The sequence below is a fragment of the Chloroflexaceae bacterium genome (assembly GCA_025057155.1).
Lineage (GTDB): Bacteria > Chloroflexota > Chloroflexia > Chloroflexales > Chloroflexaceae > JACAEO01.
On sequence record JANWYD010000027.1, the window covers coordinates 1 to 42,466 of the forward strand.

33 protein-coding genes and 1 CRISPR repeat array are annotated in these 42,466 nt (G+C 66.4%); of the genes, 14 read left to right on the forward strand and 19 right to left on the reverse strand.

All coding sequences use genetic code 11. The features are described 5' to 3' along the window. Positions 1-2,496: WYL domain-containing protein (locus NZU74_18870; protein MCS6883396.1), on the reverse strand; the 2,496-nt coding region annotated here is incomplete at its 3' end. 158 nt (positions 2,497-2,654) lie between these two features. Then, a CRISPR array of direct repeats spans positions 2,655-4,394; the repeat unit is 37 nt; unit sequence CAATGCCTCACCGCCCCGCTCTGAAGGGGTTTGAAAC. Positions 4,395-5,059: 665 nt separating this feature from the next. On the opposite strand from NZU74_18870, the gene NZU74_18875 reads away from it, so the two are divergent. The 5 genes from NZU74_18875 (at position 5,060) to NZU74_18895 (ending at position 12,021) form a co-directional block, all read left to right on the forward strand. Continuing rightward, on the forward strand, positions 5,060-6,634 hold the full coding sequence (locus tag NZU74_18875; GenBank protein ID MCS6883397.1) for an alkaline phosphatase: 1,575 nt from the start codon (positions 5,060-5,062) through the stop codon (positions 6,632-6,634). 685 nt (positions 6,635-7,319) lie between these two features. Then, positions 7,320-7,733 (forward strand): EVE domain-containing protein, encoded by a 414-nt coding sequence (locus NZU74_18880; GenBank protein ID MCS6883398.1) that lies wholly within the window; start codon positions 7,320-7,322, stop codon positions 7,731-7,733. An 89-nt stretch (positions 7,734-7,822) separates the two neighbouring features. After that, positions 7,823-8,524: a response regulator transcription factor gene (locus NZU74_18885; GenBank protein ID MCS6883399.1), complete on the forward strand. Its 702-nt coding sequence runs from the start codon at positions 7,823-7,825 to the stop codon at positions 8,522-8,524. Then, a complete protein-coding gene (locus NZU74_18890) occupies positions 8,521-9,708 on the forward strand; it encodes an ATP-binding protein (GenBank protein MCS6883400.1) in 1,188 nt (395 codons plus the stop codon). Before NZU74_18885 ends, NZU74_18890 begins: the two co-directional genes overlap by 4 nt. 105 nt (positions 9,709-9,813) lie before the next feature. Further along, positions 9,814-12,021 carry a VC_2705 family sodium/solute symporter gene (locus NZU74_18895; GenBank protein MCS6883401.1) on the forward strand — a complete coding sequence of 736 codons (2,208 nt, stop codon included), beginning with the start codon at positions 9,814-9,816 and terminating at the stop codon, positions 12,019-12,021. A gap of 165 nt (positions 12,022-12,186) precedes the next feature. On the opposite strand, the gene NZU74_18900 is transcribed toward NZU74_18895, so the two are convergent. From NZU74_18900 to NZU74_18925, 6 genes are all read right to left on the reverse strand, one after another. Further along, on the reverse strand, positions 12,187-12,960 hold the full coding sequence (locus tag NZU74_18900; protein ID MCS6883402.1) for a hypothetical protein: 774 nt from the start codon (positions 12,958-12,960) through the stop codon (positions 12,187-12,189). 49 nt (positions 12,961-13,009) lie between these two features. Continuing rightward, the gene (locus NZU74_18905) at positions 13,010-13,672 is read right to left on the reverse strand and encodes a CpsD/CapB family tyrosine-protein kinase (GenBank protein ID MCS6883403.1); all 663 of its coding nucleotides are present in this window, start codon (positions 13,670-13,672) and stop codon (positions 13,010-13,012) included. Positions 13,673-13,694: 22 nt separating this feature from the next. Continuing rightward, positions 13,695-14,348 (reverse strand): Wzz/FepE/Etk N-terminal domain-containing protein, encoded by a 654-nt coding sequence (locus NZU74_18910; protein MCS6883404.1) that lies wholly within the window; start codon positions 14,346-14,348, stop codon positions 13,695-13,697. Positions 14,349-14,576: 228 nt separating this feature from the next. Beyond that, a complete protein-coding gene (locus NZU74_18915) occupies positions 14,577-15,269 on the reverse strand; it encodes a hypothetical protein (protein MCS6883405.1) in 693 nt (230 codons plus the stop codon). A 2-nt stretch (positions 15,270-15,271) separates the two neighbouring features. Continuing rightward, complete coding sequence (locus NZU74_18920; GenBank protein MCS6883406.1) at positions 15,272-15,412, reverse strand: hypothetical protein; 141 nt, start codon at positions 15,410-15,412, stop codon at positions 15,272-15,274. Beyond that, a complete protein-coding gene (locus tag NZU74_18925) occupies positions 15,396-16,508 on the reverse strand; it encodes a glycosyltransferase (protein MCS6883407.1) in 1,113 nt (370 codons plus the stop codon). The genes NZU74_18920 and NZU74_18925 overlap by 17 nt, the downstream gene beginning before the upstream one ends. A gap of 304 nt (positions 16,509-16,812) precedes the next feature. On the opposite strand from NZU74_18925, the gene NZU74_18930 reads away from it, so the two are divergent. Further along, entirely contained in the window at positions 16,813-17,055 is a 243-nt protein-coding gene (locus NZU74_18930; protein MCS6883408.1) for a hypothetical protein, read from the forward strand. Between the two features lie 22 nt (positions 17,056-17,077). Here NZU74_18930 and NZU74_18935 read toward each other — a convergent pair whose 3' ends face one another. From NZU74_18935 to NZU74_18960, 6 genes are all read right to left on the reverse strand, one after another. After that, on the reverse strand, positions 17,078-17,722 hold the full coding sequence (locus tag NZU74_18935) for a phosphoribosyltransferase family protein (GenBank protein ID MCS6883409.1): 645 nt from the start codon (positions 17,720-17,722) through the stop codon (positions 17,078-17,080). Beyond that, on the reverse strand, positions 17,719-18,477 hold the full coding sequence (gene pyrF, locus NZU74_18940) for an orotidine-5'-phosphate decarboxylase (GenBank protein ID MCS6883410.1): 759 nt from the start codon (positions 18,475-18,477) through the stop codon (positions 17,719-17,721). Before pyrF ends, NZU74_18935 begins: the two co-directional genes overlap by 4 nt. A 108-nt stretch (positions 18,478-18,585) precedes the next feature. Continuing rightward, positions 18,586-19,647 (reverse strand): quinone-dependent dihydroorotate dehydrogenase, encoded by a 1,062-nt coding sequence (locus tag NZU74_18945; protein MCS6883411.1) that lies wholly within the window; start codon positions 19,645-19,647, stop codon positions 18,586-18,588. Between the two features lie 42 nt (positions 19,648-19,689). Next, positions 19,690-20,016: a hypothetical protein gene (locus tag NZU74_18950; protein MCS6883412.1), complete on the reverse strand. Its 327-nt coding sequence runs from the start codon at positions 20,014-20,016 to the stop codon at positions 19,690-19,692. Between the two features lie 134 nt (positions 20,017-20,150). Further along, entirely contained in the window at positions 20,151-21,218 is a 1,068-nt protein-coding gene (locus tag NZU74_18955) for a phosphotransacetylase family protein (protein MCS6883413.1), read from the reverse strand. A gap of 50 nt (positions 21,219-21,268) precedes the next feature. Next, on the reverse strand, positions 21,269-21,439 hold the full coding sequence (locus tag NZU74_18960) for a hypothetical protein (GenBank protein ID MCS6883414.1): 171 nt from the start codon (positions 21,437-21,439) through the stop codon (positions 21,269-21,271). Positions 21,440-21,728: 289 nt separating this feature from the next. Here NZU74_18960 and NZU74_18965 point away from each other — a divergent pair, with 289 nt between their 5' ends. Then, the gene (locus NZU74_18965) at positions 21,729-24,257 is read left to right on the forward strand and encodes a U32 family peptidase (protein MCS6883415.1); all 2,529 of its coding nucleotides are present in this window, start codon (positions 21,729-21,731) and stop codon (positions 24,255-24,257) included. A gap of 579 nt (positions 24,258-24,836) precedes the next feature. Here the strand turns inward: NZU74_18965 and NZU74_18970 are convergent. Beyond that, on the reverse strand, positions 24,837-26,315 hold the full coding sequence (locus tag NZU74_18970; protein MCS6883416.1) for a phytoene desaturase: 1,479 nt from the start codon (positions 26,313-26,315) through the stop codon (positions 24,837-24,839). Between the two features lie 386 nt (positions 26,316-26,701). Between NZU74_18970 and NZU74_18975 the strand changes: the two genes are divergently transcribed. From NZU74_18975 to NZU74_19000, 6 genes are all read left to right on the forward strand, one after another. Continuing rightward, complete coding sequence (locus NZU74_18975) at positions 26,702-27,061, forward strand: rhodanese-like domain-containing protein (protein ID MCS6883417.1); 360 nt, start codon at positions 26,702-26,704, stop codon at positions 27,059-27,061. A 394-nt stretch (positions 27,062-27,455) separates the two neighbouring features. Further along, positions 27,456-28,148, forward strand: a complete 693-nt coding sequence (locus tag NZU74_18980) for a response regulator transcription factor (GenBank protein ID MCS6883418.1) — start codon at positions 27,456-27,458, stop codon at positions 28,146-28,148. Further along, entirely contained in the window at positions 28,145-29,251 is a 1,107-nt protein-coding gene (locus NZU74_18985; GenBank protein ID MCS6883419.1) for an ATP-binding protein, read from the forward strand. Before NZU74_18980 ends, NZU74_18985 begins: the two co-directional genes overlap by 4 nt. Before the next feature lie 207 nt (positions 29,252-29,458). Continuing rightward, positions 29,459-30,451: an SPFH domain-containing protein gene (locus NZU74_18990; protein ID MCS6883420.1), complete on the forward strand. Its 993-nt coding sequence runs from the start codon at positions 29,459-29,461 to the stop codon at positions 30,449-30,451. Beyond that, a complete protein-coding gene (locus NZU74_18995; protein MCS6883421.1) occupies positions 30,448-31,386 on the forward strand; it encodes an SPFH domain-containing protein in 939 nt (312 codons plus the stop codon). Before NZU74_18990 ends, NZU74_18995 begins: the two co-directional genes overlap by 4 nt. Before the next feature lie 279 nt (positions 31,387-31,665). Further along, positions 31,666-32,922 (forward strand): polymer-forming cytoskeletal protein, encoded by a 1,257-nt coding sequence (locus NZU74_19000; protein MCS6883422.1) that lies wholly within the window; start codon positions 31,666-31,668, stop codon positions 32,920-32,922. Positions 32,923-33,216: 294 nt separating this feature from the next. On the opposite strand, the gene NZU74_19005 is transcribed toward NZU74_19000, so the two are convergent. Then, positions 33,217-34,587 carry a phosphomannomutase/phosphoglucomutase gene (locus NZU74_19005; protein MCS6883423.1) on the reverse strand — a complete coding sequence of 457 codons (1,371 nt, stop codon included), beginning with the start codon at positions 34,585-34,587 and terminating at the stop codon, positions 33,217-33,219. Positions 34,588-34,806: 219 nt separating this feature from the next. After that, the gene (locus NZU74_19010) at positions 34,807-35,424 is read right to left on the reverse strand and encodes a hypothetical protein (GenBank protein MCS6883424.1); all 618 of its coding nucleotides are present in this window, start codon (positions 35,422-35,424) and stop codon (positions 34,807-34,809) included. Between the two features lie 363 nt (positions 35,425-35,787). Between NZU74_19010 and NZU74_19015 the strand changes: the two genes are divergently transcribed. Further along, entirely contained in the window at positions 35,788-36,750 is a 963-nt protein-coding gene (locus tag NZU74_19015; GenBank protein ID MCS6883425.1) for an STAS domain-containing protein, read from the forward strand. 385 nt (positions 36,751-37,135) lie between these two features. Here the strand turns inward: NZU74_19015 and NZU74_19020 are convergent, their stop codons facing one another. The 3 genes from NZU74_19020 to NZU74_19030 form a co-directional block, all read right to left on the reverse strand. Then, positions 37,136-39,016, reverse strand: coding sequence for an ABC transporter ATP-binding protein/permease (locus NZU74_19020; GenBank protein ID MCS6883426.1), 1,881 nt, complete (start codon positions 39,014-39,016; stop codon positions 37,136-37,138). A gap of 534 nt (positions 39,017-39,550) precedes the next feature. After that, a complete protein-coding gene (locus tag NZU74_19025) occupies positions 39,551-41,374 on the reverse strand; it encodes an ABC transporter ATP-binding protein/permease (GenBank protein MCS6883427.1) in 1,824 nt (607 codons plus the stop codon). Positions 41,375-41,676: 302 nt separating this feature from the next. Beyond that, positions 41,677-42,183, reverse strand: coding sequence for a MarR family transcriptional regulator (locus NZU74_19030; GenBank protein MCS6883428.1), 507 nt, complete (start codon positions 42,181-42,183; stop codon positions 41,677-41,679). Positions 42,184-42,466: the final 283 nt, after the last annotated feature.

Here is a 42,466-nt window from a genome sequence, read left to right on the forward strand (position 1 = left end):
CGCCAGACGCCCCGTGGCCGCCGCCGGCGGGCCGACAGACCGGCGGCGCCCCCGCGGGCGCCGCGGCGGCGCGCTGCGCTCCACCGCGTCGGCAATGACCGCCACCCGGTCCAGCCGGAAGCAGCGCTCGGCCCGCGCCGTCAGGCAGTAGGCGTGCAGGTAGGTCACCGGCCCGTGCTCCTCCAGCCGCAGCGGGCGCACCATCCGCTCCCGTGGCGTCGCATCGTGCGCCCCCTGGTACCACAGCCGCACCACCCCCCGCCGCCGCAACGCCCGGCGCAGCGTCTCGCGCAGCGCCCCCGCGGGGGGTGTGGAGGTGTGGAGGTGTGGAGGTGTGGAGGTGTGGGTGTGGAGCTGTGGAGGTGTGGAGCTGTCGAGCCGTAGAGATATGCATAGGTCGCCCCCCGGCTCTGCAACCGGAGCATCAGCCTGCATTGCAAGCTGATTGCCATCCGAACATGATTTCAGATCGTTATCCACCTCCACACTTCCACACCTCCACACCTCCACAATACTATCCGCCGCCAGCGCCGGGGGCAGCCCGGCCCGCAGCTTTGCCAGGGTTGCGGCCAGCGGCGGCAGGGGCGCGCCCGGGGGCGCTGCGGCGGCGTAGAACCGCGCCGCCGCCAGCAACCCGGCCCGTTCTGCCGGGGTCAAGCCCTCCGGCGCCGCCCCGCTCGCCGGTCGCTCCTCCGGCGGCGCGGGCACGGCCCGCCCGATCCGCGCCAGGGCCCGCGCCAGCGCCCGCTCCCGCCCTGGGGCCACCAGCGCCACCCCCGGGGCCAGTTGCGCCTCCAGCGCCCGCCGCGCCGCCCGGCTCCGGCGCAGCGCCCGCGCCAGGTCCTCCGGGTCATCGCTGAGCAGCACCGTCCGCCGCGCGAGCCGCAGCCCCCCCGCTGCCCGCAGCGTCTCGGCGAGGGACGCCGGCGCGCCGCCGCGCCGGGCCAGGGTGAGCGCCAGGCGCGCCGGGTCGTGTCCGCGGCTGATCGCCGCCGCCGCCTCCGCCGGTCCCAGGCGGTAGACCAGCGTTGTGGCCGTGCTCGCCTCCCAGTGCCCGAAGGCCGCCACCGCCAGCGCCTCCAGCAGGTCCGCCCGGCGCGGCAGGTGCAGGCGCCCGTCAGGGGTCCAGGTCCAGACCGAGGGGGCGGAGGTGTGGAGGTGTGGAGGTGTGGAGGTGTGGAGCTGTGGAGGTGGGGAGGTGGGGAGGTGGGGAGGTAGAGAGCTGTTGAGGTGGGAAGGTGGGGAGCTGTGGAGGTGGAGAACCGTGGAGGTGGGGAGCTGTGGAGGTGTGGTGGAGATGGGGAGTCGTCGAGACATGCACAGGTTGTCCCCCGGCTCGGCAAGCGGAACATCAGCGTGCATCGCAGGCTGCGTGCCATGCGAACATCGTGTCCGATCGGCATCCACCTCCACACCTCCACACCTCCACACCTCTACAGTTCCACTCGTCGCCCCCGGCAGCGCGCCGAGCCAGCGCAGCGGCCCTGCGCAGGCCGCCCCCCACACCGCGGCGGCCCGGCGGGCCGTCCAGGGCCCGCGGCGGGAGGGCCCGCTCAGGCAATGGGTCACGCCATCGGCGAGGGGCCCCAGAGCCGCCGCCATACGCGCGTAGGCCCGGTCCGGCTGTTCGGCGGCCTCCGGCGGCACATGGGCAGCCCAGGCCAGCAGCCGCCGTCGCAGCGCCGGGGCGTCCAGCCCGCGCAGGCGCACCCGCAAGGCGACCAGCCAGGCATCGGGGCGCGGCAGCGCCTCCCAGGCGGCGCGCAGGCGCGCCAGGCGCTCGGCGGGCGGCAGGGCCAGCAGGCGCGGCGCAGCGGGGCCGAGGGTCAGGGCGGCCCGATCGCGGGCCAGGGCCCCCAGGGCCAGCAGCAGCGGCAGGGTCCAGTCGCAGAGCGCCGCGGCCTCGTCGGGGGCCAGGGGCTCCAGGCGCGCGGCCAGGGCGCGGCGGGCCGCGGCGGTCAGACGCCCGTCCTGGCGCGCGGGTAGGGGACGTTCAGCGGCAGCCAGGAGCAGCGCAGTAACAGCGGCCAGAACGGGCGGCTCGGCCACGGCGGGGTCGGGCGGTGGAGACGCGGGCGGAAGCGGGGCGGGCAACCAGGCGCGCACCTCGGGGGGCACAAGGTAGCGCGGGGGATGGAACGGCGCGGCAGGGCGGGGCAGGAGCAAGCCAAGGAGCAGCAGGCGCTCGCTGAGCGAGCGGGGCGCGGGGTCGGCGCGCAACTGGTTCAGAGGGCGGATGGGGCCAAAGCGGGCAGCCAGGGTTTCGGGACGGAGGCCGCCCGCGCAGGCGCGCAGGGCTTGCAGGGCGTCGCGTTCGGCGGGGTCGAGGGCCCAGTAGAGGGCGCGGAGGGCGGCGGGGCGACAGAGGGCGGCGCGGAGGCGAGCCAGGCGCTCCTCGGGCGGGCAGCGGCGGGGCAGGGAGACGCGATGGGTAGCGGCGATGAGGCGCAGCAGGGTGGGGGGCGACTGCGCGAGGGCGGCGGCCCAGCGGTTCATACTTGTCCTCCGGCGGATGACCTGCTATACTGTAGATATTGGGTGCATCATAGGCGCCGGGGGCCAGAAACGCAAATCGCAACAGTGACAATGGACGCTGGCCGAACCGGGCAAGCGCGCAGGAACGCCTCGCGGCGGCCCGGCCCGGGTGCGAGGGGCAATGCCTCACCGCCCCGCTCTGAAGGGGTTTGAAACTCCGCACCGTGAACCGTAGTCCACGGTGTACCCTGCTCCAATGCCTCACCGCCCCGCTCTGAAGGGGTTTGAAACGAAAATAGCGCCGCCTAACCCAGCCGCGTCTCCGCGGCAATGCCTCACCGCCCCGCTCTGAAGGGGTTTGAAACAAACAGATACACGAGCCACTTTTTCATATTCCCCTCCCAATGCCTCACCGCCCCGCTCTGAAGGGGTTTGAAACGCAGCGATTACCGTAGTCGACAGTTCTACACGCTAGCAATGCCTCACCGCCCCGCTCTGAAGGGGTTTGAAACATTGAGACCAATAAGGTCTCCCCGCGCCTGAACTTCGCAATGCCTCACCGCCCCGCTCTGAAGGGGTTTGAAACACCGTAGTCGACGGTCCCACATGCAAGCACGAATAGCACAATGCCTCACCGCCCCGCTCTGAAGGGGTTTGAAACACGAGCCACTTTTTCATATTCCCCTCCTCGGGAAACAATGCCTCACCGCCCCGCTCTGAAGGGGTTTGAAACCCCCCGTGGCGACGCCATCGGGGGTTTACCTCGGCGCCAATGCCTCACCGCCCCGCTCTGAAGGGGTTTGAAACGGGTTTACCTCGGCGCAGCGATTGCCGTAGTTGATCCCCAATGCCTCACCGCCCCGCTCTGAAGGGGTTTGAAACATTCTTACCACATCCATATCCCCCTCCTTTCGGGGAATCAATGCCTCACCGCCCCGCTCTGAAGGGGTTTGAAACTCGGAGCCCCACATGCCAATGCCAGGCATGTGAGCACAATGCCTCACCGCCCCGCTCTGAAGGGGTTTGAAACGCGTCTCCGCGGCTGGTCTCGGCACACCGTGAACCATCAATGCCTCACCGCCCCGCTCTGAAGGGGTTTGAAACCATGATTAGCGCCTGCCGGTACGGCGTGGCGTCCGCACCAATGCCTCACCGCCCCGCTCTGAAGGGGTTTGAAACCGCCCGTGGGGGGCGGCACCGGCGTGCCCGTGGGAGGCCAATGCCTCACCGCCCCGCTCTGAAGGGGTTTGAAACGCCAAAGCGGCCAAAACTGCGAATTTGAAAGTTTTCAATGCCTCACCGCCCCGCTCTGAAGGGGTTTGAAACTGCCCTATTCGGCGACGGGAAATGCCCGACGCCGGAGCCAATGCCTCACCGCCCGCTCTGAGGGGGTTTGAAACTTATTTCAACCGGCGTCTCCGTCACTGTTGCCGTCACCGTATGCCTCACCGCCCCGCTCTGAAGGGGTTTGAAACCGGAGAAGGACCAGCAAGAGGCGCGTACGCATAGAGCTTCAATGCCTCACCGCCCCGCTCTGAAGGGGCTTGAAACGCGTCCCTGCATTCGACGGACAATCCTGGCGGCACTATAATGCCTCACCGCCCCGCTCTGAAGGGGTTTGAAACGATGTAACACCCCGCCGTCATAATCAGGAGAAGGACCAGCAATGCCTCACCGCCCCGCTCTGAAGGGGTTTGAAACGTGAGGGACAAACCGGGCGGGATGACGGTGTGAATTCAATGCCTCACCGCCCCGCTCTGAAGGGGTTTGAAACTCCCTACTGTCATATGCCCCACCCAAGAACCATAGTTCAATGCCTCACCGCCCCGCTCTGAAGGGGTTTGAAACAACCTTAGGGGTTCGCCCTCAGTCGTGAGCGCCCCAACGCCTCACCGCCCGGCTCTGACGAGGGGCAACCCGGTGTTCTCAGCGGTCTCAGCGGCCTCAGCGTGCTCGGCGTCCCACCGCCTTCACCTCCTCACGCTGGAGGGGGGTAAACCGTAGCCGTCTCAGCGGTCTCAGCGGCCTCAGCGACCTCAGTGCCCCACTGCCTATCGCTACCTGATCGAAGCATGCTATGCGGCATGCCCATAATGCGTTGACGCTTTTTCCCTTTACTAACTGCTAACCATGCTTTTACCTTTTATTCAAATCAGGTTAAAAGAGGCGCCTTATCCTGCTAATGCAGCCTGACTCTGGTGTGCATCATCGTGCTATCTCCCTCCATCCGGCGGCTGGAAACATGTAGTCTAACGACCAGGCTGTAACCCCTCGGGCGGAGGGGCTGGATCCGTGCTTTTTCCCGCCGGACTCGTTGCAATCAGGATGTCAGGCTACATCGTTGGGGCTATAGCCTCCCTCCCTCCGGGCGCGCTTCAGGTAACCCCGACAGCCTGAGCGGTACGGTCGAGTTTGTCGTAACCCATTGATGCCGCAATCCTGCGGCTGCCTGGGCTGCGTCAGACTTGGACGGTGGAGAACGGGCTTTGCGCTAACAGTGCCCCCCGGCGCCTCGTGAAGCCGCGCTCTTGCGCATGGCATGGGGAATTTGCTACCTGAAAGCAAGGAAAGGATCGGTCCGGTTATGCACATCTCCAGGCGTATGCTCGGTCTGGCCGCTGTTGGTCTCCTGATTGTCGCGACCGTCTCGGCGACGGTCGCCAGCACCGGTATGCCCGAACTGCGCGAGCCAGGGCGCACCGGTAACGTCATTTTCATTCATCCCGATGGCTCCGGTATTAACCATTGGGGCGCGGCGCGCACCTACTGGTACGGTCCTGATGCCTTCAGCCCGTGGGATATGTTGCCCGAAATGGCCGCGTATCGCGGCCATATGGCCGATATTCTGACCGGCACCTCGAATGGCGGCGCGACGACCCACGCCTTTGGCTATAAGGTTGAAGGTCTGGGTTCCTTTGGCAAGGACGGCGATGGCGATGCTGCGCGTAGCATCCTGGCCCTCTCCGGCTATCCGGGGAGCATTGCGCGCGAAGCGATCAACAACGGCTATCCGGTGGCGCTGGTGAACGATGGCGACGCCGCTGAACCCGGAACCGCCGCCTTTGTCTCCGAGGTGGGCAACCGTAATCTGGATAATGAGATCGTGCGACAGTTCATTGATGGCCGCCCTGGCTTTGAGGGCGAGGCGCCACCGCATGTGATGCTTAGCGGTGGCGAGGCCTTCTTCCTGCCGCGCGGCACGCCGCCGTGCACACCTGGCAACGTCACCCTTGATTGCGCCGTCCATACCGACCCGATCACCGGCGCCGGTCCCAGCCGGGAGGATGGCCGCAATCTGCTGAAGGAGTTTGAAGCCAGGGGCTATGTTATCGTGCGCACGCGCGCCGAGTTCGAGGCACTGCGCGAACGCGTGCAAAGCGACCGCGCCTATGCGCCCCTTGTGCTTGGCCTCTTCGCCGCTGATGACATCTTCAACGATGTGCCGGAGGAGCGTCTGATCAGCGCCGGCCTGGTCGATCCGTCCATCCCCGCCGACGCCAAGGGCACGAATCTGATCCTCTTCGGCAGCGCTCCCGGCACGCTCGGCTACAATCCTCCTACTGCCAGCGAGATGTTCGCGCTGGCGCTGACAATTATCGAACGTTGCGCGCGGCAGGCGGGCAAGCCGTTTATGATGGTTGCCGAAACGGAGAGCGTTGACAACTTCGGCAACAGCAACAACGCAATTGGCACGCTCACCGGTCTCAAGCATGCCAACGAAATTATCGCCCTGGCACGGGAGTTCCAGGCGCAGAGACACAACACCCTGATCCTTACCGCCGCCGACAGTGACGCGGGTGGTATGCAGATTGGCGCTGTCAGGGCGGATCAGAACGTCGGGACGTATAATGGAAATCCGACCGGCGTCGCAGCCCAGAACGTCGCCTTCCCCCTGGATGGTCGCTACGGGCGGGGTACCGCGCCGTTTATCTCTGAACCCAACGCCTACGGTCAGCCTATGGCCTTTGCGGTGAGTTGGGTTGGCACGCCCGACGTGATGGGCGGCATCGTCGCCCGCGCGCAGGGCCTGAACGCCCGCGAGCTGCGGCGGACCTTCAGTGGCCGTTTCGATAACACCGACGTCTATCGCCTGATGTACCTGAGCCTGTTCGGGCGCGCTCTGCCCTCCTCGGTTGGCCAGACCGCACCGAGCCGTTGAGACGATGAAAGGTCCCGGAGGACGTAGCCCTCTCAGACCCTCCTCAGGTGTGCGTCGCATTCGCCATCCGGGGCATTGGGACGCCCGGCTCCCCCCTCTCCCGCTCAGGGAGAGGGGAGGTGAGGATCGCAAGCGCATCGGAATGCCGAAAACCCCTTCTCCCGCGAAAAACCCTACCCCTGAGAGGGGTTGCGGAGGAGGTGGGAGTTTAGCGTTTTTACAGACCACTCAGTAGTCTGGACAGGAAGTTTCCCGGCCTTTCCGCCCCCTCCCGGCCTCCCCCCGTCGGGGGGAGGAGCCGGACGCCCTCCCCCAGCGGGGGAGGGGCGGGGGAGGGGGCGGAGTTGCTGCAAACCTTCGTTCACAGCGAACTCCGTAGTCTGTAAAGAGTTCGGCCTTTCCGCCCCCCTCCCGGCCTCCCCCCGTTGGGGGGAGGAGCCGGACGCCCTCCCCCAGCGGGGGAGGGGTGGGGAGGGGGCGGAGTTGCTGCAAACCATCGTTCACAAGACCACTCAGTGTTCTCTGCCTCCTCAGTGCTCTCTGCGCCCCTGCCCCGCTCCGAAGAGTTCCACGCTCGTCCGGCCTGGTCGGTGCAAAGGTGTCAACTTTGGCCCGCGCCGGTTGACATAGCCCCGCCGCGCGGCTTACAATGCATCCATCTCATTGGCCCGCAAGGAGCAGCCCGGTGGGGTACTGGATCCTCAAGACCGAGCCGCAAGCCTATAGTTACGCCGATCTCTCGCGCGAGGGCGGTACGGTGTGGGACGGGGTGACCAACAACGTCGCGCTGAAACATCTGCGGACGATGCAGCCCGGCGATCAGGCCCTGATTTATCACACCGGCGATGAGCGCCGGGCGGTGGGCCTGGCCGAGGTGACCAGCGCGCCGTATCCCGATCCGCAACACAATGACCCCCGGCTGGTAGTGGTGGATGTGCGCCCGCTCCGTCTTCTGCCGCGCCCGGTTGATCTGGCAACGATTAAGGCCGACCCTTTCTTCACTGAGTTCGCCCTGGTGCGTCAGGGCCGCCTCTCGGTGGTTCCGGTCACGCCTGAGCAATGGTCCCGCTTGCTGGCGCTGGCCGGTCTGGAAGTATGATGCCCCTGGTCCTGGTTCCGCTGGTGCGTATCTAGAAAGATGGTGGCCTTACAATAGGATCACTACGCATAGCCGCGCGAGGTGCTGCGATGGAGGCAGCGACGATCCTGGTAGTTGACGATGAGCAGCCGATTGTGGACCTGGTGGCCAGTTACCTGACCGCGGAGGGCTTCGCGGTGCACCGGGCCTTCGATGGCCCCGGCGCGCTCAATCTGGCGCGCAGCCTGCGCCCGGATCTGGTCATCCTCGATGTGATGCTTCCCGGCCTCGATGGGATCGAAGTCTGCCGGCGCCTGCACCAGGAGACGGCGGTCTATGTGCTGATGCTCACCGCTCGCGCCGATGAGGTGGATAAGCTGATCGGCCTCTCCGTCGGCGCCGATGACTACCTCACCAAGCCCTTCAGTCCCCGCGAGCTGGTCGCGCGGGTCAAGGCCATTCTGCGCCGCGCTCGCACGCCGGTTGAGAAGTTCGCCGAACGGCCGGTGTTGCAGTTTGGCGACATCAGCATTGACCCTGAACGGCGCGAGGTGCTGCGCAGCGGCTGCCAGATCGATCTGACCCCCCGCGAGTTTGACCTGCTCTACGCCATGGCCAGCCATCCGGGGCGCGTCTTTACCCGTGAAGAGTTGCTGCGCCGCGTCTGGGGGCCGGACTTCGCCGGCATTGATCGGGTCGTTGATGTACACGTCGGCACCCTGCGCCGCAAACTCGAAGATGACCCCGATGGCGCGCCGTTGCTCCAGACGGTGCGCGGCGTCGGCTACAAGTTTGTCGGTGGTCAGCGATGAGATGGTACCATCAACTTCGCTGGAAGCTCTTCTTCTCCCACCTGGTGATTATTATCATCGCCGATGTGGTGCTGCTCGCCACGGCCGGCTTTATCGCCCGCATCGGTCTGGTCTATGTGGCGCCGCTGAACGTCGGCGCCGCCGCCGCCGAAACGGGTCGCCTGCCCGCCGCTGGCGCCGCCATGGCGTCGGCGACGTCCGCCGAGCAGTTCCAGACGGTGCTCCAGCAGGCCCTGCTCGTCAGCGGCTTCGCCGCGCTGGCCGCGGCCGTAGTAGTGAGCCTCTTCGTCTCGCGGCGGATTGTCGAACCGTTGTTGACCCTCTCGGTCGTCAGTCGTCGCCTGGCGCAGGGCTTCTACCGCGAGCGCATCCGCATCAGCAGCGATGACGAGATCGCCCAGCTTTCCCAGAGCGTCAATCAACTGGCCGATGCCCTTGACCAGACCGAGCGCCGCCGCCTGGCTCTGCTCGCCGATGTCACCCACGAGTTGCGCACCCCCCTGGCGACGATCGGCGGCTACATGGAGGGGCTGCTTGACGGGGTGATTGAGCCCAGCCCCCAGACCTTCAGCCTCATCCTGCACGAGTCGAATCGCCTGCAGCGCCTGATTGAGGACCTCGAGTTGCTCTCGCGGGTGGAGGCGGGCCAGTTGCCGGTTGTGGCCCGTCGCACCGATCTACAGCGGGTGCTCGAAGAGGTGGTCGCCCAGTTCGAGCCGCTCTTCCGCGCCAATCAGGTTACCCTGAGCTTGCACCTCGACATTGACCTGCCCCCCGTCTGGGCCGATCCCGACCGGGTGAACCAGGTGCTGATCAACATCCTCTCCAATGCCTACCGCTACACTCCCTCCGGCGGGAAGGTGACCCTGGTCGCCGATGTGGCAGATAAGATGGTCATCGTTGCCGTGCGCGATACCGGCATCGGCATCAGCCCCGAGCATCTCCCGCACATCTTCGAGCGTTTCTACCGGGTTGACAAATCTCGCGCCCGGCAAAGCGGCGGCAGCGGCATCGGTCTGGCCATCGCGCGGCACCTGGTCTATGCTCAGGGAGGAGAGATCTGGGCTGAGAGCGATGGGCCGGGCAAGGGCACGACCTTTTGCTTCACCCTGCCCGTGGTGCCGGCCGAGAGCGCGGCGCTGCCGGTTGCCGAGGCGCAGCCTGAAGCCTTGCCTGCCGGTTGATCCGTTATCCGCTTACCTCAAGAGGTATGGTGCGACCTGGGTTCTCCGGCGAGCGCAATGCAGAGCATTGCGTTACGGCGTCACGCGGCACAGCCGTACAGACCCATGACTTCACAGATCCTGCTGGGCATCTTTCAACTCTTCCTGATCATCGGCGGTTCGCTCGCCGTGGCGCTCTATGTGATTGACCGGCTCTTCCCGCCGATGGAGCGCATCCGCGAACCCGGCAACGAGAGCGTTGTTTCGTCCCTGCCGGCCGGGCCGGGAATGCTGCGCCTGCCCCAGGCGTCGCCCACCGATGAAATGGCGCTGCCTGCCGCCCCGCCCTGGCTGGGCGCCTACTGGCGCGCCAACCTTCGCCTGATCGGGCCGATACTGCTCATCTGGCTGTTCAGCTTTACCCTGCCCGCGCTCCTGGCCCCGGCGCTGAACTCGATCACCGTGCTGACCGGTTTTCCCCTGGGCTACTACCTCAGCGGCCAGGGGGCGCTCCTCTTCTTTGTGGCGCTCACTGTCATCTATAGCTGGCGCATGGCCCGTCTGGACCGGCGCTTTGGCGTCTATACCGCCAATACGCCCGAGCAGCGCCGCTACCGCACCCGCCTGCTCGTCAACTATGCCGTCTTTATCGCCGGCTTTATCGCGTTCGTTGCGGTCGTAGGGGCGATTGACGCCTACTACGGCCTGCCGGCGCCGTTGATCGGCTGGGTCTTCCTGTTTCTCACCATTGCCATCTATGCCGTGATCGGCCTGCGCGCCCGCACCAATCGCCTGGATGAATACTACGTCGCCGGGCGGCGCGTGCCCGGCGTGCTCAATGGCCTGGCGACCGGCTCAGACTGGATGAGCGCCGCATCGTTCATCTCCATGGCCGGGGCGCTCTTCCTGCTGGGCTATGAGGGTCTGGCCTACATTACCGGCTGGACGGGCGGGTATGTGCTTCTGGTCCTGCTCCTGGCGCCCTACCTGCGCAAGTTTGGCCAGTTCACCGTTCCCGATTTCATTGGCGCGCGCTATCCCGGAGCGCTGACGCGGGTGATCGCCGCCGTCGCCAGTGTGATCATCAGTTTCACCTATCTGACCGCCCAGGTCACCGGCGTGGGCATTATTATGAGCCGCTTTCTGGGCCTCAACTACATGCTCGGCGTGATTGTCGGCCTTGCGGCGGTGCTCCTGTGTTCGTTCCTGGGGGGCATGAAAGCGATCACCTGGACCCAGGGGGTGCAGGGGATCATCCTGGTCTTTGCCTACCTGGTGCCGGTGACCTGGCTCTCGTTCAAACTGACGGGGGTGCCTCTGCCGCAGTTGATGTATGGCGAGGCGCTGCGCAATATCGAGGCCCTGGAAGTGAGCCAGGGCATTACGCGGAGCTACACTGCGCCCTTTAACGACTGGTCGCCGCTCAATTACCTGGCCCTGACCCTGTGCCTGATGCTGGGCACCGCCGGGTTGCCGCACATCCTGGTGCGCTTCTACACCGTCCCCACAGTGCGCGAAAGCCGCAGCAGCGTGGGATGGGCGCTGGCCTGGATCTGTGTGCTCTACCTCACCGCGCCAGCGTATGCGGCCTTCTCACGCTGGGAGATCCTGGAGAACGTGGTCGGGCGACCGGCGGGCGCGTTGCCGGCCTGGGCGGAGAACTGGGCGCGCACCGGCCTGCTGGCCTTTGCCGATGCCCCTGATGCCGGAGGGAATGGCGACGGGGTGTTGCAGTACCGCGAGTTGAGCATTGACCAGGATCTGATCGTGCTGGCCACTCCCGAAATCGCCGGGTTGCCGGCCACGGTGGCGGCGCTGGTGGCCGCCGGGGGCATGGCCGCGGCCCTCTCTACCGCCGACGGCCTGCTCATGGTGATCGCCTCCGCCGTGGCCCACGATGTGTTCCACCGCACCCTTAACCCCGGCGCCAGCCGCCGCGAACGCCTCTGGCTCGGGCGCATCTTGATCCTCGTCGTGGCTATTCTTGCCGCCCTCACTGCCCTGCAACGCCTGGCGATCATCGTGCAGATGGTGGCCTGGGCCTTCTCCCTGGCCGCAGCGACTTTTTTCCCCGTGCTGGTGCTGGGAGTGTTCTGGAAGGGCGCCACCAGCCGCGGCGCCGCCGCCGGCATGCTGAGCGGCCTGCTGGTAACCCTGGTGTACATGGGCCTGAACTACACCATGCCCGAGTTTAATCTGTTTGGCATCAGCCACGTGGCGGCGGGGATCTTCGGGGTTGTGGTCAATCTCGTCGTGACCTTGATCGTGAGCCGGGCCGGTCCGCGCCCCACGCCGGCCACCGAGGCCCTGGTGGATTATCTGCGCTATCCGTGAGGCGCTCCTCGCCTGTCATCGGATTCGGGTGTTTGTCGCAGTATGGGCCGGGAGAACCCGGTTTCCCGTGCTGCAACCCTCAAGGTTGCGGCACAGGCAAAAATCCTTACCCGCATGTCGAAGGTACAGCCGCCGGTCGCTTCCTCGCCGGCTCAGGGGGGTGCGTCACAGACTAACGCCCTTACGCACCGGGATCGGCGGCGCCGGCTCAATCGGCCCGTCGCTCAGGATCAGGGACGGGATGACGCGGGTCATCGCGTCGGCCTCAGCGTCGCCGATCAGTTCGGCGGCGCGGGCCCGGGCGGCCCCCAGGTTGGGCATGCGCCCGAAGTGCGGGCCGTGGGCGTCGCTGCCGATGATCTGCACCAGCCGGTGGGTGACCAGGGTTTCGGCCAGATGGCGCATCGCCGGCCCCTGAACGCCAAGCAGCGCGTCGGCGGTGAGTTGCATAAGGACGCCGCGCTCGATCAGCGGCGCGAGGCGGTTGGGGTCTTGCTGCACGTAGCGCATGCGCTCCGGGTGGGCATACACTACCCGGTAGCCGGCCACCTGCAGGGCGAAGATGATCTGCTCAACCACGTCGGCAGGGCTGGTGAGGGGAAACTCCACCAGCACCGCCCGGCTCTTGCCGTAGGGCAGCAGGTCGCCGGTCTTCAGGCGCTCGACCACGCCCGCCTCGCCATAGATTTCGGTGCCCGGCACCAGTTCGAGGGTGATCTCCTGTTCGGCCAGGGCGGCGCGCAACTCGGCGAGCCGTTCGGCCAGGAGGTTCACGGTGTAACGAGAGTGGTCAGCGTTGGCCGAACTGCGCCCGTGGGGCGTGGCGGCCATAATCGTGACGCCCATGGCCGCCGCCTCGCGGGCCATCTCAAGCGCGGCTTCGAGGGTCCGGGCGCCGTCGTCGAAGTCGTGGAGAATGTGGGTATGCAGATCAATCATATGCCTTAAAAGAGTGCGGCGGCCAGTTACCTGGCCGCCCCCTTGCTCCTCAGTAGCTGTAGCCGCGCTCCAGGCGCGAGCCGTTGAGCACCACCCCGATAATGTTGGCTTTCACCTTTTCGAGCATCTGCCGGGCTTCGCGCGCCCGGTCGCGCCGGGTGTGGCCGGCCTGCAACACGAGCAACACCCCGTCCACCCTGGGAGCCAGCACGGCGGCGTCGGTGACGGCGACGACGGGCGGCGTGTCGAAGAGCACCATATCGGCCTCGGTGCGCAGGCGCTCGATAAGCGCTCCCATGCGGCGGGAACCGAGCAGATCCGCCGGGCGCGGCGGCAACGGGCCGCTGGCCAGCAGGCGCAACCCGGCCACGCCCGTCTCCTGGATGGGCAGCGGCCCCTCACTCTGCTCCAGCAGGGCGCTGGTCACCCCCCGGTCGTTGGACACCCCGAAGATGCTGTGGAGACTCGGGCGCCGCAGATCGCAATCCACCATTAATACCCGCTGCTCGGCCTGGGCCATGGTCACCGCCAGGTTCGCCAGGGTGGTGCTCTTGCCCTCGTCCGGCCCGGTGCTGGTGATCACCAGCGTGTGCAGCGGGCGGTCAAGGCTGGAGAAGAGAATGTTCGTCCGCAGGGTGCGATAGGCCTCGGCGGCGGCGGAACTCGGGTCGCGCAGGGTGATCAGCGCGCGTTCGGCGACGGTCCCGTTCACGGACACGACTCCCTCCCGGCTGTTACTTCTCGACCGTCGGGATGGCTCCGATGGTCGTCAACCCGACGAAGCGCTCGACATCGGCGCTGCTCTTCAGGGTGTCATCAAGATATTCAAGCACAAACACGAGCAAGACGCCAACGATCAGGCCGAGGATGGCCCCTGCGAGCACATTGACGCGGGTGTTGGGGCTGATAGACACCAGACGCGCCCGCTGGATCTGCTGGACGTTGATGCGCGCGGTCCCTTCCAGCGTGGCATTGATGCGGTTGACTTCGGCGACGATGCGCGCGCCGACGGCGTCGGCCATGGCCATCGCCTGGTCCAGGGTGGGCGCGTCAACCTCGATGACGATTTTCTGCTCGTCGGGGCGGGGCTGGATGTTCACGTCTTCCATCCACCGTTCGCCGCTGATGTCGAAGCCGAGCTGCTGGCTGATCTCGTCGAGCACATCGGGTTGCAGCACTAGTTCGCGATAGCTGTTCATCGAGTTGCGCAGCACGATGTTGAGGCCATTATCAGCCTGGTTGGCAAAGGCCAGATAGACAGCCTGGGCGCGGAAGGTCTGGGGCAGCAGTTTGCTTACCCCGTAGGCGGCCACCGCCGCGGCCAGCAGCGTGAGAGCCGCCACCCACCAGCGTTTGATCAGTACATTAACATAATCTGTGAGTTGCATAGGCATACCTGAGGTGAAAACGTCTACGGCAGGGACCTGGGTAGTCGGTGAACTAAGTCTTGCGGTAACTCCGCCCCCTCCCCAACCCTCCCCCGTTGGGAGAGGGCTTCCGGCTCCTCCCCCCAGCGGGGGGAGGCTGGGAGGGGGGCGGCACTGCAAGGAAACGTTGTTCACAGACTGTCGAGTAACCTCGGTTGATCACTGCTCGCCGGGCCGGGGAAGGCCGGATCACTCTTTCGGAATCACGCCAAGCACGCGCACCCCGAGCCACTGTTCGGCCTGGCGCGGGCTGCGCAGCCGGTCGTCAAAAGCGTTGAGCAGGAAGGCCAGGCCGGTGCCGGCGGCGAGGGCGAGCGCTGCGCGCAGGGCGACATCCTGCGCCACATCGCGGCGGCCAGCGACCGGACGCGCCGGCCCGGGCGGATCGAGCACGGCCACGTGCAGCCCGCCAGCGGAGGCGCGGCCCCAGTACTTCAGCCCGCCGCTCTCCAGGGTCGCCAGCGTCGCGCGAAGCAGGGCGCTTGCCGTTTCCGGGGCGCCGGCGACGGCGCGGAACGTTACGGCGCGGTGGGTCACCTCGGCCTGCAGACTGCCGCGGATCGTCGCGGCATCTATCGGGTAGCCCTCGGCCGCCAGGGCCGCCTGCACATCGGCGGCGAAGGCGGCGCTGCCCACGACAAAGGGCAGATCGTCGAGAATGTACTCCGTGGTCATCCAGGTGGATCGCTCGTCAACATCGGGCAGCGGCGAGGGCGCCGACGCCGAGAGCGGCACGCGCGAAACCAGGGCCAGCGCGCTGGCCTGGTAAGCCGGGGCGCGGCTCAGGGCCAGGGCCAGACTGACCGCGCCAGCGATGAGCGGAGGCAGCAGGACCACCAGCCAGTAGCGCCGCAGGATGGAAAGATACTCGTACAGATGCATGCTCAGGAAGCCGGTAAGCAATCTGCTGGCGCGCCGCTGGCGCTGGTTCGTCTGACGCGCCGCCAGCCGTGGGCATTGCCGGCCCGACCCAGGCCGATCATCGCCAGCGAGGCGGCATCCGGTCGGTCAGGGGGCGCGCGCAATGCGCTCCTCCTGCCGCAACGCAAGCGCTTCATCAATCAGCGCGCGCATCTGGCGTAGAAAACGCTCGCGGCCAAACCATTCAGCGTGGCGGCGAATCGTCAGCGAATCATACTGATCGCGCTGCGCGGCCAGAACGGCGGCAGCCAGGGCCGTGGCCGTCGGTTCGTAGAAGAACCGACCGGTTACTCCCTCGATCACCGTCTCAAGCGCCCCGCCCGCCCCGTAGGCGATTACCGGGCGCCCGGCGGCCATGGCTTCGACGGGGGTAATGCCAAAATCCTCCTCCCCCGGAAAGATAAAGGCCCGACAGCGGCTAAACAGGTCGCGCCGGGTCGGCTCATCCACCCAGCCGAGAAACTCGATGGTCGGGCCGGCCAGCCGTTCCAGGCGTTGCCGGTCGCGACCATCGCCGAAGATCTTCAGCGGCAGGCGCAGACGGTTAAAGGCCTCGATAACCAGCTCAATGCGCTTATAGGGGATAAGGCGCCCGCCAGCGAGATAGTACTCGGCGGCAGGCTGTGGAGCATACGGCGGCAGATCGACCGGTGGCGGCACAATCTCAGCCTCGCGCCGGTAGTACCGGCTGATGCGCCTGGCGACCTCGCGCGAATTGGCGACAAAAACATCCACTCGATTAGAGGATGTCACGTCCCAGAGTCTAACATAGGTGAGCATGAAGGGCAAGATCAGGCCGGGCAACCCGCCGATCCCCTCGCGGAGCAGATAGTCCTGGCTCCGCCAGGCGAAGCGCATTGGCGTGTGACAGTAACAGATATGTAGCGCGTCGGGGCGCGGGATGATCCCCTTGGCAAAGGCGCTGCTGCTGGAGAGGATCAGGTCGTAGTCGTGCAGGTCAAAGCTCTCGAAGGCGCTCGGGTAGAGCAGAAAGTAGCGCCGGAAATGCCGGCGCCACCCTGGAATCCGTTGCACGAATGAGGTGCGAATGTCCCAGTTGCGGTAGGCTGCCGGCATCGCCTCCGGGTCGTAAATCGAAGTGAACACGGGCGCGTCGGGATACAGCTCGTGGAGCGCCTCGAGCACGCGCTCGGCCCCGCCGTACTGGTTAAGATAATCGTGAACGATAGCGACCCGCATACGCAGACGAGGTGACCTGCACGCCCAGGGGCAAGCGAGCACGTCCTCGATGCCTGCCTGAAGCGAGGTTTCGCTATAGGATAGCATAACCTGGCGTTGTTGCCGCACGCTGGCGGAGAGAGTGTGCAAGCGTCTGGCAGAAGTGTTGCAAGTAGCGAGAATATCCCGTCAGGTAGTGGTAATACTGCTTGATCTGCGGCCGCCGCCGCCTATACTATAGGGGTGTGTGCCTGGCCGTCCTGCGCCTGGTACGTCCAGCCCGCCCTGCGACGGGCAACTTGCATTTTATGGAGGGAGGAGCTGTATGACAGAGCAGGAGTTTGAGGATCAATCCCCACGCATGGCGCAGAGCCATCTTGAACGCGCATACATGGAGGAGTATCTGCGCGGGCTCGGCCTGGGCTTCGATGATCTCCGGCTGCTTCCGACCGCCCAGGCGCGTGAGCTGCTGCGCGCCGCTTCGACCTATGCCTCGATGCGCCTGAGCGAGGTCGAGTCCCGTTCGCATCTGGTCGAAGAGCTCCACGGGGGTCCGCCGCCGATGTAAAGTGCGGAGACCTGGCGCGACCTCAGGATCGGCCAGGTCTCTCTCGCACATAGGCGGCGCCTTTGCCCACCTGGGTGTTAATCGGAACCCCGGCGGCGCAGAGCGGGCAGTCCTCGGCGCCATAACTTTCCAGCGGCACGTCAACCAGAGCAAACAGCTCCGGCACGGCCACGGTGTCTGCCGTGACGCCGCCCCGATTGCAAAGGGCTCCCACGCCGATCACCTCGCCGCCCGCCGCCTGTACTGCCTCGACCACCTGCCGCGCCGAGCCGCCAGTGGTCAGGACATCTTCAACCACCAGCACCCGCCGCCCTCGCGTCAGGGCGTCGTAGCCGCGCCGCAGCACCCGCCGTTTGCCCTCGGCGGCGGTTTCCTCCTCGGCATACACTGCCAGCACCTCGCGCCCCTCCAGCGCGCTCAGATGGTATGCCGTCCACTGGGCCAGGATCACTCCACCGATGGCGGGACCGGCGACCACCTCGACTCCCGCGCCGGTAAATCGCCTCGCGATCCGTTCGCAGACTGCGGCGGTCGCGGCGGTGTGCGGGTAGAGCGCGTCTTTATTGACATAACTGCTGCCATGGCGGCCAGAGGTGTACACCAGGTGGTCATTCGTGATCAGCGCGCCGACGCTGGCGAGCAGCGCCAGGATGTCGTCCCCGTTCATAGCGCCTCCGTTTCGATTTCGCGCAGGATTCGGGCCGCAGCGGCGGCCGGCCCCCCGACGTCTGACGGCGGGGCCGTAATCGGGCGCCCGATGACCAGGTAATCGGCCCCGGCCCGCAGGGCCGCGGCAGGGGTCATGACGCGCCGCTGGTCGCCGCTGGCGGCCCAGGCCGGGCGCACCCCTGGCGTGATAATCAGTAATCCGTCGCCGCAGGCGGCGCGGATCGCTGCGACCTCGTGGGGCGAGGCCACCACCCCGTCCAGCCCGCAGTCCTGCGCCAGGCGCGCCAGGCGCGCCACGTGTTCGGCCAGGGGCGCCTCGACGCCCAGTTCATCGCGCAGGGCCGCCTGGTCTACACTGGTCAGCACGGTGACGCCGAGGAGCAGCGGGCGCTGCGGGGCGGCGCGGGCGGCTTCGACCGCGGCGCGCAGCATCGCCGCGCCGCCCTGGCAGTGCAGCGTCAGCATCTGCACCGCCGGACCGAACGCACATACGGCGCGCACGGCCCCGGCCACGGTGTTGGGGATGTCGTGCAGCTTCAGGTCGAGGAACAGGCGCCCTCCGGCGGCGGCGATGGCCTCCGCCACCCGGGGCGCGCCCGCGGCCGTACACAACTCCAGGCCGACCTTGAAGCCCCCCGCCAGCGGCTGCACCTCGCGCACCAGCTCGAGGGCAATGTCGAGGCGGCTCACGTCGAGGGCTACCAGGATGCGCTCCCGTGGCGCCAGGTGCTGAGGGGCAGGGGATAGTGCCATAACCTCATACCATTTTGGATTTTAGATTTTGGATTGGCGCGGATCTAGCCAGCTGCATTCACCTTCGCCCCCTCAACCTACAATCCCAATCCAAAATCCAAAATCGTACTACCTTGCCCGCAGCAACCCGCGGCAGATGCGTCCGGGCAGTCCCGGTCCTTCGTAGACCAGGCCGGTGTACACCTGCAACAGGGCGGCCCCGGCGTCGAGCATACGCCGGGCATCGTCGAGACCAAAGATGCCGCCGACGCCGATGATCGGCAGCCTGCCGCCACTCTCGCGGGCTACGAAGCGCACTACGCGCAACGCGAGGGGATGCAGGGGCCGCCCGCTGAGGCCGCCGCTCTCGGCGGCTCGGGCGCGGTCGGCGGGGGCCAGCCCGTCTCGGCAGATGGTTGTGTTGGTGGCGATGATGCCGGCCACTCCCGTCTCGGCGCATACTTCCAGGGCCTCGGCCAGCGCCGGCTCGGCGAGGTCGGGGGCCAGTTTCACCAGGACGGGCCGCGGGCGGACGTCGCGCTCGCGGGCCAGGCGCCGGTTCTCGCTCTGCAGAGCGGTCAGCAGCCCATGCAGGTGCGCGCGATCCTGGAGGGCGCGCAGCCCCGGCGTGTTGGGCGAGCTGACGTTGACCGCGAAGTAGGCCCCGTAATCGAAGAGCAAACGAAAGGAGCGCAGGTAGTCCTCCACTGCCTGCTCGAGGGGCGCGCGCTGCGACTTGCCGATGCTGATGCCCAGCGGCGCCGGCAGCGGCGGCCGGGCGGCGAGACGGGCGGCCAGGGCGTCGGCGCCGGCGTTGTTGAAGCCCATGCGGTTGATCAGCGCCTGGCTGGCCGGCAGGCGGAACAGCCGCGGGCGCGGATTGCCCGGCTGGGCCGCGGCGGTGACCGTGCCGACTTCCACGTGGCCGAAGCCGAGGGCCATCCAGGCCGGCAGGGCAACGCCGTCTTTATCCATGCCGGCGGCAAGACCGATGGGGTTGGGGAAGCGCACCCCGAAGACCGTGCGTTCCAGGGCGGGATGGCGGCAGGCCAGCAGGCGCTCGCAGGCCCGCAGCGCCGGTCGCCAGCGTGAGAGGAACGCCAGGGCCGCCAGCGCGCGCTCGTGGGCTGTTTCGGCGTCGCCCCCGTGCATTCGGAAAAGGACGGGACGGAGCAGGTGTTTGTAGAACATAGCGGGCGCCTGCGCTGCCGGCGCCGGTTGTGAACTTCAGACTCAAAACGGTTCCAGACCCGCCTCGGAGAGCGCATCGGCGAAACGCTCGACATCGCCCACGCGCCTGAGCGTCTCCACCTGTTCGAGGAGCTTGCGCCGGTCGGCCGTGTCGGCGATAACCGCCCGTTCAATATACTGGCGCAGGTAGATCTTGAGGATCTCCATCTGTTCCGCGGTCAGTTCATCGTTCCGCAGATAGGTCTCAACCGCGTCGGCCAGCCGTCCCGTGGTCTCGTTCATCCAGAAGCGAGGGGGTCGGGGCACGTTGAACGGGTAAGGGTAATCGGGATTCTCAACAAAGATGAGCGGACCGATCTGTTCTGACATACATTATTGACCTGTTCATCCACTGATAAGGAGATGGGCCGCCTGCACCGCTGCGGAGGCAGGACAGCCTCGCCGACAGAATTGATCTTCACCTCCACGCCTCCAACAGGGCGGGTCGTTCACGCCGGGGGCGTTCATCGGCGCATCCCCAGGGTATCGTAGAGCCGGGGGTAATCGAAGTTGGCTTCAAGCAACTCGGTGAAGCGGCGCAGTTTGGCGTCCTCGTGGAAGCGCACCCGGCCAAAGAGACGTTCTGCCCGTTCCACCGTGGCCAGGGTATCGTCGGGGACGACGATCAGCGGCACCTGCAGGTCCCCGGCGCGATCCACAACCTCGGACGCCGGCTTGAAGTTGCCGGTAAGCACCAGAGCGCTGGTATGAGTCTTGAGGGCGGCGAGTTGCAGATCGGCGCGGTCGCCGCCGGTGACCACCACCTTATTGCCGCGGCGGCGGAAGAAGGGTAGGCTGGCCTCGGCGCTCATCGCGCCGATCATCAACGTCTCGGCGACGCGGGAACACCACTCGCGCTGGCCGATCAACTGCCCGCCGAGATGCATCAGCAGTTCCTCGATGCTGACGCCCGCCAGGGTCGGGTCGCGGGGCAGCACGGCGAAGACGGGAATGCCCCGGCGCTCCAGGAATGGCACGACCCGGTTGCGGACAAACTCGAACTGCGCGTCCTCCACCTGGTTGATCAGCACCCCCAGCAGCCGTTCGCCCACGTAGCGTTGCACCGAAAGCACCGTATCTACGCTCAGCGTCGAGTCGTAGCGCGTTACCAGCAGGCCAGGCGCCTGGAGCAGATCGGTTACCTGATCCGCTGAAAGATCCACCAGAGCGCCTTCCGACCACGTGTTTGTGCCCTCGAGGACGATGATGTCCTTATCGCGCGAGACATTCAGGTAGGCGTCGCGCAGGATGCGCGTATAGCTGGGGTGCTGTCCACGGAGGATCGCCTCGACCACGCCAGGGGTGATCAGCACGGGGACGATCTGGTCAAGCGGCTCGCTCAGAGCCAGCATCTCGCGAATGAAGGCGGCGTCCTCGTCCATCACGGCGCCGGAGGCGCCAGCCACCGAAACGCTCACCGGCTTCATGTACCCGACGCTGAAGCCGTCGCGCTGCATGCGACGCAGCAAGCCGAAGCAGACGGCGCTTTTGCCGACGAACGTCTCGGTTGACGCAACATACAGCGTAGCCATGCTCTGCCTCCGTGGGACGGGGTGTGCCTGTCGCGCGGGGTGCTGTTGATTCAGGGTGGCACGCCTCCCGGCGGCGCTCGCAACCCGGATGTGTGACGACAGAAGCGAATATCTCGCAGCCGCCACACGCGCTGGCGACCGGCGCGGCTCTGGCGCGCATCCGGGCGTTCGCGGGTAAGCGCCGGACACGCTGCGGTCTGGACGTTGTGTGGTGACATCATACCCTACACCAGCGGGATCTGCAAAGGGGTGTTGGGAAGAGAGGCGTCCACGTTCACCGTATATGTATTCACCGCCGAGGGCGCAGAGAGTTGCACCAAGCCCATTCTCCGCGTTCCTCTGCGCACTCGGCGGTAAGTCTGAAGTGGTGAGCGGCCAGGCGCCTCAGGCTATGCCGCCGGAGGCGGGCTTTGCGGGGCATGCCGCGCTCCTGCCGGGGGAAGTCTGCTAGAATTGAAGCGGAAAGGGTTCGAGAGGGCGCGGCTCTCTCAAGAAAATGAGGGAATACCAATGCCAGCCCTGCCACGCAAGCCCGAAGTGATGAGCCCCGCCGGCTACTGGCCGCAACTGCGCGCCGCCATTGAGGCAGGCGCCGATGCGGTCTACTTCGGCCTCAAACACTTCTCGGCCCGCGCCAAGGTGGGTTTCACCCTCGCCGAGCTGCCCGAGGCGCTGCGCCTCTTGCACAGCCGCGGTGTGAAGGGCTACGTCACCTTCAACACCCTGGCCTTCGACCACGAGCTGGCCGAGGCGGCCCGCGTGGCTGCGGCGATTGCCGAAGCCGGGGCCGATGCCGTCATCGTGCAGGATCTCGGCCTGGCCCGGCTGGTGCGCGCCATCGCCCCCGAAATGGAGGTGCATGGCTCGACCCAGATGTCCATTACCAGCGCCGAAGGGGTGGAACTGGCCCGCGAGCTGGGGGTGAGCCGGGTCGTCCTGGCCCGCGAACTGTCGCTGGACGAGATCCGCAGCATCGTCGTCGCGACTGATGTGGAAGTGGAGATCTTCGTCCACGGAGCGTTGTGCGTCTCGTACTCGGGGCAGTGTTTTTCCTCGGAGGCATGGGGCGGGCGCAGCGCCAATCGCGGGCAGTGCGCCCAGGCATGCCGCCTGCCCTACGAGTTGATCGTTGATGGCGCGCCCCGCCCCCTTGGTGACGCGCGCTACCTGCTCTCGCCAGGCGATCTCTCCGCGCTGCGCTTGATGCCAGAGATCGTCCGTCTGGGCGTTGCGGCGCTGAAGATCGAGGGTCGTTACAAGGACGAGAACTACGTCGCCCTGGCCACCAGCGCCTACCGCAAGGCGGTGGACGAGGCCTGGGCCGGCCTGCCGCTCAGTCTGTCTCCCGCCGAGGAACTGCGACTGGAGCAGGTGTACTCGCGCGGGTCCGGGCCGTTCTTCCTCGGCGGAACCAATCACCAGGCGGTCGTGCGGGGGCGCGCGCCGCGCCATCGGGGGGTGCTGGTGGGCCGGGTGGTGCGGGTGCTGGCCGATCGGGTGCTGATCGCCCCTGAGTCGGCCATGGCGATCGCTCCGCTGAAGCCCGGCGACGGGGTGGTGTTCGATGCTGCCGACCGGCGCAGCCCTGAAGAGCCGGAGGAGGGCGGGCGGGTCTACCACGTGCGCCCCGCCCGCGACGGGTTGCTGGAGGTCGAGTTTGGCAACCAGGCGGTGAACTATCGCCGGGTGCGGGCCGGCGATCTGCTCTGGCGCACCGACGATCCCGAGGTGGAGCGGGCCGCGCGGCCCTTCACCCGGCCCGCCGCCCCCGCGCGACGGCAGCCCGTGGCGGTGCGGGTCACCGCCCGCGCCGGGGCGCCGCTGGAGCTGGTCTGGCGCCTGGTGGAGCGTCCCGATCTGTATGTCACGGTGCGTTCCCCCGAACCGCTGGCGACGGCCCTGCGCCATCCCCTGACGCTGGAGGACCTGCGCGCGCAGCTTGGACGGCTGGGAACCACTCCTTACACCCTGGCAACACTCGAGACCGATATCGCCGGTGCGCCATTCGCGCCTGATTCGCTGCTCAACACCCTGCGCCGCGAGGCGGTGGAGCAACTGGCGGCCTTGCAGGCCCGGCCCCGCTCCGGGCCGGTGGCCGAACCGCAGGCGGCGCTGGCGGCGCTGCTGGCAGCCAGCCGCGCGGCCCCCGCGCCCGCCGATGCGTCGCCGCGCCTCCATCTGCTGGTGCGCACCCCCGAGCAACTCGAGGCGGCTCTGGCCCTGCGCCCGGCCCCCGCAAGCATCACCCTCGACTACCTGGATCTATACGGGCTGCGTCCGGCGGTCGAGCGGGTGCAGGCAGCGGGCATCCCCGCGCGAGTGGCCAGCCCGCGGGTGCTCAAGCCCGGCGAGGAGCGCATCACACGCTTCTTGCTGAAGCTGGGCTGCGGCATTCTGGTGCGTTCGACGGGCCTGTTGCACGCCCTGCGCCACGTCGAGGCGCCGCCGCTCACCGGCGATTTCAGCCTGAACGCCGCCAACCTCCTCAGCGCCGCCACGCTGCTCGACCTGGGGCTGGAGCGCCTCACGCCCACCCACGACCTGAACGCGGCGCAGGTCGCCGACCTGGCGCGGGCGCTCGGGCCGGGGCGCACCGAAGTGGTGGCCTACCAGCACCTGCCGGTGTTCCACACCGAGCACTGCGTCTTTTGCCGCTTCCTCTCCGCCGGCACGAGCTACAAGGACTGCGGGCGTCCCTGCGAGCGCCACCAGGTGACCCTGCGCGACCAGCGCGGGCGCGAGCACCCGGTGCTGGCCGATGTGGGCTGCCGCAATACCGTCTTCGGGGCCGAGGCCCAGACGGCCAGCCGCCATCTGGCGGCCTGGCGCGCGGCGGGCATTGTCCACTACCGTCTGGAGTTCGTCCACGAGAGCGGCGCGCAGGTCGCAGCCGTGGCGACGGCCTTCCGCGAAGCGCTGGAGGGGGTGATCGGCGAACGGGAGTTGGAGCGCCGTCTGGCGCCGATCGCGCCCCAGGGCCTCACCGAGGGCAGCCTGTTCGTGCCCGCCGGTCACACGGTGATCCCGTTGCTGGATTAATGTCGCTGGAGGGAGGGTTTCAGGGAGGGCGCAGGCTCTCCCGAAATGTCTTCTAAGCGCTTATTAGTAGTCTGTAAAGGAAGTTTCCCGGCCTTTCCGCCCCCTTCCCGGCCTCCCCCCGTTGGGGGGAGGAGCCGGACTCCCTCCCCGGCGGGGGAGGGCTGGGGAGAGGGCGGAGTTGCCGAAAAACTTCGTTCACAGAGTGCTCAGTAGTCTGTAAAGGAAGTTTCCCGGCCTTTCCGCCCCCTTCCCGGCCTCCCCCCGTTGGGGGGAGGAGGCGGACTCCCTCCCCCAGCGGGGGAGGGGTGGAGAGGGGGCGGAGTTACTGAAAACCTTCGTTCACAGAGTGCTCAGTAGTCTGTAAAGGAAGTTTCCCGGCCTTTCCGCCCCCCTCCCGGCCTCCTCCCGTTGGGGGGAGGAGCCGGACTCCCTCCCCCAGCGGGGGAGGGTTGGGGAGGGGGCGGGTTCAGCAAAAAACTTCGTTCACAGACGACGTATAGCGTTTCTCGAAACGATTGACCCGCTCAGTGTTCTCAGAGGCTCCTCGTCCTCAGGGGATCAAGCATTCCCGCCAGTGCTCTAAGCCGCGCCGATCAACTGCTCGGCGATAATCGCCGATGAGAGCACCCCGGGGATGCCCGCGCCGGGATGGGTGCCTGCGCCCACAAAGTAGAGGTTCTCAAACTCCTCCGAGCGGTTGTGGGGGCGGAACCAGGCCGACTGGGTCAGGATTGGCTCAAACGAGAAGGCCGAGCCGAGGAAGGCGTTCTGCTGCCGGGCGAAATGGCGCGGATCAACCATCGTCTCGACCACGATGTTCTTGCTCAGATCGGGCATGTAGCGCTCCTCGAGGAAGCGCACGATAGCGTCGCGGTAGGGCCGCGCCGCGACCGACCAGTCGATGCCCGCGCCCAGGTGCGGCACCGGCGAGAGCACATAGAACGACTCGCCGCCCTCGGGGGCGAAGGAGGGGTCGTTGAGCGACGGAATGTGCACGTAGAGCGAGAAGTCGTCGGCCAGCCGCTTGTGGTGGAAAATATCCTCCAGCAGGCCCTGGTAGCGCTCGCCGAAGATGATATTGTGGCGCAGCAACGATCCGTCGTCGTAGCGGCGGCGCGTGCCGATGTAGATCACCACCAGCGACATGCTGTACTTCTTGCGTCGCAGCCGCCGGTCGGTGAAGTAGCGCCGGTGACGGGGCGCCACCAGGGTGCTGTAGGTGTAGGCGACGTCGGCGTTGGAGACTACCGCGTCGGCGCGGCGCACGATGCCATCGGCCAGGCGCACGCCGATCACCCGCCGACCCTCGATGACGATCTCGCGCACCGGGCTGTTCAGGTGCAGCGTGCCGCCTAACTCGTCAAAGAGCCGGGCCATCGCCCGCACAATCGCCCCTGTGCCGCCCACGGCGTAGTGGATGCCCCACTCCCGCTCCAGGTAGTGCACCATGGCGTAGATGGACGAAGCATCGAAGGGGTTGCCGCCGATGAACAGCGGGTGGAACGAGAAGCAGCGGCGCAGAAAATCATCGCTGATGAAGCGCGATACGTAGCGATAGGTGCTCAGGTACGATTGGAGGCGCATCAGGTCGGGGGCGACGCGGAGCATATCGCCGATGTTCAGGAAGGGCTTGTCGGCCAGTTCCAGAAAGCCCTTCTCGAAGATCGGCCGGGTGCTGGCCATAAAACGGCGGTAGCCCTCGACATCGGCGGGGTTGAAACGGGCGATCTCTCGTTCGATGGCCTCCTCGTCGCCTGAGTAGTCAAAGTGCTTGCCGTCCTTGTTGAAGAGACGGTAGTAGGGCTGGCAGGGACGGAGTTCGAAGTAATCCTCGCGGCGGCGCCCGGCGACCCGCCACAGGTCGTCGAACATAAACGGCGCGGTGATAACTGTGGGTCCGGCGTCGAAGCGGTAGCCGTTGCGCTCGATGACGTAGGCTTTTCCTCCTGGTTGATCGGCTTTCTCGAAGATCTCGACGCGATGGCCTCGGGCAGCGAGCCGAATGCCCGCGCTGAGTCCGCCAAAGCCCGCGCCGATGATGATGATGTGTTGCTGCATGGTTGCTCCCTACAGACGAAACTCCTGAGGCAGGATCACGGTTTTACAGGTGTGGCGCCGTTCGCAGGATTCTGCTTCCCGCCTTCCCCACCGCCAGGGTGAGGCGCCTGGTTCTCTCCTCCAGCAGCGGAGGGCCAGGGAGAGGGCAGGTCGGCGTGAGACCGTGATGTAAACCATTGGCCTTTCTGAAACCTCGTTTACTGGCTGGTTGGACGGGTGCGGGAACCCGGGTTTCTCCCTGTCCCTGCACAGAGCCCCCTTCAATGCCTCTCCAGGCCCTTACCAGATCCTTACCAGACGCTTGCATGCGCCTTACACTGGCGTGCTAGCATGCCTCGCGGAACTTTGAAATGTTCGTCACAAACAATTGTGAGGAGCCTTCAATAATGCTGCGACGTCTCTTCGGCGGTCCTGCCGCCGCCACTACGATAGCCACAATCACCGCGCCGGAACTGAAACGCCGTCTCGATGCCGGCGAGCGTCTCTTCTTGCTCGACGTGCGCTCCGCCAACGAATACGCCTACGATGGGCACATTGTCGGCGCGCACCTGCTGCCGTTGCCGATGCTCTCGATGCGTCTCAATGAACTGCCCAGGGACGCCCCCATCATCTGCATCTGCCGCTCGGGCAACCGCAGCGGCGTCGCCGCCGAGCAACTGGCCCGCCAGGGCTTCAGCGACGTGACCAATCTCACCGGGGGCATGGTGGCCTGGGCCCGCGCCGGCCTGCCGATGAAGCGTGGATAGCCCGTCTGCTCTCTTCTCAGGTGTAGGGTTTTCCGGCCCATCCTCGCGTCGCATGCGCCATCCGGGGCATCGGGACGCCCAAATCCTCCCTCTCCCGCTCGCGGGAGAGGGAGGCGGGGGGGTAAGGATCGTAAGCGCATCGGAATGCCAAAAACCCCTTCTCGCTTAAAAAGCCCTACACCTGAGAGCGTCTGCCTTCTGCCCTGGCACGGGCGCGGGAAACCGCGTTTCCCGCCTGTCTGTCGAAATAATCACATGCCGCCTGTGCTCGTCTCGCTGCGAGCAGCAGCGAGCGTTGCGGCTGTCCGGTCGCGCCACGGTGCGGGCCAGGCGCCGCGGGCGGGCTGCTGTCGCTCGCCCTGCCCTCCTCGCCGGATGAGTATATAATACGTCCATGAGTAACACAGGCGTGATTCTGGTCGTTGATGACGAGGCCAGTATCCGAACGATCGCCAGGGCCTACCTGGAGCAGGCAGGTTTCCGCGTCCTCTGCGTGGATAATGGCCCCGATGCGTTACGACTGGCCGAGGATGATTCGCCGGATCTGATCCTGCTCGATCTGAACCTGCCGGGGATGGACGGCATGGAGGTTGCCGCGCGCCTCCGCGAGCGCTCGGATGTCTTCATTCTGATGCTTACGGCGCGGAGCGAAGAGGCCGACCGCGTGGCCGGCCTGCGGATTGGCGCGGATGATTACCTGACCAAGCCCTTCAGTCCCCGCGAGCTGGTGGCCCGCGTCGAGGCCATCCTGCGGCGGCGGCGCGGCATGCCGCTGCGCGACAATCGTCTACGCTTCCGCCATGTGCTGATTGACCCTGACGCCCGTGAGGTCCAGGCCGGGGGCCAGACGCTTGAATTGAGCCCGACCGAGTTCGACGTGCTGCTGGCCCTGGCCCGCCACCCCAACCGCGCCCTCAGCCGCGAGCAGTTGATCGATCTGGTCTGGGGGGCTGATTTCTACGGCACCGACCGGGTAGTTGACGTGTATGTCGGCCAGGTGCGGCGCAAGCTGGAGGCGGCCACCGGCGCGACGCTGATTGTCACCGTTCGCGGCGTCGGCTACCGCTTTGTGGACGAGCGGTTATGAGGGCGTTTGCACAACTGCGCTGGCAACTCATCGCCGCCCAGATGCTGGTGGTGGTGGTAGGCGTGGTGGTGCTGGCCGTCGCTGCTGACCGGCTGGGCAGCCAGATCTTCGCCGCTGAACTGCGCGCGCAACTCGAGGGCGTCCCGATAGCGGAGCGCGCTGCAGTCGAAACGGCCCTGCTCGGCAGCTTCCGCAAGGCTACCGGGCAGGCCCTGCTGGCCGCCGCGGCCGCCGCCGCCGTGGTGGGGCTGACGACCAGCGTCCTGCTCCTGCGGCAGATCCTCCGCCCGCTGAACGAGATCGCCCGCAGCAGCCAGCGCATCGCCGAGGGCCGCTACGACGAGCGTGTGGCCGTGCCTGCCAGCGACGAGCTGGCGATCGTCGCCGCCAGCTTCAACCAGATGGCCGAAAGCCTGGAACGGGTGGAGCAGCAGCGGGTGGCGCTGATCGGGAATGTGGCCCACGAACTGCGCACGCCCCTCGCCGGCATCGAAGGCTTCCTGGAGGGTTTGATTGACGGTGTCTTCGGCCCCGAGCCGTCCGTCTTCGGCGACATGCAGCACGAAGTGCGGCGCATGCGCCGCCTGATTGACGACCTCCAGACCCTTTCCCACGTCGAGGCCGGCCAGGTGAGCCTGCATCTGGCCGAGGTGGACCTGGTGGAACTGGCCCGGCGCGTGGTCAACCAGTTGCGCCCGCAAACGATCACGAACTGTCTCGAACTGCGAGTGCTCCCTGAAACGCCCACGCTGATCGTGCGCGCCGATCCGGATCGTCTGGCGCAGATCCTGCTGAACCTGGTGGGCAACGCCATTCGCTACACCCCCGAAGGCGGCTGTATTACCGTGCGCCTTGGCGTTGAAGGCCCCATGGCCCGCGCCGAGGTGATTGACACCGGCATTGGCATCCCCCCCGAAGACCTCCCCTACATCTTCGAACGCTTCTACCGCGTTGATCGCTCCCGTTCGCGCGCCAGCGGCGGCAGCGGCATCGGGCTGACCATCGCCCGGCACCTGGCCTGGGCCATGGGCGGCGAGCTGACGGCTCAGAGCGCCGGCCCGGGCAAGGGCAGCACGTTCACCCTGACCATGCCTCTGAGGTGAAACAGGCAGAGTTGGGAATGCGCCCGCTCAGAGCAACGTTGTTCCCTGGATGCTGTAGCGCAACCTGGAGGGTTGCGCTACAGGGTTAATCCAGGTCATGATTTGAAAACCCTGTGTCACTGCAACAATCTGGTAAGCTCATCGTTCTATCATTGCGACAACAACCTGTCGGCCGGTTTCACCCCTCGGAAAGGAGCCACAGCGCCAATGTCCGCAATCGCCCTGGGGATTATCTTCGGCTTTCTCGGCTGGTTCTTCGTCCGCTACGTCCTCTTTGGCTTCTATACGGTGGATCAGAATGAGCGCGCGGTGAAGACGATCTTCGGTCGCGCCGAGCGTCTGCCCCTCTCAGCCGCTACGGAGGATCCCTTTACCGAGTACCTCCGCCCCGAGGAGCGCGATCGCTACCGCTACCCGCAGGTGCGCGTCATTCAGCCCGGAGTGCACTTCAAGTGGCCCTGGGAGCGCATCCACAAGGTCTCCATCGCCACCCAGACGGTGAACATGGCCCTGGATCTGGAAGATCCGCGCGCCAACCGCGGGGGCACGGTGCTGGAGGCGGTCACCAAGGATCAACTCAACGTTGGCCTGAAGGGGCAGATCCGCTACCGCGTCTCGGAGCGCCACCTCTACGCCTACCTGTTCGGGGTAAAGAATCCGGTGGTGCACGTGATGGGCTACTTTGTCTCCATCCTGCGGGAACGCATCGCCGGTTTCGAGGCGCCCCCCGCCCCTGGCGGTAATGGGGCCTCTCAGCCGACTGACGCCAGCGCCGTGAGCGGCGTCTCGATCAACGACCTGCGCAAAAATCTCCGCGACCTGAACGAGTTGATGGACCGCGAGTGCCTCTCCTCGCCCGCCCGCTATGGCGTGATTCTCGAAGCCTCGCTGATCACCGAGATTGACGCCCCGCCCGAGGTCGAGTCGGCGATGGCGGCGATTAACACCGCCCACAACCAGGTCTCGTCGGACATCAGCCTGGCCCAGGCCGCCGCCGACCAGAAGATCGTCCAGTCGAAGCGCGCAGTGGAGATCGAAACGCTGAAGGCCCAGGCCGAGGTCGAGCCGCTGCTGGCCCTGGCCGAACAGTTGCATGCCCTGCGCGCCAGGGGGCCGAACGCCATCGCCGCCTATTTGCGGAACGTGCGCCTGGGCCTCTTCCGCCAGGCCGAGCGCGTCATTATGGAGGTGGAGCGATGATCAGCCTGATGTTGTTCGTTACCACCGCTTTCATCAGCTTTATCTTCGCGCCGGTCGTAATTGCGCTGACGCTCGGCCTGGCCCGGCTGTTTGGCCTGTATACGACCGTGCAGGAGGGCACCTGTCACGTCTACGTGCTGTTTGGCAACGTCATCGGCGTGATCAGCGAGCCGGGGTTTCACTTCCTGCCCGCGCGCCTCGGCGCGGCCGCATTCATCGTGCGGCTCCTCGGCGAACGCAAGGTGCTGGATATGCGCCTCAACCAGCGCTATCTGCGCAGCCAGCCGGTGAATTCCGAGGAAGGCGCGCCAATGGGCATTGGCGTGTGGTACGAGATGGCAATCAGCGACCCGGTGGCCTACCTCTTCCGCAACACCGATCCGGAAGGGTCGCTGGCCGCCAATGTGAGCAATGCCGTGGTGCGCACCCTTAGCAACATGCCCCTGGCCGAAATGCTTGAGAATCGCCACGCTATGAGCCAGGCCGTGCGGGCCGAGGTGTCGCCGAAGTCAATGGAGTGGGGCTACCGGCTCGGGTCGGTGTATGTGCGTAAGGTCCACTTCCGCGATGCGGGCATGATCCGCCAGATCGAGGCCAAGGTGGTGAACCGCCTGCGCCAGGTGACCTCGGCCATTCTGCAGGACGGCGCGAACCAGGTGAGCATTATCACCAGCACCGCCGAGCGGCAGGCGGCCATCGCCTTCGCCCAGGCCCAGGCCATCCGCCCGCAGATCCTCGGCAAGGCGCTCAATGCCATCAATACCGACCGGGAGGTGGCCGAGGCCCTCTTTACCATTCTGGAGACGCAGAACCTGATCGAGAGCGGAGCGAAGGTGACCCTCATCCCCCGGCTGAACGAATCCTCCCTCCTGCCCGATCTTCTTGCCGCTACGCCGCCTGCCAACCACAGCGCCAGGTCGCAGCCAGCCGGGTGAGGTGCAGGCGACAGGCAGGGTGTGCTGGAGCGGGGTCAGGGGCGCCGCTTGTCCTGACCCTGCTCTCGTTGCCGTCCTGTCACGGATAGTGCGCGACTCTCTACGTCGGGTGGATCCGTTTAGATGTACAATAGCAAAGTTGGGGTGAACGCAACGCACGCTACGGAGAGACGTCGTTTCCCCTCGCCGCTGCTGGTTGTGCGACGCGAAACTGTCTGGATTACGCGCAGGTTTTGATGATACGCGGCTTTGCCGTGTAATGAGGAGAGGAGGTCGCGTATGGGTCCGGGAATGAAGCGCGTATGGTCGTTCGCCGCGGTGGTCGCGGCGATCATCGCTGTGCTGGTCGCGGGCCCGGTGTTCGCGGCGGAGTTTGGCTCAGGCGATATCTACCGCCTGCCGGCTGGCCAGGTGATCGAAGATGACCTGACCGTGATGGCTCAGGAGATCTACATTGACGGCAAGGTGGACGGCGATCTGGTGGCGATGGGCGCCTATGTCGAGATCAACGGCGTGGTCACCGGCGATGTGCTGGCCGCGGGCGCGGAGGTGCGGATCAACGGCGTGGTTGAGGACGATGTGCGCGCGGCGGGTGCAGGGGTGATCGTCACTGGCAGAATTGGCGACCACCTCTTTGCCGCGGCCGGTGGTGGAGAGGGGGCCTTCAGCCCCGCGCAGGTCAGCGGCCGCAGCGTGGTGCAGGGTGTACGCATTGAGCGCGGCGCGACGGTGGGCGGCTCGGCCTACATGTTTGCCGGTGAGGCGCTGATTGACGGCGCCGTTGCCGGAGACTTGCAGGCCGGCGCCGGCACGGTGATCCTCAACGGCCAGGTAGGCGGCGACGCCGCCCTTGATGTGGGCAAGATCACCATTGGCGATAGCGCGCGGATCGGGGGTGTGCTGAGCTACACTGCGCCCGAAGCGGCGAGTGTGCCGCCAGGCGTGGCCGGCGACGTGCGCTTTGAGCAGCGCGAGCAACCGCAGACCACGCCAGCGCCAGCGTTCCGGCCCGGGCAGATCCTGCGACCGCTGCTGATGCTGGCCGGGTTCGCGCTGCTGGGCTGGCTCCTGCTGCGCTTTGCGCCTGATGCGCTGCGGCGCCCGGCACAGGCCCTGGCGCTGCGACCGGGGCAGGCGGCGCTCTACGGTATCGCTGCGCTGGCGCTGCTCTTTGCCATACCCTTGCTCTCGATCCTGATCTTCCTGGCCATCCTGCTGTTCTGGGGCTGGTTCCCGGCGCTCATGTTTGCCGTGCTGCTCACGGCTGCTCTGGTGCTGGCCTGGACGCTAAGCCCGCTCATCACCGGCCTGTGGGCCGGGCGGGCGCTGCTGCGGGCCGCCGGGCGCGAGGCGGGCGATTTCCTCGCCCTGTGCCTTGGCGTGCTGCTCATCGTGTTGCTGAGCCTGATCCCCTGGGTGGGCTGGCTGGTGGGGCTGGTCAGCCTGGTTCTGGCCCTCGGCGCGCTGATCGCGGCGCGGCGCGGGGCCTTTGACGTGCCGGTGACGACGGCGACCCCGGCGCCGACGCCGGTGTAGACGGTGGTTTGGGAGCGCTCCTCACCCACCCCCGCCGCGCTGCGCTCGGCGCCCCCTCCCTCGCCACCGGCGGTGGCGAGGGAGGGGTCCGGGGTTCTCAGGTGTAGGGTTTTCCGGCGCTGCTCGCGTCGCATGCGCCATCGGGGGCCTTGGGACGCCCAACTCCCCCTCTCCCGCTCGCGGGAGAGGGGGGCGGGGGGTGAGGATCGTAAGCGCATTGGAATGCCAAAAACCGCTTCTCGCTCGAAAAACCCGACACCTGAGAGGTCGGGGGGAGGGTGAGGACGACGCTACTCACCCGTCCCCGCGAATGATCGCCAGCACTTCATCGCGGCGGGCGGCCATCTCTTCGGGCGAGGCGATCGACTCCAGGTTGAGGCGGATCAGCGGCTCGGTGTTCGAGCCGCGCACGTTGAAGTGCCAGGTGTCGTAGCTCACCGAGACGCCGTCAAGGCGCTCGACCCTGCCATCGGCGTAGCAGGCGGCGATCTCGTCGAGTTTGGCGGGCACGTCGCGCACCTTCGAGTTGATCTCCCCCGAAATGAAATACTTCGCCTCCAGCTCGGCGAGCAGCACGCTCATCCTGACGCCGCGCTTCGCCAGCAGTTCCATCAACAGCAGCGACGGAATAATGCCCGAGTCGGCGTAGAAGAAGTCGCGGAAGTAGTAATGGCCGGTGACCTCGCCGGCGAACACCGCGTCTTCGTTGGCCATGCGCCGTTTGATGAAGGCATGGCCGACCCGTTCCATCAGCGGGATGCCCCCGCTGGCGCGGATCAGGTCGGGCACGGCCCAGGAGGCGCGCACATCGTAGATCACTCTGGCGCCGGGGGCCTTCTCCAGCAGATACTGCCCAAGGATCGCCGTCAGAAAATCGCCGGAGATGAAGCGCCCTCGATCATCAACGGCGAAGAAGCGGTCGCCGTCGCCGTCGAAGAGGAAGCCGATGTCGAAGCCTTCGGCGGGCACGCGCGCCTGCAACTCGGCGCGGTTCTCGGGTTGCAGGGGATCGAGGCCGTGGTTGGGCAGCGTGCCGTCTGGTTCCAGGTACATGCCGGTAAAGATGATCGGCAGGCGGCGGTAGATCTCCTGGAGGATGGGGCCAACCATGCCGTTGCCGGTGTCGGCGATGACCCGCAGGGGGCGGCCCAGGGCCCCGCCGTTTTCCAGCGCCGCTACGTCAATCAGCGAGAGCGCCTTGGCGATGAACTCCTCCTGGAAGTCGTAACGCCTGATGGCGCCCTTGCGCGTGGGTTGGGGAAAGGCTTCGCTCTCAACGAGCCGGCGCAGGTCCTGAATGCCCTCGTCGCCGCTGAGCAGGTAGGGCATCTGGCGCACCATTTTGAAGCCGTTGTACTCCTTGGGGTTGTGCGAGGCCGTGACCATCATGCCGGGCAGCCCGAGGGTGGCGCAGGCGAAGTAGTACTGGTCGGTGCTGACCATGCCGATGTCGGCCACGTCGGCGCCCTGGTCGGCAATGCCGCGGGTGACTGCCTCGAACATTGCCGGGCTGGAGGTGCGCATATCACGCCCGACAATAACTGTCTCGGCGCCGAGAAAGGTCACAAAGGCCCGCCCGATAAGATAGCCGATCGTTTCGTTCAAATCAGAGGGATAGATCCCGCGAATGTCGTAGGCTTTGAAGATTCCCGGGTTGACCTGCACAATTGCGCTCCTTCCGCAGAGAGTGATCGTGCCGGGGGCATGCTACCACATGCGGGTGAACGGCGGCGTTTCCGGTAACGGGACGAGGGTTGACAGTTTGTTCAGGGTGGGAGGATGAGAGGAAGCACGGGTTGCTTGGGCCCCGGTCTGTCGGGCAACAGACCTGAGCGTAACCCTCCAGGCTGCCCGCAGGCGGACCTGGTTCCCCCGCGCCCCGCCTCACCCGCCCTGTTCGAGGGCCAGCACCTCGCGTCCGAGCAGGCCGAGCAACACGTCGTAGGGGTAGCTGTTCTCGGGATGGTGCTCCATGCGCCCGCGCTCGAAGTACTGCACCCAGTAGCGGCGACCCTCGATCAGTTCCTCGAAGACGGGGGAGATCGGGTAGCCGAACCGCTCCAGACCCCCGTTACGCTGCCAGTGTCCGAGGAACCAGCCGCATACGTTGAAGCCGGTTTGCGGAAAATAGACGCACTCAAGCGAGTCAATCGGCTGCTCGCGGGGGAACTGTTGCCAGGGCCGGCCGGTCAACTCCAGGTACCGCGCGCCGAGGCGTCCAGAAGTTACCAGACCGTCGCGCTGGATCTCCAACCGGCTGCGTTCGAACCACTGCGCCTGCAACGAACGGCCCTCGACGATCTCCTGGCGCCGGGGCGTAATAGGATAACCGAAGATGGGAAGGCCGCCGTTGCGCTCCCAGCAGGCGCGGATCAGCCCGCTGATGCAGTGGCCGGTTTCGGGAAAGCAACGCTGACCTCTCTGAGCAGCAGTGGGTTTGGCTGCCAGGGCCGTTAGCATCATGGCGAGGATCGTCAACACGGTCAAGAAGTGGCGATGCATAGATCTGGCTCCTCCACCCCCTCCCCCAGCGCTCTCAGGTGTGGGGTTTTTGAGCGAGAAGGAGTTTTCGGCATTCCAGCGCGCTTACGACCCTCATCCCTGCCTCCCTCTCCCTGAGAGGGAGAGGGGGGAGTTGGGCGTCCCAAGGCCCCGGATGGCGCATGCGACGCGAGCATGCGCCGGAAAACCCTACACCTGAGAACTCCCCCAGCGGGGGAGGGCCGAGGAGGGGGCGGAAATGCAAGGAAACGTAGTTCACAGACTATTAAACCTTGAGTCGAGCGGCGAATACAATATACGAAACGTGACAAAAACTCGTACAGCGGCTGAGAAGACGGCATAGAGCTGGCTGCGGAGGACAAAATGGCCCGGCGACAGATTGTTACGGCGCTCCTGATCGCCCAGGTGGCGGGCGCCATTACGATCACCATCGGCCAGATGCTCAAAGACATGCGTGAGCCGACCTTTGCGATCGGCGTTGTGGCCACCCTGCTGGCCCTCGGTATCCTGGCCGCCTACCGGCGCGGCTTGGAGGCGGCACTGGTGGTGAACATCGTGGCGGTCACCATAGCCGTAGGTCTGGGAACGCCTGAGAGATTCGTGCGCGAGTATTCGGCGCTGGTGGTGCTGGCGCCGCCAGCGGTGGCGCAGGTACTGGCCGGGCCGCGCTGGATTCTGGGCAGCGCCCTGGGGTTGCTGGTCATCCTGTCGCTGCGCGCCGGGCCGGAGGCGCGTTTTCTGAGCGCCTATACGAACGACCTGCGCACCCTCGGGAGCTTCGCCCTGGTGGTGACCTGTATGCTCCTCAGCCGCCTGGTTGCCGATACCGCCCTGCGGGAGGCCACGGCGAACGGCGCGCGGGCCGAGGAGGCGCTGCGCCGCGCCGATGATCAGGCGATCGAGTTGCGGGCGCAGGCCGAGGCGTTACGCGAACAGAACCAGCGCCAGCAGCGCCTGCTCGACCTGGTGGCAAGGCTGGAAATCCCGGCGGTGTCCCTGGCCGAAGGGGTCTTGCTGGCGCCCATTGTCGGCCCGATTGACGAAGGGCGCGCCGACGCGCTGGTGGAGCGCCTGGTGCGGCACGCCAGCGAACAACGGGCGCGCCTGGTGGTGCTTGACGTTGCCGGGGCCTCGGATGTCAACGCCGACGCGGCGCGGGCGCTGGGCGGCGCGGTGGAGGCCCTGCGCCTCATCGGCTGCCGGGTGGCGATCAGCGGGATCTCCGCCGCGACCGCCAGCGCACTCGCCGAGAGCCAGGTATCGTTCAACGGCGCAGCGACCGTGCGGACGCCGCGCGAGGCCCTGGAGCGCGAACGGGCGCTCTGATATGACAATAGCCGATAACCGATAGCCGATAGCCCGCCGGCAGTCGTCCGTAGGCGCGGCCTGGAGCCGCGCATCAGCGCGTGGCGTGCGGCTGTATGAAGATTTGGAATGAGATCCGGTATAGCCTGGAAAGGCGGGCTTCGCATCGGTAGAACGCTGCCGCAAGGATCGGCACAGGCTTTCGCTACACCCCCGCCCCCTCCCCAACCCTCCCCCGCTGGGGGAGGGAGGCCGGCGCCTCCCCCCAACGGGGGGAGGCTGGGAGGGGGGCGGAAATGCCACGCAACTTGCTGTACAGACTACTTATGTAGTCATAGTGTAGTTCGCGTTGCAACTTTGCGCCTTTGCCTCATCCTTATCTCCGCTGGCGCAGCCGTGGACGAACCTACGCGGCGAGTTCCTCCTCCCGACGGAACTGGCTGGTGTACAGGGCGTAGTAGGCCCCTCGCAGGGCCAGCAACTCTTCGTGCGTGCCGCGCTCGACGATCTGCCCGCCCTGCACCATCAGCACCAGGTCGGCGTTGCGGATGGTGCTGAGGCGGTGGGCGATGACGAAACTGGTGCGCCCCTCCAGCAGCGTGTCGAAGGCCCGCTGGATCAACCGCTCGGTGCGCGTATCCACGCTGCTGGTGGCCTCGTCGAGGATCAGGATGCGCGGGTTGGCCAGCACCGCGCGGGCAATAGCGATCAACTGGCGCTGCCCCTGGCTCAGGCCGGCGCCCCGCTCCCCCAGCCGCGTCTGATAGCCCTCGGGGAGCCGGGTGATGAAGTCGTGGGCCATGGCCAGTTTCGCCGCGGCAATCACCTCGTCGTCCGCGGCATCGAGACGACCGTAGCGGATATTGTTCATTACCGTATCGGAGAAGAGGAAGGTGTCCTGCAAGACGATGCCGATCTGGCTGCGCAGGCTTGCCGCGGTCACCTCGCGTACATCGTGGCCGTCAATCGTCACCCGGCCCCGGCTGACGTCGTAGAAGCGCGGGATGAGGTTGATGATCGTCGTCTTGCCCGCCCCGGTCGGCCCGACGATGGCCACCATCCACCCCGGTTCAGCAACGAAACTGATCCCCTTCAGCACCGGCTCGCCTGGCTTGTACTCGGCCCAGACCTCCTCGAAGGCCACCCGGCCGGTGATCGGCGGCAGCGGCCGGGCGTCGGGACGATCGACAATGTCGGGCGTCTCGTCGAGCAAGCCGAAGATGCGCTCGCCGCCGGCAATCGCGCTTTGAATGTTCGTCCAGAGCACCGCGATCTGCTGGATGGGCTGGTTGAAGCGTTGCACGTACTGAATGAAGGCGAAGACCGTGCCCAGCGAAATGACCGTCGTGCCCAGCAGCGGCTGGTTGCGCAGGGCGCTCAGGCCGCCGACGACGACGACGATAGCGATGGCCAGGTAGCCCAGGGCTTCCAGCACCGGATTGAGGGCGCTGGTGAAGCTGGCCGCGCGCACGTTGGCGTCGCGATTGGCCGCATTGGCGCGCCGGAACTGCTCGATGACCTCCTCTTCGCGGCTGAAAGCCTGCACCTCGCGCGCCCCGGCGATGCTCTCCTGCAACCCGGCGTTGACGCTGCCCATCTCCTGGCGGCTGCGCCGAAACGCCCGCCGCGCCTGCCGCGAGAAGTAAAATGTCGCCCAGGCCATCAGCGGCAGCACGCTCAGGCTCAGCAGGGCATAGGGAACGTTGGTTTGCAGCATCAGCGCCCCGGTGATCGTCAATTGCAGCATGCCGCTCACTACGCTCAGCAGGGCGAAGCCGAGGGTCTGCTGGATGGTGTCGGTATCGTTGGTGATGCGGCTCATGATGTTGCCGGCCTCGTTGCGGGTGTAGAAGCCCAGCGAGAGGCGGTGGATCTGGGCGAAGGCGTCCTGGCGGATCCGGCGCAGGGCGCGCTGCCCGGCCCAGTTCAGGGTGAAGAAGGCCAGACCCTGGAGCAGCGAGCCGGCAGTAAACAGCAGCGCCAGGATCGCCACCAGGCGCCCCAGGCCGGCCAGCCGGGCCTGCACGTCGAGGCTAACGGCTGGCGGATCGATCCAGCAGGCCGCCGGATTGGGCGCCAGGTAGCAGTCAACCGCCTGGCCGATCACTGGCGCCGTGGCTACCTGCAGGGTAGTGGCAACGATGATCAGCGCTACGGTCAGCACAATTGCGTACCACCAGGGGCGGAAGTAGCTCCAGAAGCGCGCCAGCGTTGCGCCGACCCGCTTCGGCTTCTGGGTTTCCTGGTTGAGCAGGCGGGCGGGGCCGCCTGGACCTCCTACCATCATCTGAGTGTTCCTTGTTGTCTATGGTGTCAGGCGCTCCGGCGCTGGTTGGGAAGATGGGGAAACCAGGTTTCCCCGCGCCCCGGCCTCGCGGTGGAGGCGGGGAACCCGAGGTTCCCCACGCCCCTGCCTCGTGGTAAAGGCGGGGAACCCGGGGTTCCCCACGCCCCTGCCTCGTGGTAAAGGCGGGGAACCCGGCGTTCCCCGCGCCGCTGCCGGGTGGGGCGCCCGGCGTCCCAACACTGGTTGGTAAGGTGGGGACCCCGGGTTTCCCCACGCCCCTGCCATCTGGGGGAGGCGGGGCAGCCGGGGTTCCCCACGCCCCTGCCTCGTGGTGGAGGCGGGGCAGCCGGGGTTCCCCACGCCCCTGCCTCGTGGTGAAGGCGGGGAACCCGGGGTTCCCCACGCCGCTGCCGGGTGGGGCGCCGGGCGCCCCCACGCCGGTTGGCAGGCGGGCGAGCCGGGTTTCCCCGCGCCCCTGCCTCGTGGTGGAGGCTGGGCAGCCGAGGTTCCCCACACCCCGGCCCGGCTGGGTTTTCAAGGTGACCCCGTGGCCTCGCTCGTATCCGCCACCAGTTGCGAGTGGTAGATCTCGGCGTAGATGGGGCTGTTCTCCATCAATTCGGCGTGCGTGCCGCGGGCCGCGACGCGCCCGTTGTCGAGCACGATAATCTGATCAGCGTGTAACACGGTGCTGATGCGCTGGGCGATGACGAAGCTCGTGCGCCCCTTCATCAAACGCTCCAGCGCGCGTTGAATGGTCTGCTCGGTCTGCAGGTCAACGCTACTGGTCGAATCGTCGAGGATCAGCAAGCGCGGGTTGAGCAGCAGCGCGCGGGCGATGGCGATGCGCTGCCGCTGCCCGCCGGAAAGGGTCACCCCGCGCTCGCCCACGCGGGTGGCGTAACCTTCAGGGAAGCTCATGATGAAGTCGTGCGCTGCCGCCGCCCGCGCCGCAGCGATCACCTCCTCATCACTGGCCTCGGGCCGCCCGAAGGCGATATTGTCGCGGATGCTGCCGCTGAAAAGATTGGTCTCCTGCAGCACGATTCCGATCTGCGAGCGCAGGCTGTCAATGGTTACGTCACGCACATCGTGGCCGTCAATCAATACCGCCCCTTCACTCACGTCGTAGAAGCGGGGGATGAGATTGATGATGCTGGTCTTGCCACTGCCGGTGGCGCCGAGCAGGGCGATGGTCTGCCCCGGTTCGGCCACGAAGCTGACGTCGCGCAGCACCGGTTCGCTGTTGCCGAAGTAACGGAAGGCGACATTGCGGAACTCGACGCGCCCCTGGATGGGCGGCAGCGGATAGGCGTCGGGGCGTTCGCTGATCTCATTTTCGGTGTCGAGCACCTCGAAGATCCGATCCGCCGAGGCCGCCGCCTGGGCCATCAGAGCGATGATAAAGCCCAGCTGGCCCAGCGGGAAAAAGACGTAGACCAGGTAGAGGCTGAACTTTTGATACTCGCCCAGGTTGAGTGTGCCGCCCAGGATCTGCCGCCCGCCGAAGTAGAGGATGGCCGCCTGGCCGATCTGCGCCACCAGAAAGACCACCGGGAACAGGAACGAGAAGACCCGGCTGACGCGCAACTGCTGGGCCATCAGATCCGTGGCCGCCGCGTCGAAGCGGCGTTGCTCATACGGCTCGCGAGCGAAGGCTTTCACTACCTTGATGCCGGCCAGGTTCTCCTGCAAGATCGTGTTGAGGGTCGCCAGCTTCTGTTGCACCACGGCGAAGAGCGGCTGGATTACACGCCCGAAAGTCACAAAAATCACCAGGGCGATCGGCAGCAGGGGCAACACCACCAGGGTCAGTTGCAGGTTGGTGAAGGACAGCACTACAAGCGCCCCGCCCAGCAGCAGAAAGGCCTGGACGCTCATAATCAGGCCCTGGGCGATGAAGGTGCGTAAGCGCTCGACATCATCGGTGGCGCGAATCATCAGTTGCCCGGTCTGGTTCCGGTCGTAGTAGCTGAAGGAGAGGCGCTGGATCTTCTCGAAAAGCGCGTTACGCAGATCGAAGGCCAGTCCCTGCGAGGTGCTCTCCGACATGAAGGCCTGGAGGAAGGAAAAGACGCCTCGCAGCACGGCGAAGAGCAGGATCAGCGCGGCGCCGTTGAGGATGACCCGCTCGGCGACGGCCAGGCTGGCGTTGGCCCGGGTCACGGCCTCGATCATGTTCTGCACTACCTGGGGCACGGCAAGCTGAGCCAGGGTGGCAATCACCAGGGCGACATAGGCGATCAGGGCGCTGCGGCGCTGATTGCCGAGGTAGCTGATGGCGCGTAGCAGGCTGCGGCCCCGCCCGGCGCCGCCGGTGGCCCCTATGGACGCGGGCGGATTCATCTGAGCTTGCAAGGTGATTTCCTTGTTGGTTAAGAACCTATCTACAAAACCGGGTTGTCCGATTTTTTGCCGGGAGGGCGTACTACTCTGTGAACTACGTTTTTCGGTAACTTCGCCCCCTCCCCAACCCTCCCCCGCTGGGGGAGGGAGTCCGGCGCTTCTCCCCAATGGGGGGAGGATGGGAGGCGCTGGCCGCCGCCTCGACGCTCGGCTACGAGGCCTCTCCCCAATGGGGGGAGGTTGGGAGGGAGGCGGAAATGCAAGGAAACTTCGTTCACAGACGAGTAGCCCGCCCGAACCCTCCCCTCAGTCAGTTATCCGCTTTCTTTCCTGGGAGGGTGTGGCCCTCCCAGTCCCTCCAGACGCTCCTCGCCGGCGCGAATGGCCCGTTCCAGCAGATCGAGCAACAGGTTCTGCTCGTTCGGGCAAAGCCCGGACAGGAACTCGCCCATACGCGCCATCTGCTCTGCGATAACCTGCGCCTGCAACGCCTCGCCAGCGGGGGTCAATTCAAGCAGCACCACGCGGCTATCATCGGCGTGGGGGCGCCGCGTCACCAGTCCCGTCGCCGCCAGCCGCCGGGTCAGCGCCGTTACCGAGGGCGGGCTGATCCCCAGACGCCCGGCCAGTTCCTTCATCGCCAGCGGCCCCTCTGACTGCAGCAGACGCATAAGGCGAATGTGCGATGGTGAAAGGTGCAATTCGGTGAGCCGCTGAAAGGTCGGGCCGATCAACTGCGGGCGCAGGCGCTCGACCAGGCATAGCAGACGGTGCGCGTTATCGCGAGTCAGGTCCTCGCGATTTCGGGAGTGCAGCGGCATCGGGTGGCCCTTCGACGGTTCAGGCGATTAGTTAGATGAACTAATCATAAGGTATCGTACCACCACTGCGGTCGCTGTCAAGGAACGGCACGCCAGTTGGAGGGGTATGGGGAAACCGGGTTTCCCCATACCCCTGCCAGGGCTAATGCAACGTCTATGGGGCAAGCCCCAAACTCGATATGGTTCGTTGGGTTTTGGGGGGGGGGCCCCCCAAACCACCCCCAAAGAACCCGGAGGGGAGGGGGTGGCGGGCCCCACCCCCCCCCCGCGGGGGGGGGGGGGG

Excerpts from the sequence above, each read along its gene's own strand:
- NZU74_18875 (MCS6883397.1), top strand. The coding sequence starts at position 5,060 with ATGCACATCTCCAGGCGTATGCTCGGTCTGGCCGCTGTTGGTCTCCTG.
- NZU74_18910 (MCS6883404.1), bottom strand. The coding sequence starts at position 14,348 with ATGCAACTCACAGATTATGTTAATGTACTGATCAAACGCTGGTGGGTG.
- pyrF (MCS6883410.1), bottom strand. The coding sequence starts at position 18,477 with ATGGCACTATCCCCTGCCCCTCAGCACCTGGCGCCACGGGAGCGCATC.
- NZU74_18950 (MCS6883412.1), bottom strand. The coding sequence starts at position 20,016 with ATGTCAGAACAGATCGGTCCGCTCATCTTTGTTGAGAATCCCGATTAC.
- NZU74_18960 (MCS6883414.1), bottom strand. The coding sequence starts at position 21,439 with ATGATGTCACCACACAACGTCCAGACCGCAGCGTGTCCGGCGCTTACC.
- NZU74_18970 (MCS6883416.1), bottom strand. The coding sequence starts at position 26,315 with ATGCAGCAACACATCATCATCATCGGCGCGGGCTTTGGCGGACTCAGC.
- NZU74_18965 (MCS6883415.1), top strand. The coding sequence starts at position 21,729 with ATGCCAGCCCTGCCACGCAAGCCCGAAGTGATGAGCCCCGCCGGCTAC.
- NZU74_19030 (MCS6883428.1), bottom strand. The coding sequence starts at position 42,183 with ATGCCGCTGCACTCCCGAAATCGCGAGGACCTGACTCGCGATAACGCG.
- NZU74_18995 (MCS6883421.1), top strand. The coding sequence starts at position 30,448 with ATGATCAGCCTGATGTTGTTCGTTACCACCGCTTTCATCAGCTTTATC.
- NZU74_18925 (MCS6883407.1), bottom strand. The coding sequence starts at position 16,508 with ATGCGGGTCGCTATCGTTCACGATTATCTTAACCAGTACGGCGGGGCC.
- NZU74_18930 (MCS6883408.1), top strand. The coding sequence starts at position 16,813 with ATGACAGAGCAGGAGTTTGAGGATCAATCCCCACGCATGGCGCAGAGC.
- NZU74_19010 (MCS6883424.1), bottom strand. The coding sequence starts at position 35,424 with ATGCATCGCCACTTCTTGACCGTGTTGACGATCCTCGCCATGATGCTA.
- NZU74_18945 (MCS6883411.1), bottom strand. The coding sequence starts at position 19,647 with ATGTTCTACAAACACCTGCTCCGTCCCGTCCTTTTCCGAATGCACGGG.
- NZU74_18985 (MCS6883419.1), top strand. The coding sequence starts at position 28,145 with ATGAGGGCGTTTGCACAACTGCGCTGGCAACTCATCGCCGCCCAGATG.
- NZU74_18975 (MCS6883417.1), top strand. The coding sequence starts at position 26,702 with ATGCTGCGACGTCTCTTCGGCGGTCCTGCCGCCGCCACTACGATAGCC.
- NZU74_18990 (MCS6883420.1), top strand. The coding sequence starts at position 29,459 with ATGTCCGCAATCGCCCTGGGGATTATCTTCGGCTTTCTCGGCTGGTTC.
- NZU74_18915 (MCS6883405.1), bottom strand. The coding sequence starts at position 15,269 with ATGCATCTGTACGAGTATCTTTCCATCCTGCGGCGCTACTGGCTGGTG.
- NZU74_18900 (MCS6883402.1), bottom strand. The coding sequence starts at position 12,960 with ATGATTGATCTGCATACCCACATTCTCCACGACTTCGACGACGGCGCC.
- NZU74_18890 (MCS6883400.1), top strand. The coding sequence starts at position 8,521 with ATGAGATGGTACCATCAACTTCGCTGGAAGCTCTTCTTCTCCCACCTG.
- NZU74_19020 (MCS6883426.1), bottom strand. The coding sequence starts at position 39,016 with ATGATGGTAGGAGGTCCAGGCGGCCCCGCCCGCCTGCTCAACCAGGAA.
- NZU74_19015 (MCS6883425.1), top strand. The coding sequence starts at position 35,788 with ATGGCCCGGCGACAGATTGTTACGGCGCTCCTGATCGCCCAGGTGGCG.
- NZU74_18980 (MCS6883418.1), top strand. The coding sequence starts at position 27,456 with ATGAGTAACACAGGCGTGATTCTGGTCGTTGATGACGAGGCCAGTATC.
- NZU74_18895 (MCS6883401.1), top strand. The coding sequence starts at position 9,814 with ATGACTTCACAGATCCTGCTGGGCATCTTTCAACTCTTCCTGATCATC.
- NZU74_18935 (MCS6883409.1), bottom strand. The coding sequence starts at position 17,722 with ATGAACGGGGACGACATCCTGGCGCTGCTCGCCAGCGTCGGCGCGCTG.
- NZU74_19000 (MCS6883422.1), top strand. The coding sequence starts at position 31,666 with ATGGGTCCGGGAATGAAGCGCGTATGGTCGTTCGCCGCGGTGGTCGCG.
- NZU74_18955 (MCS6883413.1), bottom strand. The coding sequence starts at position 21,218 with ATGGCTACGCTGTATGTTGCGTCAACCGAGACGTTCGTCGGCAAAAGC.
- NZU74_18885 (MCS6883399.1), top strand. The coding sequence starts at position 7,823 with ATGGAGGCAGCGACGATCCTGGTAGTTGACGATGAGCAGCCGATTGTG.